Genomic DNA, 55812 nt, shown 5'->3' with positions numbered 1-55812 from the left:
GGAGGAGCTTCTCCTTGCGCCCGTGCGCTACGGCGGCGCCGCGATCGTCAATCTCCTCGAAGGTCGCCCCGCCGCCGAACCACCCGATATCGCGCTGATCAACGCCATCATCACCAGGACCCGCTCGTTCGAGCAGGCCGACACCGAAGAATGGCGCGAGGCCCTGCTGGTGGTCCCCGACCTGCTCGACAAGGTCACGGTGCACCGGCCCGCCGACAAGGAGCGGGCGACCAAGCTCATCGCCGAGCGGATGGGCGTCAACGCCGACGCCGACCTGCGTCCCGGCTTGCTGGTCCAACTCGCGTTCGCGGCAGCGGATTTCGCCTTCCAGCAGTGGGTGCGACAGTCCGGAAAGCCGTGGCCGCTCGATCGCTATGTCACCGAGGCCCTCGACGCGGTCAAAAGTCCGCACTGGAAACGTCGGTGAGCGGGTCAGCGTCGCTGCAACACCTCGGGATTGGCGATCCGAATGGGCTGCCCGTCCAGCCAGGCCACCACTGACTCCACGGTGTCGGAGTAGAAGGCGCCGAGCATCTCGCGGGTGACGTACCCCAGGTGCGGGGACAGTGTCACATTCGGGAGCCGCCGCAACGGGTGATCGCGGGGCAGCGGTTCGATGTCGTACACGTCCAGCCCGGCACCGGCGATGCGCCCGGATTCCAGCGCGGCGAGCAGGGCCGCCTCGTCGACGATCGGGCCCCGCGACGTGTTGATCAGGTAGGCGTGCGGCTTCATCAGGGCCAGCTCGGTCGCGCCGACCAGCCCTCGCGTGCGCTCCGAGAGCACCAGATGGATGGAGACCACGTCGGAGGCCTCGAAAAGGCGGGCCTTCTCCACCCGCCGGGCGCCCACGCTCGCGGCGGCGTCTTCGGTCAGATTTTGGCTCCACGCAACGACTTCCATGTCGAACGCTTTGGCATAGTCGGCCATGCGTCTGCCGACCCTGCCCAGGCCGAGCAGGCCGAGGGTCTTGCCCGCCAGGGTCATGCCCGCGGCGCTCTGCCAGCCGCCGTCGCGCATGTGGCGATGCTCGTCGGCGAGATTGCGCACCGTCGCGATCATCAGGCCCCAGGCGAGTTCGGGCGTCGCATCGCGCATCGCCCTGAATCGGGGATGCGCGAAATCGGAATGGGCGACCAGGATCCCGCGCTCGGTGGCCGCGGCCAGGTCCAGGTTCGGCAGGCTCTTGCCGACGATGGTGATCAGCTTCAGGTTCGGCAGCCGCTCGATCAGGGTCCGCGGAAACGCCATCCGCTCACGCAGGGTGCACAGCACGTCGAACGGCCGCAGCGCTTCGGCGGCGGCGTCTTCGGAGAGGTGGCGATCGAAAACGGTTACGTCAGCACGGTTCTGCACCGGTGACCAGTCGGCGACCTGCAACGCCACCCCGGCATAGTCGTCGAGTATCGCGACCTTGGGCATGGCTCACTCGATCATCGCGTTGCCGTGCCCGTCAAGACCGGGCACGCTGGACCCATGGGCGTGGTGGTGATCGGCCAGATCGCACGCGATCTGGTGCTGCGTACCGATGGGCCGCCGACGCCCGACGATTCCGTCACGATCCGGCAGCGCAAGGAATTGCTCGGCGGCAAGGGCGCCAACCAGGCGGTCGGCCTGGCGCAGCTGGGTGTGCCGGTCGCACTCATCGCCGTCACGGGTGACGACGACGCCGGGAGGACAGTACTGGCGCGGGCCCGACGGGACGGCATCGACGTCGGCGGCGTCGCGCGCCGCGGCACCACGGCGCTGTTGATCGATGTGGTCGCCCGGCCGCCCGAACGCATGCTCCTCGAAGACGTGCCGGAAAGCTCGCTGGTTCAGGTCGCCGACCTCGATCGGTCAATCACTGTATTCGACGGCGCAGATACCGTTTCCCTTCAGCTGCAGCAGCCGCCCGCCACCGTCTTGGAAGCCGCGCAACGGGCGCGGCGGCGGGGGCTGCGCGTGGTGGCCGACGGCGCTCCCGCCCCGCACATCCGCGCCGAGCTGCTCGCGGCGGTGGACGTGATCCGGGCCGACGCCACGGAAGCCTCGCTGATCGCGGGCCGGGAAATCACCACGGCGAAGCAAGCCTTCGAGCTGGCCGCCCACCTGCTGACCTGCGGCCCGGGACTGGTCGCCGTCGCCGTTCCGAAGGTCGGTGACCTGGTGGCGTGGAATGGGGGCAGCGAGCTGTTCGAGTTCGCCGACGTGGACGTGGTCGATCCGACCGGCGCCGGTGACGCGTTCGTGGCCGGCCTGATCGCCGCGCTGCGCGACGGCGCCGCACCACCGGAAGCCGGCAAGCTGGCGGCCGCGGCCGCCAGCGCGACGGTCCAGCGCCTCGGCGGGCGGCCCGACCTGGCCGCGCTCAAGGCGTGATCGCGGGCGGATACGGCAGTTCGGTGCTGGTGTGGGGGTCGACGTACACCGGGCGGCCGAGGTACGGGAACGCGCGCTGCGGGCACGCGGGCCGGTCGCAGATCTTGCAGCCGGCACCGATCGGCACGATCGACTCCGCGTCGGCCAAATCGATGCCGACCGAATAGATCAGCTTCTCCGCGTGCGCGACGTCGCATCCCAGCCCGATGGCGAAGCTCTTGTCCGGGCCGAGGTAACGGCTCGGCTCCGTCGTGGTGGTCCGCGCCACCCAGAAGTAGGTGCGCGCGTCGGGCATCTGCGCGACCTGGGTCAAAAACTGGCCGGGTCGGGAAAACGCGTGGTGGACCACCCACAGCGGGCAGTTGCCGCCGACGCGGGAGAAGTGAAAAGCGGTGGCGGACTGGCGTTTAGAGATGTTCCCGGCACTGTCGGTGCGGACGAAGATGAACGGCACGCCCCGCGCGTTCGGGCGCTGCAGGGTGGACAGCCGGTGGCAGATGGTTTCGAAGCCGACCTCGAATCGCCTTGCGAGCTGGTCGATGTCGTAGCGGACGTGCTCGGCGGCGTCGAGGAATCTCAGGTAGGGCAGCAGCAGGGCGCCGGCGAAATAGTTGGCCAGCCCGATGCGCGCCACGCCGCGGGCGTCGTCGCTGAGCTGGTCGTCGCCCGCGATGATCCCGGTGATCAACCGGCCCTGGGTGAGCAGGGCGATCTGGGTGGCGAGCTGAAAGGCACGCTGGCCCGGATGCAGCCACCGGGCCAGGTACAGGGTTTTCGCTTCGGGCGCGAACAGGCGTTTGGAGTTGGGGTCCAACACCTGACCGTCGTCGATCACGACCGCGATGCCGAGCTTGTCGGCGAGCAGCTCCGCGAGCTGGCCGTCGAGTCCGCCGATTCGTAAGTGGTTCTCGTTGAACAGATCTTCGGCGGCGAGGTCCAGTTCGCCGATGTAGTTCTTGCGGTCGTAGAAGAAATCGCGAACCTCTTCGAACGGCATCGGCTGCTGGGACAGCGACGAGATGTCCAAGACTTCCGAATTCGCGCGGCTGTGCAGGGCCTCCAGGTCCGCCGTCGTGTCGTGCAGCCGCCGGTGCAGGTTGACCAGGGTCTGACCGATCGCGGGCATGCGGGCGACGAGCTCCTCGACCTGCGCGGCCGTGGCCGGCGCCTCGGCGAGCACCTCTCGAAGGTCGGAAATCAGGCGGGCATCGGACTCCGGCGCAAAGTACTGGCTCGGCAGGTCGAATCGTTCGGTGAGGGTGAGCAATACCGGAACGGTGATCGGGCGCTGGTCATTTTCCAGCTGGTTGACGTAGCTGGTCGACAAACCCAGGACGCGCGCCAGCGCCACCTGAGTCAGCCCCTGCTCCTCGCGCAATCGCCGGAGCCGCGCGCCGGCGAACGTCTTCGCCACGGGTTTCACCGTACGCCCAGCCCCTTTCACAACATTCGCAAAACCATGCGGATAAGGACACAAGATTACGCTTTTACAGGGGATTTACGCCGTCCCACGTCCTGCGTACTGTGCGACTTATGCGCATTCATGATGTTCGGACCCGGCGCAGCGCCGACGACTTCCCTCGTAGTGAACACCTCGCCTGGAAGATCGCCGAGGTCGCGGCCGACCCGGTCGCCGTGCCCGCCGACGTCGAGGCGATGGTGATCAACCGCATCATCGACAATGCCGCGGTCTCCGCCGCTTCCGTGGTTCGTCGGCCGGTGGCGGTCGCGCGGGCCCAGGCGCGGGCACACCCCGCCGCGGCCAAGGGCGCCAAGGTTTTCGGGATCGAGGGTGACTACTCTCCCGAGTGGGCGGCCTGGGCGAACGGCGTCGCGGTGCGCGAATTGGATTTCCACGACACGTTTCTGGCCGCCGAGTACTCGCATCCGGGTGACAACATTCCCGCCCTGGTGGCGGTGGCGCAGCACCTGGGGATCGGCGGCGCGGACCTGATCCGAGGCATCGCGACCGGCTACGAGATCCAGATCGACCTGGTCAAGGGAATCTGCTTGCACGAGCACAAGATTGACCATGTCGCGCACCTGGGTCCGTCCGTGGCCGCCGGCCTGGGCACGATGTTGCGTCTGGACAAAGAGACCATCTATCAGGCGATCGGGCAGGCGCTGCACCTGACGACGTCCACCCGGCAGTCGCGCAAGGGTCTGATCTCGAGCTGGAAGGCGTACGCGCCGGCCTGGGCGGGCAAGGTCGCCATCGAGGCCGTCGACCGCGCCATGCGCGGCGAGGGCGCGCCGGCCCCGATCTGGGAGGGCGAGGACGGGGTGATCGCCTGGCTGCTTTCGGGGCCCGGGCACACCTATCACGTCCCGCTGCCCGAACCCGGCGAACCCAAGCGCGCCATCCTGGACAGCTACACCAAGGAGCACTCGGCGGAGTATCAGAGTCAGGCGCTGATCGACTTGGCGCGCCGAATGCGCGAACGGATCGGCGATCTGGACCAGGTAGCGACGATCGTGCTGCACACCAGCCATCACACCCATTACGTGATCGGCACCGGGTCGGGCGACCCGCAGAAGTTCGACCCGGACGCTTCGCGCGAGACGCTGGATCACTCGGTGATGTACATCTTCGCGGTCGCGCTGCAGGACGGCACCTGGCACCACGAGCGCTCGTACGCGCCGCAGCGAGCGCACCGGCCCGACACCGTCGCGCTGTGGCAGAAGATCTCGACGGTCGAGGATCCCGAATGGACCCGGCGCTACCACTCCGCCGATCCGGCGGAGAAGGCGTTCGGCGCGCGCGCGGAGGTCACCCTCAAAAATGGTGAGGTGATCGTCGACGAGCTCGCCGTCGCCGACGCTCATCCCTTGGGGGCGAGGCCGTTTGAGCGCAAGCAGTACGTCGGGAAGTTCGCCGAGCTGGCCGAGGGCGTGGTCGGCGAGGCCGAGCAGCAGCGGTTCCTGTCGGCGGCCGAAGCTCTGGCGGACCTGCAGGCGGGCGCTCTGGGTGCGCTCAACATCACGGTCGGTCCGTTGGTGCTCGACAAGGCGCCGACGATTCCGGCGGGGATTTTCTGATGAGCGGGCTGATCGGCGGTGTCGTGCCGGCGGCGGCGAAACGGGCGCGGTTTCGTGCCGCGCTGGAAAGCGGTCGGCTGCAACGGTTCCCGGGTGCCTTCTCGCCGCTGGTGGCCAAGCTCGTCGCCGAGCTCGGGTTCGACGGGGTGTACGTGTCGGGCGCGGCGCTCTCGGCCGACCTCGGCCTGCCCGACATCGGCCTGACCACCCTGACCGAAGTCGGCGGGCGCGGCGCGCAGATCGCGGGGGTGACCGACCTGCCCACCCTGATCGACGCCGACACCGGCTTCGGCGAGCCGATGAACGCGGCGCGCACCGTGACGGTGCTCGAGGACGCCGGGCTGGCCGGCTGTCACCTGGAGGACCAGGAAAACCCCAAGCGCTGCGGGCATCTCGACGGCAAGGCGGTGGTGCCGGCCGCCGAGATGATCAAACGGCTGCGGGCCGCCGTCTCCGCCCGCCGCGATCCGAATTTCATCGTCTGCGCCCGCACCGATGCCGCCGGCATCGAGGGGGTGCCGGCGGCGATCGAGCGCGCCAAGGCGTACGCCGACGCGGGTGCGGACCTGATCTTCACCGAAGCCTTGGGCAGCCCAACGGAATTCGAGCGCTTCCGCGCCGCGGTGGACACACCCTTGCTGGCCAACATGACCGAGTTCGGCAAGTCGCCGCTGCTGTCCACCCAACAGCTGTCCGACATCGGCTACAACGTGGTGATCTACCCGGTCACCACGCTGCGGCTGGCCATGCACGCCGTCGAGATCGGTCTCCGTGAAATCGCCGAAACCGGAACACAATCCGGCCTCACCGATCGGATGCAGCACCGCAGCCGGCTCTACGAGTTGCTGCGCTACGCCGACTACACCCAATTCGATTCCGACATCTACAACTTTACCGTGCAAGGAGTCGCGCCATGAGTACCGCCGAAGACAACAAGCCCCGCATCTATAAGGGCCTGGCCGGCGTCGTCGTCGACACCACGGCCATCTCCAAGGTCGTCCCGGAGACCAACTCCCTGACCTACCGCGGCTACGCCGTGCAGGACCTCGCGGCCACGTGCAGCTTCGAGCAGGTTGCCTACCTGCTCTGGCACGGCGAGCTGCCCGACGAACAGCAGCTGGCCCTGTTCACCCAGCGGGAACGAGCGGCGCGTCGGCTCAACCGATCCCAGCTTTCGCTGCTGTCCAAACTGCCCGACACCTGCCACCCGATGGACGTCGTGCGCACCTTCATCAGCTCGATGGGCGCCGAAGACCCCGACGAGGACGACAGCAGCCCGGCGGCCAACCACGCCAAGGCGCTGCGGATGTTCGCGGTGCTGCCCACCGTCGTCGCGGCCGACATGCGCCGCCGGCGCGGCCTGGAACCCATCGCGCCCCACAGCCACATGAGCTACGCGCAGAACTTCCTGCACATGTGCTTCGGCGACGTCCCCGAGCAGGTGATCGTCGACGCGTTCGAACAGTCGATGGTGCTCTACGCCGAGCACAGCTTCAACGCCTCCACCTTCGCCGCCCGCGTGGTCACCTCGACTCAGTCCGACATCTACAGCGCGGTCACGGCCGCCATCGGTGCGCTCAAGGGCTCGCTGCACGGCGGCGCCAACGAAGCAGTCATGCACGACATGATCGAAATCGGGAGCGCCGAAAGGGCTTCGGAGTGGTTGCGGGGCAAGCTGGATTGCAAAGACAAGGTCATGGGCTTCGGTCACCGCGTCTACAAGAACGGCGACTCCCGGGTGCCGACCATGAAGGAGGCGCTCACGCGGGTCGCCGCGGCGCGGGACGGCCAGAAGTGGCTCGGCATTTACGAAGTCCTGGAAAAGGGGATGGCCGAGGCCAACGGCATCAAGCCGAACCTGGACTTTCCGACCGGCCCGGCCTATTACCTGATGGGCTTCGACATCGGGGCCTTCACGCCGATTTTCGTGATGAGCCGGATCACCGGGTGGACGGCGCACATCATCGAGCAGACCGCGTCCAACGCGTTGATCCGTCCGCTGAGCGAGTATGTCGGACCGCCGCAACGGGCTCTATCGTAAATACCGTGTTGACGAAAGTCCTGGTCGCCAATCGCGGCGAGATCGCGATCCGCGCATTCCGCGCCGCCTACGAGCTGGAAATGGCCACCGTGGCGGTCTACCCCTACGAAGACCGCAACTCGGTGCACCGGCTCAAGGCCGACGAGTCGTACCAGATCGGCGAGGAGGGCCATCCGGTCCGCGCCTACCTGTCGGTCGACGACATCGTCGCGACGGCGCAGGCCTGCGGGGCGGACGCGATCTACCCCGGCTACGGCTTCCTGTCCGAGAACCCGGACCTGGCGGCGGCGTGCGCGGCGGCGGGCATCACATTCGTCGGCCCGAGTGCCGAGGTGCTCGAGCTCACCGGCAACAAGTCGCGGGCAATCGCGGCGGCGCGGGCGGCGGGCCTGCCGGTGCTGGCCTCCTCGACGCCCTCGACATCGGTGGACGAGCTGGTGACGGCCGCCGAGTCGATGACGTTTCCGCTGTTCGTCAAGGCGGTCGCCGGAGGTGGCGGCCGCGGGATGCGGCGGGTCACCGACCCCGCAGCGCTGCCGGAGGCGATCGAGGCGGCCAGCCGGGAGGCCGAATCCGCGTTCGGGGATGCCTCGGTGTTTCTCGAGCAGGCGGTGATCAACCCGCGTCACATCGAGGTCCAGATCCTGGCCGACAATCACGGCAACGTGATCCACCTCTATGAACGCGATTGCAGCGTGCAGCGGCGGCACCAGAAGGTGATCGAAATCGCCCCGGCGCCGAACCTGGATCCACAACTGCGGATGAGCATTTGCGCGGACGCGGTGGCGTTCGCGGAAAGCATCGGCTACACGTGTGCGGGCACGGTGGAGTTCTTGCTCGACGAACGCGGCAATCACGTGTTCATCGAGATGAACCCCCGGATCCAGGTGGAACACACGGTGACCGAGGAGATCACCGACGTCGACCTGGTGTCCGCCCAGCTGCGCATTGCGTCCGGGCAGACGCTGGAAGAGATTGGCCTGCGGCAGGATTCGATCGTCCCGCACGGCGCGGCGCTGCAATGCCGCATCACCACCGAAGATCCGGCGAACGGCTTCCGTCCGGACACCGGCCGCATCACCGCCTACCGCACCCCGGGCGGCGCGGGAATCCGGCTGGACGGCGGCACGACGCTGGGCGCGGAGATCAGCGCGCATTTCGACTCGATGCTGATCAAGCTCAGTTGCCGCGGCCGCGACTTCCCCACGGCCGTGCGCCGGGCCCGACGGGCGGTCGCGGAATTCCGCATTCGCGGTGTGTCGACGAATATTCCGTTCCTGCAAGCGGTTCTGGACGACGCGGATTTCCAGGCCGGCCGCATCACCACGTCGTTCATCGAGGAGCGCCCGCAGCTGCTCACGGCGCGCAGCTCGGCCGACCGCGGCACCAAGATCCTCAGCTACCTAGCCGACGTCACCGTCAACAAGCCGCACGGCGAGCGCCCGTCGACGGTGTACCCGCACGACAAGCTGCCCGACATCGACCTGTCGACGGACCCACCCGCGGGATCCAAGCAGCGTTTGACCGAACTCGGGCCGCAGCGATTTGCGGCCTGGCTCCGCGAGTCGCGCGGTGTCGCCGTCACGGACACCACGTTCCGCGACGCCCACCAGTCGCTGCTGGCGACCCGGGTCCGCACCACCGGCCTGCTCAAGGTCGCGCCCTACCTCGCGCGGACCACGCCGCAGTTGTTGTCGGTGGAGTGCTGGGGCGGCGCGACTTACGATGTGGCGCTGCGGTTCTTGAAAGAGGACCCGTGGGAGCGGCTGGCGGCGCTGCGCGAGGCGCTGTCCAACATTTGTCTGCAGATGCTGCTGCGCGGGCGCAACACCGTGGGCTACACGCCCTATCCGGAGACGGTGACGACCGCGTTCGTCGAGGAGGCGACGGCCACCGGCATCGACATCTTCCGGATCTTCGATGCGTTGAACAACGTCGACTCGATGCGGCCGGCCATCGACGCGGTGCGCGACACCGGGGCGGCGGTGGCCGAGGTGGCGATGTCTTACACCGGGGATCTGAGCGATCCGGCCGAAAAGCTTTACACGCTGGACTATTACCTCAAGTTGGCCGAACAGATCGTCGAGGCGGGTGCGCACGTCCTGGCGATCAAGGACATGGCCGGATTGTTGCGCGCGCCGGCCGCCGCGACACTGGTCTCGGCGTTGAAATCCCGATTCGACCTGCCGGTGCACGTGCATACCCACGACACCCCGGGCGGGCAACTGGCGAGCTACGTGGCGGCCTGGCACGCGGGGGCCGACGCCGTCGACGGCGCCGCGGCCCCGCTCGCGGGGACCACCAGCCAGCCCGCGCTGTCGTCGATCGTGGCCGCCGCCGCCAACACCGAGTACGACACCGGGTTGTCGCTGCCGGCGGTGTGCGGCCTGGAACCGTACTGGGAGGCGCTGCGAAAGGTGTACGCGCCGTTCGAATCCGGGCTGCCGTCGCCGACCGGCCGCGTCTACCACCACGAGATCCCCGGTGGCCAATTGTCGAACCTGCGCCAGCAGGCCATCGCGCTGGGACTCGGCGACCGGTTCGAGGACATCGAAAACGCCTACGCTGGCGCCGATTCCATCCTCGGGCACCTCGTCAAGGTCACGCCGTCGAGCAAGGTGGTCGGCGACTTGGCGCTGGCGCTGGTCGGGGCCGGCGTCAGCGCGCAGGACTTCGCCGAAGACCCGGCGCGCTACGACATCCCGGATTCGGTCATCGGCTTCCTGCGCGGCGAACTCGGTGACCCGCCCGGAGGCTGGCCGGAGCCGTTGCGCACCAAGGCATTAGACGGGCGCGGGCCGGCGAAGCCCGAGCAGCCGCTGACGGCCGACGATGAAAAGGCGTTGGCCGCGCCGGGCGCCGAGCGGCAGGCCGCGCTGAATCGGCTTCTGTTCCCGGGGCCGGCCAAGGAGCTCGACGATCACCGCGAGACGTACGGCGACACCTCGGGACTCAGCGCCAACCAGTTCTTCTATGGGTTGCGCCAGGGGGACGAACACCGCGTGGAGCTGGAGCGCGGTGTGGAGCTGCTGATCGGGCTCGAGGCCATCTCCGACCCCGACGAACGCGGCATGCGCACCGTGATGTGCATCCTCAACGGTCAGCTGCGCCCCGTGGTGGTGCGCGACCGCAGCATCGCCAGCGACGTGCCGGCGGCCGAGAAGGCCGACCGCACCAATCCCGACCACGTCGCCGCCCCCTTTGCCGGCGTCGTCACGGTCACCGCCGAGGTCGGGGAGGAGGTCGAGGCCGGTCAGACGATCGCGACGATCGAGGCGATGAAGATGGAGGCCGCCGTCACCACCCCGAAGGCCGGCAAAGTCGCGCGAATCGCGGTATCGCACACCGCACAAGTCGAGGGCGGCGACCTACTCGTGGTGATCGACTAGCGGCGATCGCAAGCGCGGCCGCGGGGATCGCAAGCGCGGCCGCGGGGATCGCAAGCGCGGCGTAGCCGGGCGCATCGGGTCGCCGCTACAGGCCGTAGCCGGGCGCAGCGGGTCGCCGCCATCAAACGCGGCTGCCGTTGATCAACGCGGCGCGCGCCAGCGTCTGCTCCGCCTGCTTCACGTGGGCGGCGTCAACCAGGACGCCGTTCACCCCGACGGCGCCGCGGCCCCTGGCCTCGGCCTCCCGGTAGGCCGCGACATTGGCTTCGGCGCGGGCGATTTCGTCGGCGGTCGGGGCGTAGACCTCGTTGGCGACGGGCACCTGGTCGGGGTGGATCGCCCATTTTCCGGTGTAGCCGAGCAGCGATGCGCGCCGCGCGTCGCGCTCGTATCCGGAGAGGTCGCGGTAGTCGGGGTAGGGCGCGTCAATCGCGTCGATGCCCGCGATGCGCGCAGCGACGATCACCTTGTTCCGCGCGTAGGCCCAGAACTCGCCCGGATACTCGCCCAGCGGGACGAAGTTGGTGTCCACCCGCGCGCCCTGCGACAGCGAGAAGTCGCCCACCCCGAAAATCAAAGCGTCCAGGCGAGGGCTGGCCGCCGCGATCTCTTCGGCGTTGGCCAAGCCTTCGACCTCTTCGATCAGCACCTCGAGCCGAATCCGCTTGTCCAGGTCCAGTTTTGATTCCAGCTGTGTGAGCAGGACGTCCACCCACCACACGTCGCGGGCGGTGCGCGCCTTGGGGATGATGATGGTGTCGAGGTTGCGGCCGGCCCTGGTCACCACCTCGATGACGTCGTCGTGGCACCACGCGGTGTCCAGCCCGTTGATCCGCACCGCCCGCGCGGTGCGGCCCCAATCCAGGTCGTTGAGCGCGCTGATCGCCTTGCCGCGCGATTCCTCCTTGAACGCGGCGGGCGTCGCGTCCTCGAGGTCGAGGAACACCAGGTCGGCGCCGCACCCGGCGGCCTTGTCGAACATGTTGTCGCTGCATGCGGGCACCGCGAGCTCGGAGCGGCGGAGAAGATTCGTCATCGTTCAATTTCCTTCTGTCACAACACGCCACGGGCGCGCAGGTCGTCGATTTCGTCGCGGCTCATGCCGAGCAGTTCCCCGTACACCTCGGTGTTGTGCTCGCCGAGGCGCGGTCCCAGATGCCCGACCGTGCCCGACGCCGACGAGAAGCGCGGAACGGGGGCCTGCACCGTCATGGGTCCGAGTTGTTGATCGTCGACCGAGATGAACACCTCACGATGCGCCAGTTGCTCGTCGGCGACCAGGTCGCTGATGTCATAAACGGGCGCCGCCGCCACCTCGTGCGCTTCGAAGGCTTCCATCGCCTCCGAAAGTGTCTTGGTGGCAACCCAATCGGCGACCACGGCATCGACCTCGCGGGCGCGAGCCAACCGTCGCTGCGGGTCGGAGAAGTCGGCGTCGTCGAGCAGATCGTGACGGCCGATCGCCCGGAACACGCGCAGCGCCAACGCCGGCGAACTGCCGGACATGGCCAGCCACCTGCCGTCCGCGGTGCGATAGGTGTTGCGCGGCGCCGAGATGTCCCACCGGTTGCCGGCCCGCTCGGGCACCAGGCCCAACTGGTCATAGCCCAGCAGCGTCTGTTCCAGCAGCCGGGCCAGCGGGTCGATCAGGTTGACGTCGATCAGTTGGCCCGGCCCGCCGTGCACGTCGCGGTGATACAGCGCCATCATCACCGCGTAGGCGGCGTTCAGAGACGCGACGCCGTCGGCCAACATAAACGGCGGCAGGGTGGGCGGCGCGCCGGCCTGACCCGTGATGTGCGCGAACCCGCTCATCGCCTCACCCAGCGTGCCGAAGCCCGGGCGCTCACTCTTCGGCCCGCTCAGCCCGTAACCGGTGATGTGCAGCATCACAATCCGCTCGTTGACCGCGCGCAGGCTCTCATAGTCGAGGCCCCACTTGCGCAAAGTCTGGGGGCGGGTGTTGAAGATCGCGACGTCGGCGTGCTCCACCAGGCGGCGCACCAGCTCCTGACCCTCCGCGCACCGCAAGTCCAGCGTGATCGATCGCTTGTTGCGCGCAACCGACTTCCACATCAACCCGACTCCGTCGCGCTGGTTGCCCCAGCCGCGGATCGGGTCGCCGTGGCGCGGTTCTTCGACCTTGATCACGTCGGCGCCGAACTCGCCAAGGTAGGTCGCCACCAGCGGTGCGGCGGCCAGCGTCGCGAGGTCGAGCACCCGCAGCCCGTCAAGCATGGGCACCGGCGGCCACCCGGCTGTTCGAGGGACGCTGCAGCCCGAGGTGCCCGCGCAGCGTGGACGATTCGTATTCGGTGCGGAACAGCCCGCGCCGCTGCAGCTCCGGGACCACCATGCGCACGACGTCCTCGAACGCTCCGGGCAGATGCGTCGCGGCCAAGACGAATCCGTCGCACGCGCCGCTTTCGAACCAGTCGGCCATCTGATCGGCGACCTGTTCGCCGGTGCCGACGAAGCGGGGCCCCTGCAGCAGCGTGGCACGATGGTTGGCGAGGTCGCGCAAGGTGACCGTGTCCCCGCCGATATGGGTGCGCAGGTTCTGCACCAGGCCGCGGATTCCGGAGACCGAGGCGAGCAGTTCGTCGGTCACCGGGTCGTCGAGGTCGTGTTGCGCGAAGTCGTAATTCATCAGCTCGGACAGCAGCGTCAGCGACGCCATCGGATGTACGAGATCGTTGAGGAACATCGCCTCGCGATCCTTGGCGTGGGCCTCGGATTCGCCCACCACCGCGTAGGCCATGGGGCAGATGCGCACGGCGGCGGGATCGCGGCCCGCTTCGGCGATGCGGTCCTTTTGATCGGCGTAGTGGTTGCGTGCGACCTCGATGCCCGGGTCGCCGGTGAAGATCAATTCGGCCCACCGGGAAGCGAATTCGCGGCCCCGGCCCGACGATCCGGCCTGGATGATGACCGGCCGGCCCTGCGGGGTCCGCGGCACCGTCAACGGTCCACGGGCGGAGAAGAACTGGCCGACGTGTCCCAGCTCGTGCACCTTGCTGGGGTCGGCGAACTGCCCGGACGCCCGGTCGTGCAGGACGGCTTCGTCCTCCCAGGTGTCCCACAGGCCGGTCACGACGTCCATGAATTCGTCGGCGCGGTCGTAGCGTTCGTCGTGACCGAGGTGGGCGTCGACGCCGAAATTCTGCGCCTCGCTGTCGTTGACGGAGGTGACCACGTTCCAGGCCGCGCGGCCACCCGACAGGTGGTCGAGCGAGGCGAACGTGCGCGCCACATGGAACGGCTGGTAGTAGGTGGTCGAGTAGGTGGCGCCCAGCCCAATCTTCGACGTGGCCTGCGCCAGCACCCCGAGAATCACACTGAGGTCCAGCTTGACCGGGCGGGCGCCGTAATGCACGGCCTCGCCCACCGATCCGCCGTAGACCCCCGGCATGGCCAGGCGGTCGTCGAAGAACATCAGGTCGAAGCAACCCTCTTCGAGCTGGCGGCCGATCTTCGCGTAGTAGGACGCGTCCAAGTACCGGTGTTCGGTCGCGGGGTGCCGCCACGAGCCCGCGTAGACCGAGGTGCTGCCGGCCTGCATGAAGGCCACGAGGGCCATTTTGTCGGTGCGCATACTTGAAACGTAACATCTGATATTTCAGATATCAAATCCTAAACCTGTCGTTTGGTATTATGCCCAGGTGGCTTCGACCTCAGGGATCGACATCTCCGGAACGGTCCGAGAGCGCGCCGCCCGCGAACTTCGCGACCGCATTCTGACCGGGGTCCTGCCGGCCGGTTCGCGGGTCGACCTCGACGCCATCACCGAGGAATTCGCGACCAGCCGCACGCCGGTGCGCGAGGCGCTGCTGGAGCTGTCGTTCGAGGGCCTGGTCCAAGTCGCCCCCCGCAGCGGCGTGACGGTGCTCGGCATCAGCCCGGGCGACGTCCTGGACAGCTTCACCATTCTCGGCGTGCTGACCGGGCAGGCCGCGGCCTGGGCCGCCGAGCGGATTGAGCCCGCGGAACTCGACACCCTACGAGAACTCGCGGCCGACGTCGTCGCGCGATCCGGGGACGACACCATCGGAGAAGCCAACTGGCATTTCCATCAGATGATCCATCGCGCCGCGCACTCCCCTCGCCTGCTGAACCAGATCAAACAGGTCGCCCGCGTGGTGCCGAGCAACTTCCTGACCCTGTTTCCCGAGCACGAAAAGCATTCGCTCGACGAACATCAACAGCTGCTCGACGCGCTGGGCGACAAGGACGCCGAACGGGCCCGTGCGATCGCCGAGCGACACGTCCTAGATGCCGGCCGTTCGCTGGCCGACTGGCTCGAACAACGCCGCGACGCCTAGGCCGCCAGCGCGGGCAGGACCTTGTCGGTGAGCAATTGCACCGACTTCCACGCTTCGTCGACCGGCATGCCACCGACCAGGGGGTGCATGACGAGCGGCCCGTAGTTCTCGGCCTCGCGCACCTCCGCGATCAGCTGATCTGGAGTCAGGAAGCGGTACCGCCCCGATGCCCTGACCTCGTCCAGGGTCTGCACACCCGGAAGGTGCATTAGCGAGCGTTGATCGGTGGACCATCCGCCGTAAGTGACTGCCTCCCACAGGATGTGGTCGCCCAGTTCCGCCCACGCCCGCTCGGGGTCCTCGTGCAGGTAGATCATTCCGCGGTTGATCGGTCCCGGCATGAGAATGAACGGCGCCATGCCCGCCTCGGCGCACAGCTCGCGGTAGTAGGCGGCGATCTCGGGCAGGTGATCGGCCAGGCTGAGCGGCAGCCGGAACCGGGCGGCGCGGCGCGCCGTGGCACGCGCGCCACCGCCGACGTACAGCGGTGGATGCGGCCGGGTCCACGTGCCAATGTCGGACCACACCGCCAGCATCCGCTCGAGCAGGCCGTCCATCAGCGCGCCACGTCGCGTGAAATCGGCTCCCAGCGCGTCGTATTCGACCGTGCGGTATCCCAGGCCCACCGTGGTGTGCAGCCGGCCGCGGCTCATGTTGTCGACGAGCGCGATGTCTTCGGCAAGGCGGACGGGGTTCCACAGCGGGCCCAACGCGCAATCGACGCTGGCGATCAGCGTCGAGGTCCGGGCCAAGAACATCGCCGCGGCCATGATCGGGTTGCAGCTCCACCCGTGCCCGGTCGCGTGATGCTCGTCGACACTGATCGACGTGATGCCGTGCGACTCACCCCACTGCGCCAGTTCGAGCGCGGCGGACAGCTGTTCGCCCTGCACGCGCGGATCCCCCTGCGGCGAGGCGAAGTTGAAGCGCAGCACCGTCAGCAGCATGCTATGAGTTCCTCGCAATCTGGTTGCGCAGCCACGCGCTTTCCCAGAAGTTCGTGCTGCTTGCGAGAAGTTTTTCATGCGCCTGCCGGAGCACATCGCGAGCCCCCGAATGCTCGGCGGGCACGAGCTGGGCGAGGTGGATGGCGTGCAGCGCCCGATCGGCGGCCAGGTGCGCCCGGGCGCGATCCAGGAGCGCATCGGCGCCGGCCAACTCGACCACGTCGGCCGCGACGGCGTCAAATCCGACCGGGTACAGCTCGGTGGTCGACTCGTGGTGGAACCAGCCCGAGTAGTTCTCCCAGACGGCCCGCACGTCCCAGGCGACCTTCCCATAGCCCTGGCCCACTTCGTATTCCGCGGGCAACGTGATCTCGCGCATCAGGGTGCGGACATCCTTTCCGGCATTCATTCCGGCGACCGTCTGATCGTGGATGTACTGGATGGCGTTGCGCAGCCGGGCCAGCTCGGCGTTGATGCGCTCGGCCCCCGCGACGGGCGCGAAGTGACCCGTCACGAGCAGCTCGGGGCGCAGGTCGCGGACCCGTTCCACCGAGGCAATGGCCGTCAACGCGTCCCGGTAGCGGTCGCCCCGCATGGTGACGAGGTTGGGGATGTGCCCGAACAGGGGGCCGAAGGTGTTTCCGCACAGGCAGATTCGTTCGTCGGGGAGCCAGACCACCAGCGAGTCGGTGGTCTCCCCACCGGGCACCGAGATCAGTTCCATCCGTCGGCCGCCGAGCTCCAGCGTCAGCGTGTCCTCGAAGTCGAGGTCCACGGCGGGCACGCTCTGGCCCGCCAGTTGCGCGGTCCCCAGGCGCCGTTGGATGGCTTGGATGCCGTCGGCCAGCGTGTCTTTGAACGCGAACGCGCTGCGGCTGGCGCGGTAGGGGATCAGTCGTTCGTTGTCGTCTCGCCACGTCGTCCAGTTCGCTTGCGCGACAACGGTCGTGTCGGGGTCGCGCACGCTGTCCAGGCCGCCGACATGGTCGACGTGGCCCTGGGTGAAGATGATGTAGCGCACCGGCGAGGAGTCCACGGCGTCGAAGTTGGCGCGATGCACCGGCCCCTCGAAACCCATGCCGGTGTTGACGATCACCCGCCCCTGCGCGGTGGTGAGCAGGTACGAGTTGGACAGCCCAGGCGAGCACCACAATCCCGGGGCGATCTCATCCGCCTTCTCCGCGGACGCCGGGCGCATCGCGTCGGCGCCGGGCCTGCCGCGATAGACGGGTTCGGTCATCGCTGCTGACTCCTTATTCGGGTCGGACGTCGAACTTGTCGAAATAGAAGCCGAACCGGCCGCGGAGTTCGTCGGCGGAGACGCCGAAGTGCCGTTGCAGTTCGTAATGGATGCGGCCGTGCTTGCCTCGTGGATTGCCGTCCAGGTAGCGCTGGAAGCCGTCGCGCACCTGCTGCGGCAATTCGACACCGCCGCAGTGATACAGCCGCTCGAGCACCGGCATCTCGTTGCCGCCCAGCTGGTGGAAGTTGACGTCGATGCTGCGTTCGGTGTCCACCAGGTCGCGGTCGCGCACGCATGCGCTCAGCAGGCGGTGCACGCGATCGCTCCAATACTCCAGCAGCCACTGCGGATCAATGCTGTTGCGGCGCAGCCGATCCGAGTAGGCCATCATCGTGATCGCCGATTGGATCACCGCCACGGGGTCGCGGTGCGTAAAAGCCACCGTCGCGTCGGGGAACGTCGCCATCAACGGGCCGAGCTGCTCGCAGTGCTGCGGACTCTTGAGGACCCAGGTTCGCGGACCTCGCAGAAAGGTGAGCGCCTGCAACACCTTGCGCATGTAGGCGTAGTGGCGGGTTTGGTCGAGGCTCAGGTAGTAGTCGCGCCAATCCGGCACCCGCGCATGCCATTCCAGGACATAGGAGGACAGATCGAGGTCGAGGAGTTCCACCTCCTCCTCGATCGCCTCGGGGAAGCGGTCATGCATGGCGGCCACCACGGGCGCGCTGGCCATCAGCGCTTCGTGTTCTGCTTTGGCTCGCGCGTAACGGGGGTCCACGCCGAACACGTCGGGCCCCTGCCCACGAGCGGGGATGGGATCCTGGCTCTCCCAGTACGGCAGCGCGCGCCGGCGGGGGTCGGCGGCAATGAGATTCACCAGGTGCGTGGTGCCCGACCGCGGCATCCCGACCACGATGAAAGGCCTCTCGATCGGGATGGATTCGATCTCGGGGTACCGCGTGATCAGCTCGGTGAGCGACAACCGGTTACGCAGCAGGCGGACGATCCGCTGCCGCAGCGAATCGCGGGTGAGCTGGCGCAGACCCTCGTCGGCTTCGATCGCGGCGACGTGCGCGCGCAGCCGATCGGCGAAGCCGTCGGTGTCGTCGAGGTCGGCGGCAGCGGCTTTTAGCCCGGTTTGTTCGATGGCCTCCGCGAGCATCCGGTCGATGTCGAAGTCGACGCGCTTGGCCTCGGTGAACTGCAGGATCTGACGCTGGACGTCGGTCAGCCGGGGCGCGGTCAGGTCGTCGAAGTCGATGTCGTCCACCGCAGAACCCACCGCAACCCCTCTTCGACGCGTCAGGTGAGAAAGATGACACCGAGGCTAGACGCGGCGGGATTCCGTGGTTCACCCACCGTCCCGACCAGCGGTCACCCAGCTACAGGTTGGCCAGATCGTCGGGAACGTCGATCTTGTGCGCCTGCAGCGCCTCCAGCGGCACCACCTCGAGGGTGTTCTCGTGCGTGGATGCCAGCACCACCGGCGCCGCGCACCCGTCGTGGTGAGCCCGCAGCCAGTTCAGCGCGGTCACACACCATCGGTCGCCGGGCAGCAGGCCGGGGAACCGATACTCGGGAACCGGGGTCAACAGGTCATTGCCGATGGAACGCTGGTGCTCCAGGAACTCGGCGGTCATCACCGCGCAAATCGTGTGCCGTCCAAGGTCCTGAGGCCCGGTTGAGCAACAGCCGTCGCGGTAGAAACCGGTCAGTGGGTCTGTGCCGCACGGTTCCAGCGGACCGCCCAGCACATTTCGATCAGGCACCCGTCCAGTATTGCTCTCACGGGGGTGAACTTTGAAGTGATTTGCCGACTGCGCCCAAGGATTTTCCGCGCCGGTGCGTCGGAGGCCGATGTGGACGGCCGGAGATCGGGCGTGTTAACTCGAATCGATGTCGACGCCGCCCAACCCACCCGGAAATCCCGCTGATGAGCCACCGTGGGGATGGCAGCCACCCGGTTACGCATCACAACCGACTCCGCACAACCCGCCTCAGCCACCGCCACCGCCGGGATATCCGTCCCCGCAGGCCTACCCCGGTTACCCGGGCTATCCGGGATATGGCGGATACGTCGACCCGCAGGCGCCGTTCGGCCGCGATCCGGTTACCGGACTGCCCCTGTCGGACAAGGCCGCCACCACCGCCGGCTTACTTCAGCTCTTTCTCGGCTTGTTCGGCGTCGGCCGCTTTTACCTCGACTCGACTCAGATCGCGGTGGCCCAGCTGTGCCTGGGGCTGTTCGGAATTGTCTTCAGCCTGTTCTGTTTTCTGGGATTTCCGGTCCTGCTCGGCGGCATCATTTGGGCGATCGTCGACGCGATTTTGATCTTCACCGGCAGCGTCAAAGACAACCACGGCCGCAAGCTACGCTAGACCCTCAATCAGGGGAACGCCGGTTTTGGTTGTCCGACAACGGGTTTGACACAGAGCCGGGCACATTTTAAACCGCCCGGCGTTCACGACGGCCCGGGCACGCCGGAGTGGATGGTTACGGATTGGTCACGATGACCGGTGGGTTCCGACTTTCGGAGGGGCCGCAGACGGCCCGGGAACAATTGTTATCTGAAGCTCTCGCGACGCGCTGAGCAAATCCCCGGGAAATCGCCCCGGAAACTTATCGTCACATCGTGGAACGACGAACGGCCCTGAAACTCCCTCTGCTGCTGGCGGCTAGCGCCGCAGTTACCCGGGTACCCCGGGCCTCCGCGGAGGAAGCGGGCCGGTGGTCTCCCGATCGCGCCAGCCGGTGGTATCAAGCTCAGGGCTGGCTCGTCGGAGCAAACTATATTCCCGCCAGCGCCATCAACCAGTTCGAGATGTTTCAGGCCGACACCTTCGACCCACGACGTATCGACACCGAGCTCGGCTGGGCTCAGTTCTATGGGCACAACACCGCGCGAGTGTTCCTCCACGATCAGCTGTGGGCCGCCGATCAGCGCGGGTTCCAAACGCGGCTAGGGCAATTCGTCGACATCGCGGCCCGTCATCGCATCAAGCCGCTCTTCGTCTTCTTCGACTCCTGCTGGGACCCGCAACCCCGAGCGGGCCGGCAACGCGCGCCGCGCCCCGGTGTGCACAACTCGGGCTGGGTGCAGAGCCCGGGCGCCGAGCGCCTTGGAGACCCCCGCTACGTCCCGGTCATGCGCGACTACGTCACCGCGGTGATGACCCAATTCCGTAATGACAACCGGGTTTTGGGGTGGGACCTCTGGAACGAACCCGACAACCCGGCGCGGCAGTACCGCAACACCGAAAGAAGCGACAAGGACCAACTGGTCGCCGACCTGCTCCCCCAGGTGTTTCGGTGGGCACGCGCAGTCGATCCGAGTCAGCCGCTCACGAGCGGCGTGTGGCGCGGAGACTGGGGACAACCCCAGGGCCGCAGCGCAATCAGCGACATCCAGCTCGCCAACTCCGACGTGGTCACCTTCCATTCCTACGCTGAGCCGGCCGGGTTCGAGTCGCGCATCAACGAGCTGGCCCCGATGGGCCGGCCGATCCTGTGCACGGAATACATGGCCCGGCCCCGGGGCAGCACTGTGCAGAGCATCCTGCCCGTCGCCAAGCGCCACAACGTCGGCGCGATCAACTGGGGCCTGGTCGCCGGAAAGACCCAGACCTACTTCCCCTGGGAAACCTGGGATCACCCGGCCACCACGATTCCGAAGGTGTGGTTCCACGACCTGATCCGCCCTGAGGGACGTCCGTTCCAAGACATCGAGGTTCTGACCGTTCGGAAGCTGGCCGGCAGCCAGGCCTGACAGGTAGTGGCGGCCCCACCGGCCTGCCTTGGCATTGACCATTTGACGGTCGCCGTCGCGCTGCCAGTAGTAGCGTTTATGCCAGCTCAGAAGGGGGCGGCGATGATCGTCGGTGTTGGCCATCTGCCCACGACGCCATGACGCTGGCGAACCTGGTCGAAGCGGAACTGATCGCGTCGGCCGGCGGCGATCCGTGGGCGATCAACCAGAGCTTGCAGGCCGGTAACCCGTTTCAGATCTCGCAGTTGGCGGAGGCCTTTCATGGTGCGGGTCGACACACCGCCGAAGCCGACCACGCATTCGAGCAAGCGCGAAAACGCTTCGCCGCCGCCTGGAACCATCAGGATGGTGGCCACCCCATCAACGACTCTGAAGAAGTGCAGCGGGTAACGAAAGCCCTCGGGGCGCAGTCCGAACAGTTGTCGAAGATCGGTGCTGAATTGGAAACGATCGCCGCCGCGTTAGCCGACGCGCAGAAACAAGGGGCTCGAGAGATCGCCCTTCTGGACAGTGAGCTCCGAGGCCTCGACAGCCTTATGACCGCGATCAAGAAGGAATTGGCGTCCGATCTGCCCGAGTCGGAACGCCAGAAGCTGTTGAGACTGTACGACGACGCGCACGCCGATGCCGTGGACGACGTCCGCGATGCCGTCAAACAAATGACGTCAATTCGCAACGGGTACTCCGACACTCTCCGTAGAGCCATGGGTGCCCTGCATACCGACGGTTACGACCCACCGAAAGCTGTAGACGAGTGGATCGAAAGCCCGCTGAAACCGGGTGAGGTGAGAGACCTCGGGCCGATCGCCGGTACCGGCGGCATTCCCGGCATCCCGGGTATCGGGGCGGCGGACTTAGGAGAAGTGGTCGAGATCCCCGGACAGCCGGGAAAATATCTCGCGATTTTTGGGGATTCGTTCTCCGGCAACAAAGTCGGTGAGGGCGAACACTATCGATCTGTGGCCGTACCGGTGACCTTCGACGCCGACGGACGTCCGCATTTTGGTGCGCCACTAACGGGCCCCGAGAATAGTGGCCGCGAGCTCTTCACAATGCCGTCGGAAGCGGTCAAGGCCGGAATCAGCGACACGTTGCCAGCCGGAACGATCACCCTGGGCGACAAAACGTACATGATGGTGACCGGCACGACGGGGAACCTTAAGCCGGCGGCTTCGTGGCTGGTCGAAGTCAACGGTGACCCGGGCAAAGGGTGGACAATGGTGCCAGGCTCGTATCGCGCCGCGGGAGAGGCGCCCACCCAGATCAGCGGCTATAAGGGCTCGGACGGCAAAGTCTACATCGCCGCTGATTCCTTCGACCGCAGCCGAGGCATCACCATGTACCGCGCGGATACCGGGAATGTATTCGATCGTTCAACCTGGCAGCCGTGGAACGGGAACGACTGGGGCAAACCAGGACAACAGCCCATACAGCTAACTAACAATCGCTACGGCGAGCTCAGCTTTCGGGAAATCGGTGGAAAGCCCGTCCTGTCAGGTTTCAATGCAGATGCGCACCAAGGAAGTATCGAAGTGCGGGTAGGTGCCAATCCAGCTGCAATGTTCAGCCAGAACGTGCCCACGACTCTGGTTGCGCAGAATGGTGATCCAGCCGCTCCGAAATTCGTCCCTCAACCGTACGGCGGGTATATCTTGCCGGGATCAACGCTGGACGATTTGAAATTATTTGGCAGTCAATGGAATACGCTTAAAGATGCGAACGGCGTGCCGTTCGGCACCCCATACAACACCCGAGAATTCCAACTCAGGCCCTATCACTGATCGCATCGCAGAAATCTGAACCGATAGGATGCATATGGACATCAAGAAACTAGCCGGCATCAGCACCCTTGTCGTAGCCGCTTGCTCGGTTGCGTGCGCGGCACATGCCGACCCGCCAAAGTTTCCGGACCTGAGCGCAGAGGCCTCGGTGAACGTCGGCGACTACACGATCGACGTTCCCAACCCTGGCCGGCAACCTCTGGCAACGGTCTATTTCCTCACTCCTGACGGGGTCGTCTGCAACTTTGCCACTGACCAAGCACAGTGCAGCGGGAATAACCTGCCCGGGGTCCCCCCCGCGCCCTCAAATCCCAATGCGGGAATTACCGGGGTTAATTGGATCGGAACCACTACTGGGCTGAAGCAGACGAATGAAGGTGAACCATCGCGCGTAATTGATGGGCACCCCGTCAAAACGCTTCCTCCTGGTCATTCCATCACAGTGAACGGCATCATCTGCGGGGTCGATAGCTCAGGCACGACCGCGTGCAAAGACCCGCAAGGCCGCGGATTCGTACTGTCACCGCATGGCTCCGGCTGGCTGCCTCACGTGTGATTGCACCCTTAGGTGCTCAGCGGCTGCTCCGTCGTCAGACGCTGGTTAGCGAGGGGGTTCCTGTGCGTAGCGTCATCAACTCGGCTGCCGTGGTGTTAGCCGTCATGTTCGCTGGGGTGTGCACGTCTTGTACGGCAGCCCACGCCGATGTGCCTGCATTTCCCGACATCAGCGGGTATTCACCCGTGAAGGTTGCGGACTACACGATTGCGCTTCCCAACACGGGGCGCGCACCGCTCAACATGGTCTATTTCCTTACCCCGGATGGAATCACGTGCGATTTCTTCTCCGGGCAAGCACAATGCACAGGCAATAATTTTCCCGCGGTCCCGCCAGCCAGCGGGGCCGGTACGGTGAACGCGATCGGGACCGCCTCAGGATTGGCTCAATCCGGTGACCCGATTGCACCCAACGGCCAGGTCTATGGGCATCCACTCAAGACGTTGCCCCCGCTGCATTCCATCACCGTCGACGGCGTGATCTGTGGGGTCGATAACTCAGGCACGACCGCATGCAAAGACCCGCAAGGCCGCGGATTCGTACTGTCACCGCATGGCTCCGGGTGGCTGCCGCATGTGTGAGTGCCAGCGGCAGCGATCCGAAACCGCTTGACCCAAAAGGGTTTACGAAGCCGCGAAGTCGCCGACGACGGTCATTTTGTTTCCGTCCCGTGCGGTGGCGAAGCCGCCTGCGTTGAATGCGCAATTCAGGATGATCGCCCGGTGCGGGGGACTTTGCATCCACATGTCCAGGGCCTCACGGGGATTCGCGGCGGATCCGGTGCCCCAGAAGACGATCTCACCCGTGGAGCGGCTCCGATAGCCCGCCTGCGCGATCCGCGCCTGCGGCGACGAGCCGTCCGAGCCGATGTGTCCGCTGACCCCGTTGCGCAGCATGTCGTCGGCATGCCGCTGGGCCGCTTCCGTCAAACGCGGGTCGTCGCTGATCGGCCCGCATCCCTGGCGGAGCTGGTTGACGCCGTTGTAGACCGCGGTCCCCGAATCGTCGGCGTGCGCAACGAACCCGTCTGCACCGGAAACCGTGATGAAGGCAGTGCAGATCGAAAAGATTGCGAAGAACGCAACTTTCCTCGTCATGTTTGCCTCGTACCGCATACTGGCTTTATCTGTTTTAGATAACGAAATGTTACCCACTTGCGACCATCGACGGTCGCGAATAACAGATCCGTTCGGCGGCCGCCGACGGCGTGGCTAAGCCAAAGGCCCTGCTAGTGGCCGGTGTTGTGGGCCAGATCGATGGCGTACTGATTCACGAAGTTGCCCGCCGGCGGATCACCCTTGCCGCACGTCCCGTCGGATTCGCCGGGACGTTTGATCCACAGGTAGGCGTCGGCGTGCGCACCCGCGGTCGACGCGGTGGGCGGGGTGCCCAACGCTCGGCCGCTGGGATTGCACCAGTTGAGCTCGGAATCGGGTGCGGGTCCGGCACCGTTGCGTGACGTGTCGATCACGTAGTGCGCACCATTGGTGAGCCCGGAAATCGCTTCACCGTAACCGATTTCGTCCTCGGTGGTGAAGAAGTTCGCGGTGTTGATGCTGAAGCCCCGCGCGTGGCCGACGCCGGCCTGGTTCAGTCTGGCGGCCATGTCCTCGGCACTGTGCCAACGCAAGTGACCGGCGTCGACGTATACGGCCGCGTTCGGGTCCTTTGTCAGGGTGTCGACGGCGTAGTGAATCAGGTCGAACCGTTCTTGGCGCTGATCACCCGACAGGCAGTCGGCCATGGCGAGCGCATCGGGTTCGACGATGATCGCCACCCGCGAGGCGCCCACGCCGCCGGCGATGCCATCGATCCAGCTTCGGTAGTCGGCGCCCGACCCCATGCCGCCCGCGGCGAAGCTGCCACAGTCGCGATGGGGGATTCCATAAATCGCCAGCACCGGGATGGCGCCGGCGGCGGCCGCGTCGCCGACGTACTTGCCGACCGTTGCCGCGGAGCCGCCCGGGACGATCCAGTACGCCTGCGGCGTATTGGCGATCGCGGTCAACTCGGCGCTCGGCGGATCGGCGCTCTGCGCGGCGCGCATGGCCGCCGACGTGGGGTTGACGTAGAACGGCGCGCCGTCCAGCGGGTTGCCGTCGGAGACCAAACGCACCGTCGGGCCGGGACGGACCTGCACCGGATCGGCAAAAAGTCCGATGCCGGCCACAACCGTCAAGGAGGCCGTAATCGTCAGGAGAGGGGTGATCCACCGCGCGACTGCATCAGCAGCTGAGAACGTCACCTCAGGAAAATTAGTGGTTCGAACCATCGAGCGCCAACGAGGGTGGCGACGCGATCGGCGTCGCACACCATTGGCGCATCGTGAGAGCACGATCTACCTGCGACTGGGCGCCGGTAGTTTTGGCGGTGGCGGAGGGATTTGAACCCTCGGACGGTTTTAGCCGTCACACGCTTTCGAGGCGTGCTCCTTAGGCCGCTCGGACACGCCACCGCCGAGCAGCTTACCGAACGGGACGCCGCTCACCCCAATCGCTGGCGGGCGAAGAAGGCCTCCAGCGGCGCCGCGCACTCCGGTGCCAGCACACCGCCGCGCACTTCCGGCCGGTGATTGAGCCGCCGGTCGCGGACCACGTCCCACAGCGATCCGACCGCTCCCGTCTTGGGTTCCCAGGCGCCGAACACCAGCCGGCCGATGCGCGACAGCACCAGCGCACCCGCGCACATCGTGCACGGTTCGACGGTGACGGCCAGCGTGGCGCCCTCGAGCCGCCACCCGTCCCCGAGCACCTCGGCGGCCGCCCGCAGCGCGAGGATCTCGGCGTGGGCCGTCGGGTCGCCCAGGGCCTCGCGGGCATTCACGGCGCGGGCCAGCTCGGTTCCGTCGGCGCTGACCACGACTGCGCCGATGGGCACATCGCGGGGACCGGCCGTCGCGGCAACCGACAGTGCGGAGCGGATCAGCTCTTCGTCAGTCACCGACCGAGGCGGTCGATCACCGCCGACAGCTGATCGGCGAAGCCCATCTCGCGGGCGATGCGACCCAACTGCTCGTCGGCGTACAGGTCGGTCTCGTCGAGGATCACCCCCAGGACCGCCTCGGGCAGCCCGATGTCGGACAGCAGCCCCAGGTCGCCCTCTTCGAAGGGATCGGAATCCTCGAGGTCGTCGGGATCGATATCGGCGTCGAGCTTGTCGAGCACTTCCGCGGCGATGTCGTAGTCCAGCGCCGCGGTGGCATCCGAGAGCAACAGCCGCGTCCCCGACGGTGCGGGCCGCACGATCACGAAGAATTCGTCGTCCACGTCGAGCAGGCCGAAGACCGCCCCGGCGCTGCGCAACTCACGCAGCTCCGTCTCGGCCGCCGACAGGCTCGTCAGCGACTTGCGGGCCATCGGAGCACAGCGCCACTGTCCCTCTTCGCGCACGACCGCGACGCCGAAGCCGTCCGGCACATCTGCGGACAGGCCCTGGGCAGAGGCCCGTTGTTGTGCTCCCATGGCCGCTTACGGTAGTCCCTGACCAGGCCCCTGACCAGATGGAGCCTGGTAGCGGCGACATCCGACAGCAACCTTTCCGGGCGGATGTGCCAACCTTGGAATGTGGCAAGCCCTACTTCTAAGACACCGGTGTGTGTGCTCGGGCTGGGCCTGATCGGTGGCTCGATCATGCGGGCCGCCACGGCAGCGGGCCGTGAAGTCTTCGGCTACAACCGCTCCGTGGAGGGCGCGCAGGCCGCGACCGCCGACGGCTTCGACGCCACCACCGACCTGAGCGCGACGCTGACCCGCGCCGCCGCTTCCGACGCGTTGATCGTGCTGGCCGTGCCGATGCCGGCCATGGCGGGCATGCTCGCCCACATCAAGGACACGGCCCCGTCGTGCCCGTTGACCGACGTCACCAGCGTCAAAAAGGCGGTGCTCGACGAGGTCGCCGCGGCAGATCTACAGGAACGCTTCGTCGGGGGCCACCCGATGGCGGGCACCGCGCATTCGGGTTGGGCCGCCGGCTACGCCGGGTTGTTCACCGGGGCACCGTGGGTGGTGAGCGTCGACGATCACGTCGACCCGACGGTCTGGTCGATGGTGATGACGTTGGCGCTGGACTGCGGCGCGGTTGTGGTGCCGGCCCGCTCCGACGAACACGACGCCGCCGCGGCCGCCATCTCGCACCTGCCCCACCTGCTCGCCGAGGCGCTGGCGGTCGTCGCCGGCGACGTCCCGTTGGCGTTCGCGTTGGCCGCCGGGTCATTCCGCGACGGGACCCGGGTGGCGGCCAGCGCCCCGGATCTGGTGCGGGCGATGTGCGAGGGCAACGCCGACCAACTGGTGCCCACGGCCGACCGCGCCATCGAACTGCTGAGTCGCGCCCGCGAATCCCTGGCCCGCCACCACTCCGTCGGCGAGCTCATCGAAGCGGGCCACGCCGCTCGAACGCGTTACGACAACTTCCCGCGCAGCGACGTCTTCCACGTCGTCGTCGGCGCGGAGAACTGGCGTCAGGAATTGGCCGCCGCGGGCCGCGCGGGCGGGGTGATCAGATCCGCTCTGCCAAGCCTGGATAGTCGATGATGAATCCTTCTTCGTCGACGCTCACCATGGTGTCGGCGATCGGGGTGCGCACCTTGATCTCGCCGCGACTGTCCGTGCTGCTGTAGCTCACCGTGTCCGCGATGATGGACATCTCCGGCATGTTCACGTACACCACGGGCAACGTGACCGACGCCGCCTGCTCGTGTAGGCCGAGCCGCCGGATCGGCAGCGCGTTGAAGAACGGGCTGAACTCCACGTCGACGTCCAGAGCGCCGTTGTAGGCCGCCCGGTGCTCGCCCTGATGGTCGGTGACCAACCACATGTTCTCCTCGTCGCGGGCAAAGGAGAAGACGCGCTCACGCTCGGCCAGGGTGACGGTCATCCCGAGCCGCTTGGTGGCGCCGGTTTCGTCGGTCTGCAGGTCGTAGTAGGCGCCGAACGCCGGATTGGCCTCGGTGGCGGCCGCAACGATGCGGCCGTTCGCCTTGATTCTCTTGCCGGACACCTGGAGTCGTACCGATTCCATCCGGGAGACGTCCTGTGCGCGCCAGGTGAGCATCGCCTGCCATACGCGGCGAGACGGTTCGGAGGGGGCTGCGTTCACTCATCTACCGTAAGACGTCCCCGCGAACCGCTGCGGAAGTGTTCGGTAAGAGCGTCGCAGCCGGCCGGTGCCCGGCACCGAAGCCCACACCAGTAACGCCAGCAGTCCGTCGAGCACCAGCGCCAATTCGGCCACCATCAGCGCCCCGACCAGGGCAAGGTGAAACTCGCGTTCCTTGATCCCGTCGATCAGGTAGCGCCCCAACCCGCCGAGGCTCGCGTACGCGGCCACTGTCGCGGTGGCGACCACCTGCAGCGTCGCGTTGCGCAATCCGCCCAGCAGCAACGGCAGCGCATTGGGCACCTCGACGCGCAGCAGCACCTGGGCCTCGGTCATGCCCATCGCCCGGGCGGCGTCGACGACCGTGGGGTCGACATTGGCGATCCCCGCATACGTGCCGGCCAACAACGCCGGCACACCCAACAGCATCAGGGCCACCAGCGACGGTCCCAGGCCCAGGCCGAACAGCAGCGTCCCGAACAGCAGGACGCCCAGCGTCGGCAGGGAGCGCAGCCCGTTGACGGCGCCCACCACCAACAGGGTGCCGCGGCCGGTGTGCCCGATGACAAGCCCGACGGGAACCGCGATCAGCGCCGAGGCGCCCACCGCGATGGCGGTGTACTCCAGATGCTCGAGGATGCGGGCCGCGAGCCCGACCGGTCCGGTCCAGTTGTCGACGGTCAACACGTAGGAGATCGCCCGGTCTACGAAGTTCATCGCGCGCCACCCACGACGGGCGCGACGACCGAGCGGCGGCCGGTGGTACGTACGGCGCGCACCCACGGTGTGGCCAGCCGGCCGGCGAACACGATGAGCACATCGATGACGACGGCCAGCGCGAACAACGCGATGATGCCGGCCAGGATCTGATCGCTCTTGCCGGTTTGATAACCCTGGGTGAACCAGCTGCCCAGCCCACCGATGCCGATGACGGAGCCGACCGAGACCATCGCGATGTTGGTCACCACGACGACCCGCAGCCCGGCGATGAGCACCGGAACCGCAAGTGGCAGATCGACTTTCACGATCCGCGTGACCGGGGGGTAGCCGACCGCGGTGGCGGCTTCGCGTGTCTGGGCGGGGACCGCGTCCAGCGCCTCGAGCACCGCCCGCACCAGCAGCGCGGCGGTGTAGGCCGTCAATGCGACGATCACGTTCGCCTCATCGAGGATGCGCGTGCCGATGATCGTCGGCAACACCACGAACAAAGCCAGCGACGGGATGGTGAACACGACGCTGGCGACCGCCGTCGTCAGCCCGCGGGCGATGCGCGTGCGCTGCACTGCCAGACCCAGCGGCAGCGCAATCGCCAACCCGATCGCCACCGGTACCAACGACAGCCGCAGGTGCACGATCGTCAGCCACCAGGCGTCGTCGAGATGGGTGAGCAGATAATGCATTATCGGCTCCCCCGTTGGGATTCCACCGCGGCGAGCACGTCGGCGGCCAGGACCCCGCCGATCACCTTGCCGCCGTCGTCGACGGCGATGCCGACACCCGACGGCGACGACAGCGCGGCGTCGAGCGCCTGGCTGAGATTGCCCCGTGGCCGAAACAGCGATCCCGCCCCGCTCATGCACTCCGACAACGGTGTGCCGTCGCGGTGCCGACGCGCGCCGTCGGCATCGATCCAGCCCAGCGGCGCTCCGCCGTCGTCGACCACCACCGCCCAGCCGTCGGAAAGCCCTGCGCCGGACAGCGTTTCCGTCGTGATCCGCGAAACATCGTGCAGCGGCAGCCCGGCCGCGTCGAGGCGTTGCAGCCAACGGTAGCCTCGCCCCAGACCGATGAACCTCGACACGAAGTCGTTGGCCGGTCGCGACAGCAGCCGAGCCGGCTCGTCGTACTGCTGTAACGATCCATCCTTGAACACCGCCACCCGTTCGCCGAGCCGCAGCGCCTCGTCGATGTCGTGCGTGACGAACACGATCGTCTTGTGCAATTCGCTTTGCAGCCGCAGTATTTCGTTCTGCAGCTCGTGACGGACCACCGGGTCCACGGCGGAGAACGGCTCGTCCATCAGCAAGATCGGGGGATCGGCGGCCAGGGCACGCGCCACGCCGACCCGTTGCTGTTCACCGCCGGAGAGCTGCGCGGGGTAGCGGCGGGCGAGCTTGACGTCCAGCCCGACGCGCTCGAGCACCTCGTAGGCGGCTTTGCGGGCGGCGCGGCGGGACTGCCCCCGCAGCACCGGAACCGTTGCCACATTGTCGATCACCCGCTGGTGGGGCATCAGCCCCGCGTGCTGGATGACGTAGCCGATTCCGAGTCGCAGTTTCACCGGGTCTCGGGTGGCGACGTCGACGCCGTCGATCGCGATGGTGCCCGACGTCGGTTCGATCATCCGGTTGATCATGCGCAGGGCCGTGGTCTTGCCGCTGCCGGAGGACCCGACGAACACGGTCAGCTTCCCACTGGGCACGGCCAGGTTGAGGCGGTCCACCGCAGTGGTTCCGTCGTCGAAGACCTTGCTGACCCCTTCGAAGGTGATCACGTCATCCTCCGATCGGGTGGTTGAAGCCGTTGTCCCGTATCCAGTTTCGGGCCGCCTCGTCGGGATCGATACCCGAGTTTCCCGACACCGCGGCGTTGAGCCCGGCAACGCCGGAGGTGGTCAGCTTCGCCGACACCGCGTCCAGCACGTCCCTGAGCAAGTCGGACTTCTTTTGCGAATTGACCAGCGGCACAATATTTCCCGCCAGGAAATTGTTCTCCGGGTCTTCGAGCGCCACGAGGCGGTCCTGCGGTATCGCCGGTGACGTGGTGAACACGTTGGCGGCGTTCACCCTTCCGTCGACCAAGGCGCGCACGGTGACCGCGCCGCCGCCGTCATCGATGGCGACGAAGTTACCCGGCCGGATGTCGAGCCCGTACTTTTGCCGCAGCCCCGGCAGCCCGGCCGGCCTGGTCGCGAACGCCGACGGCGCCCCGAATCTCACCTCGGCCGAATGTGCGGCCAAGTCGGCGATAGTCTTCAGGTTCCACGCGTTCGCCGTCTGAGTGGTCACGCTGACGGTGTCCGTGTCCGTCGCGGGTGCGGGCGTCAAAATCGACAGGTCGCCCGGGAGGCGCCGGTAGAGCTCCAGCTTGACGGCATCGAGCGTGGTCGCCTCCGAGTGCGGCGCGAAATAGAGCAGCAAGTTACCGATGTATTCGGGCACCAGATCAATGGAATGGTCCTTGAGCGCAGGGATATACGTCTCCCGGCTGCCGATCCCCATGCGCCTTCCGATGTCAAACCCGTTGGCCTGCAAGGCTTGTGCATAGATCTCGGCGATGATCTGCGATTCCGGAAAGTCCCCGGAGCCGACGACGATGGACGTGGGGCTCTGGACCTGCGCACCCAGTGGGTCGGAATTGCTGCATCCGGCGACAACGCACATCGTCGTCACCAGCACCGCCGCGCGCACGATCACCCCGTGCAGGCGCGGCACTAGCGTCATACCGCCGACCCTAACGCCCGAACCGGGCAGACGCTGGCCTGCGAGGATCGGTTGTCCGATTCGGTTTCATTCTGGGCCGAAGCGGGCAAAGATGACACTATGAGCAGCCACACCCCTGCGTCGCCCGGACAGCCGTCCCCCAAGCCCACCCACGGGGACAAGACCGGCGCATCCACCAAGGAACCCGCTATCGGGTTCACTCGCGCCGGTGCGCTGTGGTCGTCGCTGTTCGCCGGCTTCGTGATCCTGATTCTGTTGCTGATCTTCATCACCCAGAACACGTTGCCCACGGACTTTCGGTTCTTGGGCTGGCACTGGACCCTGCCCCTGGGTGTGGCGATCTTGCTGGCCGCTGTCGTCGGCGGGCTGATCACGGTGGCGGTCGGAACCGCACGGATCTTGCAGCTGCGCCGCGCGGCGAAAAAGCACCACGCGCCCAACGCGCGCTAGCCGGGCAGCTTGGCCAGTTCGGCCAGACCGCGGGAGATCAGCGGCGCCACCACCTCGGGGGTGTGCTCGGCGGCGTCGCCCATGCCACGAGCCTGATCCGACATCCGGCGGCGGAAGTCGATGCCCGCGGCGATGATCGCGAGTTTGAAATACGCCAGCGCCATGTAGAACTCCCAGTGCGTCAGCGGTAATCCGGCCACCAGCGAATAGCGGTCGGCCAGCTCGTCGGCCGTCGGCAGCAGCGGTGACGTCCACGCGGCCTGCGCGTTAACGATCAGGTCCAGCGCGGGATCGCGGTACACGCACATCAGCGCCGCGTCCGACAGCGGATCGCCCAGGGTCGAAAGTTCCCAGTCCACCACGGCCCGAACCTTTGTCGGGTCCTCGGCGTCCAGGATGGTGTTGTCGATCCGGTAGTCGCCGTGCACGATCGACGTGCGACTCTGCTGCGGAATCGCCTCGCCCAGACCGGAATGCAGCCGCTCCACATCCGCGTCGCGACGGTCCTCGGGCAACCGCACGAGCGCCCACTGCGAGCCCCACCGCCGCACCTGACGCTCCAGATACCCGCTGGGCTTACCGAAGTCGGCCAGCCCGACGGCGTCGGGATCGACGTTGTGGAGGTCGACGAGCACCCGAATCAGCGAGTCGACGCAGCCGCCGATGACGGTGTGGCTGAACGATTCGAGTTGGGCGCGGCGGCGCACCACCTGGCCGGCGACGAATTCGACGATCTGGAAAGGGGCGCCGAGCACCGAATCGTCTTCGCACAGGCCGATCGTGCGCGCCACGGGAACCGGTGTGTCCTGCAGCGCGGCAACCACCCGGTACTCGCGGGCCATGTCGTGCGCCGAGGGCGTCAATCCGTGCAGTGGCGGCCGCCGCACCAGCCAGCTGGTGGCGTCGTCGTACACGCGGAACGTCAGGTTGGAGCGACCACCGGAAATGAACTCCGCACGCAACTCGCCGTCGCGCCCGATCCCGAGTGAACGCAGGTAGGAATCCAGCGAGGCCAGGTCCAGCCCCTCGAGTTGGTCAGCTGAAGTCACCGAACTTGTCTACCATCGCCGGCCGCGACCCGGTTCACCACCTGCGATTTGCCCGCGTCCCGATCAGGCCGTCCCACGGCCCTCGTCGTCGTCGAGCAGCCGCTGGTTTCGCGGCAACAGATCCCAGACGTGCTCGGTGGTGTTGACCGAGGCCACCGTCGCCTGCCCGGACCGGGAGAACAACAGCCGCGTGACCGACGCGTAGTCGACGGGAAAGGACAGCAATCGCGCCGTCCCGAGGATCTCGTGCAGCAGCACGTTGATCACCCCGCCGTGGCTGAACACGGCGACGGTGTCCTCGGGGTCGGCGCTCGCGACGAGGCCGTCGACCGCGGCCCGCACCCGGGCACGAAACGCGTCCTCGTCGACCGCGCTGGGCAAATGCCCCTGGGCCAAGCGCGCCCACTCCTCGGGCATCTCCGCGCGGATCTGCTCGACGGGGATGTACACCGGAAGGTCGCGGTCGTACTCGGCGAAGCGGTCGTCGATCTCGACGGGCAGCCCCCGGTCCGCCGCGACCGGTTCGGCGGTCTGGATGGCGCGGCGCTGCGGGCTGCTCACCACCCGCGAGATGGGAAACCTGGCGAGCGCCTTGGGTAGTCGCTCGATCTGGGCCAACCCTTCCTCCGACAGGTCCGGATCGGAACCTTGGCCGTGTTCGCTACGCAGCGGCAGCGCGTGCCGGACCAGAAGCACTTGCATATTTCTTCCTGTCTTTAAGTGGGGCCGGTCCGAAGTCTCTCATCGCTTCGTGCGCGTCGTTCAGGGCGTGCACAATCGCACTGGCGGCTCTGGTAGCCGTGCGTAGCCCGATGCCGAGGAGGATTCTCGATGACGCAGCCGGAGAGGGATTGGGACGCCGCCTACCGGCAAGCGGCGCCGCCGCCGTGGAGCATCGGCCGACCTCAGCCGGAGCTGGCGCGCCTCATCGATCAGGGCAAGGTGCGCAGCGAGGTGCTCGACTCCGGCTGCGGCCATGCCGCGCTCGCGCTGGCACTCGCGGCGCGCGGCTACACCGTCGTCGGCCTCGACGCGAGCGCGACCGCGGTCCAGGCGGCGGCCGCCGCGGCCGCCGAGCGAGGTCTGAGCACCGCGAGCTTCGCGCAGGCCGACGTCACCACGTTTCGCGGCTATGACGGCCGCTTCTCCACCATCCTGGATAGCGGACTGTTCCACGCGCTGCCGCCGGAACGGCGCCAGGATTACGTGCAGTCCATCTTTCGGGCCGCGGCGCCCGGGGCCGCGTTGTACATCCTGGCCTTCGCCGCCGGGGCGCTGGACCAGGCTCACCCGGACCGGCCGGGCCCGCCGGGCTTCACCGAAACCGAGTTGCACGACGCCATTTCGACGCTGTGGCAGGTCGATGACGTTCGCGTGGCCAAGGTCTACGGCAACGACGAGTCTTCGGACAACTCGCTGGCGCATCTCGAACACGACGACGAAGGCCACTTCATGGCGCCCGGGTTCCTGCTGAGCGCCCACAAGCCGGGCTGAGCCTTCAAACCCTTGCCACTACCGGGGAGAATGCTATTCTCCGTATGGAGATTGGGGTGTGCAGGATGGCTGAGCACGTGACTGAACCGGGGCTGGATGCGGACGTCCTCGCCCGTTGGCTGGACGTGCACGACGCGCCGGGGGGCGGTGAACGGCCGCAGCTGACGCAGTTGAAGGGCGGCTCGCAGAACACCCTTTACCTGATGGAGCGCGGCGGGCAGCGGATGGTGCTGCGGATGCCCGGCGCCCGGGCCGACGCCGCACGCATCGACGGCCTGCTGCGCGAGATCCGGCTGGTGCGGGCCTTGTCCGGTACCGACGTGCCGCACGCGGCGCTGATCGCCGCCGACGACACCGGCACCGTGCTCGGCATGCCGTTCTACGTCATGCAAGCGATCGACGGGTGGAGCCCGATGGACGGCGGCTGGCCCGCGCCGTTCGACACCGATCTCGCCGCCCGGCGCGGCCTGGCGTTCCAACTGGTCGAGGGCGCCGCCAGGCTGGGCCGGGTCGACTGGCGCGCCCAAGGACTCGAGGGCTTCGGCCGCCCCGACGGCTTCCACGAGCGGCAGGTCGATCGCTGGCTGGCGTTTCTCGACGCCTACAAGGTGCGCGAGCTGCCGGGCCTCGACGAGGCCTCGGACTGGTTGCGCCGCAACCGCCCGGCGCATTACCGGGCGGGCATCATGCACGGCGACTATCAGTTCGCCAACGTGATGTTCGCCCACGGGGAGCCGGCGCGCTTGGCCGCGATCGTGGACTGGGAGATGACGACCGTCGGCGACCCGCTGCTCGATCTGGCGTGGTGCCTGCTGGGTTATGACGGTGAAAAGCCGCGCGAGGACGGGTTTTATCTCGACATGCGCGGCATGCCCTCGCGCAGCGAACTGTTGGAGCACTACGAAACCGTCAGCGGGTTGTCGACCGAGAACATCGACTACTACCTGGTGTTGGCCAACTGGAAGCTCGGCATCGTGCTAGAGAAGACGTACGCCGCCGGCGTGCGCACCGGACCCCAAAAAGGAGGGGTCGACCCGAAGATCACCGAGGCCTTCGGGCCGATGATCCTTGGGCTCATCGCCACGGCGGCCGACCTCGCACGATCGCTGACGACGACCTAGGGGCTGCTGAAATGGGTTATGCCGACCAGCTTTTCGATCTGACCGACCGGGTCGTCCTGATCACCGGCGGCAGCCGCGGGCTGGGACGTGAGATGGCTTTCGGCGCGGCCCGCTGCGGCGCGGACGTGGTGATCGCCAGCCGCAACATGGACAACTGCGTCGCCACCGCCGCGGCGATTGAGGCCGAGACCGGCCGTTCCGCCATGGCGTATCAGGTGCACGTGGGCCGCTGGGATCAACTCGACGGCCTCGTCGACGCGACGTACGAGCGGTTCGGCAAGGTCGACACGCTGATCAACAACGCGGGCATGTCGCCGCTCTACGACAAGCTCACCGACGTGACCGAGAAGCTGTTCGACGCGGTGGTCAACCTGAATCTCAAGGGCCCCTTCCGCTTGTCGGCGTTGGTGGGTGAGCGCATGGTGGCGGCGGGCCGCGGGTCGATCATCAACGTGAGCACGGCCGGATCGCTGCGCCCGACGCCGGACATCATCCCCTACGCCGCGTCCAAGGCCGGGCTCAATGCCATGACCGAAGCGCTGGCGAAGGGTTTCGGCCCGGCGGTGCGCGTCAACACGCTGATGGCCGGGCCGTTTCTCACCGACGTGAGCAAGGCGTGGAATCTCGACCAGGCGGCCGAGAAGCCCTTCCGGCATCTCGCCTTGGAGCGCGCCGGCGACCCGCGTGAAATCGTCGGTGCCGCACTGTTTCTCGCCTCCGACGCCTCGAGCTTTACCACCGGATCGATATTGCGCGCCGACGGCGGCATTCCTTAACACGTGGCGATCACAAGCGCGGCGAGGCCGGGCGCAGTGGGTCGCCACCAATGAACGAGTAGGAGCATTCGATGTCTTGGGACTTTTCTACCGAGCCGGAGTTCGAGGAGAAGCTGGAGTGGATCCGCGGCTTCGTCCGTGACGAAGTGGAACCGCTCGAGGTGCTATTCGGAGGCTGCGAATTCCTCCCGCTGAACGACGAGCGGCGAAAAATCGTCGACCCGCTCAAACAGCAGGTGCGCGACAAGGGTTTGTGGGCACCACATTTGGGCCCCGAGCTCGGCGGGCAGGGCTTCGGCGCCGTCAAGCTGACGCTGATCAACGAGATCCTGGGCCGCAGCCCGTGGGCGCCGATCGTGTTCGGAACGCAAGCGCCCGATACCGGCAACGCCGAGATCATCGCCCGCTTCGGAACCCAGGAGCAAAAGGACCGCTACCTGGCGGGGCTGCTCTCCGGGGAGATCTTCTCGTGCTTCTCGATGACCGAACCTCAAGGCGGCGCCGACCCGCGGGTGTTCACCACCCGCGCGGTCCGCGATGGAGACGACTGGGTGATCACCGGCCGAAAGTACTTCTCCTCCAACGCCTCCGTCGCCTCCTTCTTCATCGTCGTCGCGATCACCGATCCCGACGTACCGGTCCATACCGGCGCCTCGACGTTCCTGATCCCGGCCGGCACCGACGGGCTGGTCCTGGAAGCCAACCACCACCTGGTCGGCGCGGATCCGCACGAGCCTGGGCATTCCCTGGTGCACTACGACGACGTGCGTGTGCCCGCCGACGCCCTGCTGGGCGAACCAGGCCAGGGCTTTTTGATACTTCAGACCCGGCTGGCCGGGGGGAGACTGCATCACGCGATGCGGTCCATCGGGATGGCGCAGCGTGCCGTCGAGATCATGTCGCGGCGGGCGAAAAGCCGCTTCACCCAGGGCAGTCTGCTGGCCGACAAGCAACTGGTGCAGGAGTTCGTCGCCGATTCCTACACCGAGCTGATCCCATTCCGGCTGACCGTGTTGCACGCCGCCTGGCTGATCGACCAGGGCGACGAGCGCGCCGCCCGCGCGGAGATCGCCGCCTGCAAGATTCTGGCCTCCCAGGTACTCAAATCGATTGCCCTGCGGGCCATCCAGGTGCACGGCGCGCTCGGGCTCACCGACCAGCTGCCGCTGGTCAACGTGTTGCTGGGCGGCATCGCGCTGGGCCTGGCGGACGGGCCGACCGAGGCGCACAAGGTCAACCTGGCGCGGATGCTGCTCAAGGGGTATGAGGCCGAAGAAGGTGACTGGCCCAGCGAGATGCTCGACGTGCGGCGTGCGGCCGCCCGCGCCAAATACGGTGACCTCGTTGACCTCTAACCGGGTGACCGCGGCGGTCGAGCGGGCGCTGGATGACCGTCAGCGGGAAGCCACCGAGGAGGTGGAGCGCATCCTGGCCGCGGCGGTGCGCGTGATGGAACGCGTGGCGCCCGAGCCGCCCCGGGTGAGCGACATCGTCGCCGAGGCGGGTTCGTCGAACAAGGCGTTCTACCGCTACTTCGCCGGCAAAGACGATCTCATCCTGGCCGTCATGGAACGCGGGGTGGCCATCGTCGTGTCCTACCTCGAACACCAGATGGCCAAGGAGTCCAGGCCGCACGACAAGGTTGCCCGATGGATCGAGGGAACGCTGGCGCAGGTGGCCGACCCGCATCTGATCAGCATGACCCGAGCGGCGGCCGGGCAGATGTCGGCCGGCACGAGTTGGCGCGCGGCCGACCAGGAGATGATGCGCCCGCTTCGCGAGCTGCTCGTCGAACCCGTTGCGGCGCTGGGTAGTAGCGACGTCGAACGCGACGTCGAGGCGGTGTTCAGCTGCACGGCGGCGACCCTGCGCCGCTATGTGGGCTCGGCCGACGAGCCGGGGCCCGACGACATCGCACACGTGGTGCGGTTCTGTTTACGTGGACTGGGGGCCAATTGATGCGCGCCGTGATCTGTCGTTCGTACCGCACACCTGAGGACCTGGTTATCGACGAGGTCGCCGACCCCGTTCCGGGGCCCGGCCAGCTGCTGGTGCGGGTGCGCGCGGCCGCGGTCAACTTCCCCGACGTGCTGTTCATCGCCGGCAAGTACCAGGTGAAGATCCCACCGCCGTTCATCCCCGGCAATGAGATCGCCGGCGAAGTCATCGCCGCCGGAGAGGGTGCGCCGTTCCGTCCGGGACAGCGCGTATCCGGAACCACCTTCGGAGCCTTCGCCGAGCAGGCGCTGCTCGACGCGAGCCAGGCGGAGCCCGTGCCCGACGACGCCGACTTCGCGTCGGCCGCGGCCTTCGGTGTCACCTACCGCACCGCCTATCACGCCCTGCGCTCGACCGCCGCTGTCACGCAGGGAGATTGGGTCGTCGTGCTCGGTGCCGCGGGCGGCGTGGGCGTGGCCGCCGTCGATCTGGCGGTGGCGATGAAGGCACGGGTGCTGGCCGCGGCGTCGAGTCCGGAAAAGCTGGAGCTGTGCCGGCAACGCGGCGCCGAGGCGACCGTCGACTACGACCGGGAGAACCTGAAGTCGCGGATCCGCGAACTCACCGGCGACAGCGCCCGAGTCGTCCTGGACCCGGTCGGTGGACCGTATTCGGAACCGGCGCTGCGCGGCCTCGCGCGTGGCGGCACCTTTGTCACACTGGGGTATGCGGCGGGCACGATCCCGGCCATTCCGCTCAATCTCATTCTGCTCAAAGACATCTGCGTGCGGGGCATGGAGATCCGCACCTTCCTGAGCGATTACCCCGACGATGCCGTCCGTGACATGGCGGAGTTATCGCAAATGTTCGCCGCCGGTACGGTCCGGCCGTATATCGGCGCGCGATTCCCCCTGTCCGAGACCGCCGCCGCGTTACGGCATGTCGCCGACCGCAAGGTGCTGGGCAAGGTCGTGATCGACGTCGGGTGATGCGGTGTCACGGTGTGACGATGTTGAAATCGGGGACCGGCCCGTCGAGCACATCCAGCACGGCCTGCAGCGCACCCCGGTCACCGGATAGCTCCAGGCCGGGCGAGGTGAAGTCGCCCGCCGCCACGGCCAGCAGCCGAATCTTGTTGACCAGCTTGACCGTGACGGACGCCGTCTCGGGGTCGGGCGCCGCCTTGCGGTGCACGAGCACCCCGTTGCGCAGGGTGAGCCGATGGGTGACCGCCGAGTCGCCCAAGGTGACGTCGATGGTGATGTCGAGATCCCAGCCGCGCGGGCCGTTGACCCGGATCGCCAGGCCGTCGAAGATCTGCTCCGGTGTCAGCTGGGACATCATGGGCGCTGAAGCGGTGGTAGTTGCGGTGCCGAAGTTGCCATCGCGCAACTCCGTTGCCCCGCTCAGGAAGAAGTTGCGCCAGGTCGCGTTTTCGGCGCCGTAGGCGAGCTGCTCGAGCGCGTCGGCGTACAGGGCGCGCGCGCCGGTATGCTCGCTGTCGGTGAAGATCGCGTGGTCCAGTAACGTTGCAGCCCAACGATAGTCACCCGAGTCGAACGCCTGACGCGCAAGGTCGACGACCCGGTCGACACCGCCCATCGCCTCGACATAGCGGGGCGCGAGCGCCTCGGGAGGGTGCGGCCACAGCCTGGCCGGATTGCCGTCGAACCACCCCATGTAGCGCTGATAGATCGCCTTGACGTTGTGGCTCACCGAGCCGTAGTAGCCGTGCGTGTGCCAGGCCTGCTCGAGTGCCGGTGGCATCTGGAACATTTCGGCGATCTCGACGCCGGTGTAACCCTGGTTCAGCAACCGCAGCGTCTGGTCGTGCAAATAGGCATACAAGTCGCGCTGCGTCGACAGGAACTCGACGATGCTGTCTTTGCCCCATGTCGGCCAATGGTGGGAGGCGAATACGACGTCGGCGCGGTCGGCGAACGTGTCGATCGCTTCGGTGAGGTATCCGGACCAGGCGTGTGGGTCGCGCACCAGCGCGCCCCGCAGGGTCAGCAGGTTGTGCAGATTGTGGGTGGCGTTCTCGGCCATGCACAGGGCCAGGAAACGCGGGAAATAGAAATGCATTTCGGCGGGCGCCTCGGTGCCGGGCGCCAGCTGGAACTCGATCTCCACCCCGTCGATCGTGTGCTTTTCACCGGTGGTGCGGATGTCGATGGTGGGGACGATGACGGCGACCTCGCCGGTGGAGGGCGCCTGGCCGAGCCCGCAGCCGACCTGATCCATGGGCCCGCGCGGCAGCAGGGTGCCGTACATGTAGGACGCCCGTCGCGTCATGGCCGGTCCGGCGTAGACGTTTTCGGAGACCGCGTGCTCGATGAAGCCTTCCGGCGCCAGCACTGCTACCGTGCCGGCGTCGACGTCGGCCTGCGAGGTGACGCCCAGTACGCCGCCGAAGTGATCGGCGTGGCTGTGGGTGTAGATCACCGCGACGACGGGCCGGTCGCCGCCTCGATGTTCGCGATACAGCGCCAGCGCCGCCGCGGCCACCTCGGTGGAGGTCAACGGATCGATGACGATGATGCCGCTGTCGGTCTCCACGAACGTCACGTTGGAGATGTCGAGACCGCGGACTTGGTAAATACCCGGAACCACTTCGTAGAGGCCCTGTTTGGCGGTCAGCGTCGACTGCCGCCACAGGCTGGGATGGACCGACGTCGGGGCGGGGCCGTCCAGGAACGCGTAGGCATCGTTGTCCCAGACGACTCGACCGTCGGCCGCCCGAATCACGCACGGCGACAAGGCCGCAATGAATCCGCGGACCGCATCGCGGAAATCGGCGACGTCCTGGAGTGGCAGGACCTGTTCGCGGTGGGCGGACTCGATGACAGGACTGGGAGGCTTGTGATCCACCACCTACACCTTGCCATTGATGCAACGGTCCGCGAAAGGCGTTTCACCGACCAAATAATGTATACCGCAACAATTTCTCCGGGTTCTGGATTCTCGGCCCAGTTAACCCGCATACTGCCCAGACGGCCCTCGATGCCGAGGTCCGCAACTATCGGGCAAAGGAGAACAGGTGAAGCGTCAATTGACGGTCGCGGTGGCTGGAGCGGCAATTCTTGCCGCGGCTATTTCCGGCTGTTCGGGTGGTAACAAGTCGGGAACGAGCGCGAGCAGTTCCGCAAGTAGCTCGGGTACCAGCGCGTCGGCAAGCACCGGCGGTGCCGCCGGTACGAAGGTCACCATCGACGGCAAGGACCAGAACGTCACCGGTTCGGTCGTGTGCACAAATGCGGGCGGCACCATCAACATCGCGATCGGTGGCGCAGCGACCGGCATCGCCGCCGTGCTCAGCGACGGCAACCCCCCACAGGTGAAATCCGTTGGGCTGGGCAATGTCAACGGCGTGACGCTCGGCTACACCTCGGGCACCGGGCAGGGCAATGCCACCGCCAGCAAGGACGGCAACAGCTACAAGATCAGCGGCACCGCCACCGGGGTGGACATGGCCAATCCCATGCAGCCGGTGAACAAGCCGTTCGAAATCAATGTGACCTGTAACAGCTAGGCCGATGCGGGCGGTTGCCATCCGTTGGGTGGCAACCGCACCGTGAACTCGGTGCGGCCCGGTGAGCTGTCGACCGCGATCGTCCCGTTGTGCGCCCTCACCACGGCCGAGACGATCGCCAGGCCAAGCCCGGTACTGCCGCCCTTGCGCGAGCGCGAGGAGTCGCCGCGGGCGAACCGTTCGAAGACCTCCGATTGCAGCGCCACCGGAATGCCGGGTCCGTTGTCGATGACCTGCAGCACGGTGTGCGACGGTTCGGTGCTCAAGCGCGTCGTCACCACGGTGCCGGCGCCGGTGTGGACGCGGGCGTTGGCAAGCAGATTCGTCAGCACCTGGTGGAGCCGCGCCGCGTCACCGGTGACGAGCACCGGTTCTTCGGGCAGGTCGAGTTCCCACTGATGATCCGGTCCCGCGACGTGAGCGTCGTTGACCGCATCCACCGCCAACCGCGACAGATCGACCGATTCGCGTTCCAGCGGCCGGCCGGAATCCAGGCGGGCCAGCAGCAGCAGGTCCTCCACCAGGCGCGTCATCCGCTCGGTCTCGGACGCCACCCGGCTCATCGCTTGCGCCACGGCCTCGCGGTCGTCACCCATCCGTTGCGTCAGTTCGGTATAGCCCCGGATCGCGGCAAGGGGTGTGCGCAGTTCATGACTGGCGTCGGCGACGAACTGACGAACGCGAGTCTCGCTGGCCTGCCGCGCCGAAAGCGCTTCCGCGATGTGGTCGAGCATCCGGTTGAGCGAGGCACCGAGTTGTCCCACTTCGGTGGAGGGGTTTGCGTCCGATTCGCGTACGCGCACAGGCAGTTCGACCTCGCCGCGCGACAGCGGCAGGTCGGCGACCTGGCCCGCGGTTTGCGCGACGCGGCGCAGCGGTGCCAGTGCCCGCCTGATGATCACCACCCCGGCGATCGTCGCGGCCGCCAGCGCGACCGCGGTGACGATCCCGAAGATGACGAGCATCCGGATCAGGGTGGCGTCGATGTTGGACATCGACAGGCCGGTGACGATGATGTCGCTGCCGTTGCGGCTCGGGGCCGCGACGACGCGGTAGAGGCCAAGGCCGTCCAGGTTCAGCGTGACCGGCGCGCGGCTGCCGGCGATCTGTTCCAGTTGGGTCTGGGCGGCCGGGGTCAGGTCATCCCGGGTGCCGCTGCTGGTCAGGTAGCCGGCGTCGACCGTCTTGCCGTGGCTGACCACAGCCGCCACCATGCCCGCCGGCTGACCCGGGGCATCCAGGAAGCGGGGGCCGGGGCCCGGCCTCGGATAGTAGGAATGCTGGTGGTGGTGCCATCCGGGGTGGTTCGGTTCGGGGTACATCAGCGCCGAGCGGAACGAGGTCCCGGCGAGTTGGCCGTCGAGCTGCTTCACCAGGTGGTGGTTCAGCGCCAGTTCGGTCACCGCGGTGATGCCGACGCACACGATCGCCAAGACGACGATCTGCCCGACCAGCAGCCGCAGCCGGAGGGACCAGACCCTCCGCGGGTCAGCGGGCCGGCTTGAGGACATAACCCGCGCCGCGCAGCGTGTGGATCATCGGATCGCGACCGTTGTCGATCTTCTTGCGCAGGTAGGAAATGTAGAGCTCGACGATGTTGGACCGGCCGCCGAAGTCGTAACTCCATACCCTGTCCAGGATTTGGGCCTTGCTCAGCACCCGCTTGGAGTTGCGCATCATGAAGCGCAGCAGCTCAAATTCGGTCGAGGTCAACGAGATTGGCTCACCGGCGCGGGTGACCTCGTGGCTGTCCTCGTCGAGCACCAAGTCCCCGACCACCAGCTGCGCGCCGCTGTCCACGGTCGTCACCCCGGTGCGCCGCAACAGCGCCCGCAGGCGCAGCACGACCTCTTCGATGCTGAACGGCTTGGTGACGTAGTCGTCGCCGCCGGCCGTCAGCCCCGCGATGCGATCTTCCACCGCGTCCTTGGCCGTCAACAGCAGCACCGGCAGCTGCGGGATCTCCCCGCGCAGCTTGTGCAGGACGTCGAGGCCGCTCATGTCGGGCAGCATCACGTCGAGCACAACCACGTCGGGACGCTGGTTGCGGGCGGCCGCGATGGCCGATTCCCCGTCCCCGGCGGTGGAGATGTTCCAGCCCTCGTACCGCAGCGCCATCGACACCATTTCGGCCAGGACGGGTTCGTCGTCTACGACCAGCACGTTGATGGGGTTGCCGTCTGCACGACACATGACAACCCGCTCTACAGAGGCTCGGGGTTGGGTCACAACACCCAGTATCCGCTACCGACTGAGCCGAGCCTATGACCAACCTATGCGCGCGCTGTGAAACGAAACGCGCGACTGCCCGGGCAGTCGCGCGATCGCGGTGTTCGGCCGAAGCGGTTAATACCAGTAGCGCCGACCGGCGACCGGGCGGCCGATCGAGCCCAAAATCCAGAGGATCGCGCCGATGACCAGCAGCACGATTCCCAGCGTGGTCAGCACGGGTACGTGGAAGAAATACCCGAGAACAAGCAGGACAATTCCTAAGATAACCATTTCGACTTCCTTCGGGTGAGGGTTAGAGGCTGACCGATTGCATTGAACTTGGTTGCGGCAGATGACAATCCGTGACTTTCGGATTGACGCCAAAGTAATTCAAGGGTCCGGCGATCACCGTCACCGCAACCGTGCCCGCGGAGGCGCATGTCGTCTGGTCGTTTTTGAAGTAATCCCGTTGCCACGCCGCGAAGGCTCCGATCAGCAACCACACCAAAGCAACCGTTCCGATGATCCCGCTGCCACGCATCGTGACCTCCATTGTGGTCGAGAAGAAGTTTCTCGTGGACGTGAAGTTACCCATTCGACTTACGTCTAAACATGCAATGGGTTATGCGGCAGCGCTTGTCGGCACATCCCGGCACGTCAGAGGTAGTCGGCGCGGGAACCGGCCCCTCGCGCCGCCGGGGCCCGGGGAGCCCTGCCTTCCGGATTAGCTCAGCTAATTCGAGGATTCAGCCCGACCCGCGGCATTTCCACCCGAAATGGCGTGCGACGAGCCGCTAATCAGCAGCGGCACTTTCGATCTCAGCGTCCGATCAGCCCGCTCGCCGCTGCGCGGACACGTAGAGGGTGGGCGGCATCGAATCCTCCGCGCCCTGCGGGATCCGGCGGCCGTACCGGTCCATCAACTCCGCGAACGTCGCGGTCGCGACGTCCCAGCCGCGGCCCCGCAGCCAGCCGTCGACGGGCGTGCGCTCCTCCGGATACCAGAGGTCGTCGAAGTCCGTGATCTCGGCGTTGACCAGTTCGGCGGCGGCGGCCCGCATGCGGCGCATGTCCTCGCGCTGGCGCTGCACACGGTCGGGGTCGGTGAAACCCGAATCGGGCACGTTGGAGGCCAGCCAGCTGCCTTCGGCGCTCAACGAATCTATCCGCTCGAACAGCAAGTCCTGGGCCTGTGCCGGCAGGTAGCGAACGAGCCCTTCGGCCGACCAGACCGCCGGGCGGGAAGCGTCAAACCCCGCGTCTTGCAATGCTTTCGGCCAGTCCTGCCGCAGGTCGATCGGGACGTTGACCAGCCGCGCGGTCGGCTGCGCCCCGTGCTCGCGCAGCGTGTCGGATTTGAATTCCAGCACCTTGGGCTGGTCGAGCTCGTAGACGACCGTCCCGTCGGGCCACGGGAGCCGCCAGCTGCGCGCGTCCAGTCCGGCCGCCAGGATCACCACCTGGCGAACGCCGGCGTCGGCCGCGCCCAGGAAGAACTCGTCGAAGAACGCCGTCCGGGTGGCCATGAAGTCGACCATCAGCTGCAGCCGAGCCCGCAGATCGGGCTCGATGTCGGCCGCTTTGGCCAACAGCGCCGGATCGGCATAGATGCTCCACATCCCCTCACCCGCGGCGTCGACGAACACCCGCGCAAATGGGTCGTTGATCAGCGGGTTCTCGCTCTCGGTCTCCGCGGCGCGGGCAGCGGCGACACCGAGCGCGGTGGCGCCGACGCTTTGGGTGATCTCCCAGGAATCGTTGTCGGTCCGCGGCATCGCCAGGTCCCTTCCCCAGAAAGTAAGTTATGCACACTATTCTTCCAGTCGCCGCCACCGGATGCCGCGCGTCGCCCCTGCCCTAGTCTTTTTCCCAGACGGTCCACAGGTTGCAAGGGAGTGCCATGACGCCCACCCCGTCGCGTACGCCGCAGGAAGTGTTCGCCCACCACGGCGCGGCGCTGGCCGCGGGCGACCTTGACGAAATCCTCGCCGACTACGCGGAGGACTCCGTGCTGATCAGTCCCGCCGGCGTCGCGCGCGGCAAGGACGCCATCCGCCAGGTGTTCGCGCAGCTGCTCGCCGATCTGCCGGATGCCAACTGGGACTTGAAAACCCAGCTCTTCGACGGCGACGTGCTGTTCCTGGAATGGGCCGCCGATTCGGCCGCCAGCCGGGTCGACGACGGCGTCGACACGTTCGTGTTCCGTGACGGCATGATCGCTGCGCAGACGGTCCGATACACGCCACACCCGAAGGGCTGAGCAGTGGACCACGTGAATCTTCAAGCCGTAGCGGAATGGATGTCCGGGCAGGGGCTCGGCGAGGGCCCGCTGGAAGACGTCTCCAACGTGACCGGCGGAACGCAGAACGTCATGCTGCGATTCAACAGGGCCGGCCGGCCCTACGTGCTGCGGCGCGGGCCACGCCACCTGCGGCCGCGCAGCAACAGCGTGATCCTGCGGGAGACAAAAGTCCTTGCGGCACTGGCTGGTTCCGATGTTCCCCATCCGCACCTGATAGCCGTCTGCGAGGACCCCGCCGTGCTGGGCGACGCGGTCTTCTACCTGATGGATCCGGTCGACGGATTCAACGCCGGCGAGGGCCTGCCGCCATTGCATGCCGGCGATGCCAAGGTGCGACACGGCATGGGGCTGTCGATGGCCGACGCGTTGGCCAAGCTCGGCGCCGTCGACCATGTCGCCGTCGGACTCGCCGACTTCGGCAAGCCGGAGGGCTTTTTGGAGCGCCAGGTGCCGCGCTGGCTTTCCGAGCTCGAGTCCTACAACGACTACGACGGATATCCCGGCCCGCAGATCCCCGGCATCGAGGAGGTGTCGGCCTGGCTCGACCGTCACCGGCCGGCGCACTGGACGCCCGGCATCATGCACGGCGACTACCACGCGGCCAACGTGATGTTCTCGCGCACGGGCCCGGAGGTGGTCGCGATCGTCGACTGGGAGATGTGCACGATCGGCGATCCGCTGCTGGACCTGGGCTGGCTGCTGGCCACCTGGCGCCAGCCCGACGGTTCGGCCGTGTTCAGCCACGCCCTGGGCGGGCAGGACGGGCTGGCCAGCACCGACGAGCTTTTCCAGCGCTACGCCGCCAACACCACCCGCGACCTGTCACACATCACCTGGTACACGGTGCTGGCCTGCTTCAAGCTCGGGATCGTGATCGAGGGGACGCTGGCCCGGGCCTGCGCGGGAAAGGCGGAAAAGGAGGTCGGCGACCAATTGCACGCCGCCACCGTGCACCTGTTCGAGCGGGCGCTGCGCCTCATCGACAGCCCGGCCTGACCCGCTAGCATTCGTCTCGTGCCGCCCCATCCCGAGGAACCGGATTACTACTCCGAACCCACCGCGGCCGCGCGGTACGGCGGCGGCTATTACGACGCCGTGCCCGCACCGCCCGAACCCCCGCCGCCCGGGCCCCCGACGCCCTGGTACCGGCGCCCGGCCGTGCTGGTCGCGGCAGGCGCCATCGGCGCGCTACTGCTGGGCGCGATCGTCTTCGCGGCGGTCAAGCTCGCCAGCCCTTCGCCGGCGCCCAGCCCGGCAACGACCACGACGCCGACACCGTCCACCACCGCGCCGGTGACCACGACGACAACGGAGCCGCCGCGGCACCACGGCGGAGGCGGTGGTGGCGGGCCGACCGAGACCGTCACCGAGACCGTCCCGCCGCCGAGCACCGATACCCCCACGACGACGGTCTCACCCAGCACGGTCACCGTGACGCCGAGCACCGAGACCAGCACCGTCACCCAAACGGTGACCGAGCCGCCCCGTCGCGGGCCATTCGGTGGGCCGTTCGGGGGACGCTAGCGGCCGGTCCTGCCAGGGTGGGTGTCCCCAGGTTCCGTCAAACCCGAGGGCACAACAGAATTCGGCCGCTTACAACAAAGTGCAAGTGGTGACACCTGCTGCGCTTGTACTGCAACCGCAAGCCGACGTCAGCAAGGCGCTGGACGCGATTACCAGGGCGGCGAGGATTTTGGTGACACGGGACATAGCGCAACCCCGATGTTCGCACGGAACTGAACTGATGCCCGAGGCCGCTGATATTACGCGCAGACCCTGCTGCCTGTAACACGTTTGCGCACGAAATGACTGAGCGCGCCCGAAGGGATTCGAACCCCTAACCTTCTGATCCGTAGTCAGATGCTCTATCCGTTGAGCTACGGGCGCTTGTTCTTCAGTTGTCGTTCCGTGTTCCGTTCAAGGACCCAGCGGAGGCGAGAGGATTTGAACCTCCGGTCCCCTTTGAGGGGGACAACTCATTAGCAGTGAGCCCCATTCGGCCGCTCTGGCACGCCTCCCTTTGGACTTTCTGAGGGTACCGACCCCTTTCCGGTCTCGCGGAACCGGCCATACTGTACACAGTTGAGACATAAACTGTCGAAGTGACCGCCCGTCTGCGCTCCGAACTGGCCGGACTGCCAGTGTATGTGCCCGGCAAGAACGTCCCGGGTTCGATCAAGCTGGCCAGCAACGAGACGGTTTACGGCCCGCTGCCCAGTGTGCATGCGGCGATCGAGCGGGCCATCGCCGTCGTCAACCGCTACCCGGACAACGCCAGCGTGGACCTCAAGGCGGCGCTGGCCATGCACCTGGGTTCCGACGTCGCCCCCGAGCACATCGCGGTCGGCAGCGGTTCGGTCACGTTGTGCCAGCAGCTCGTTCAGATCACCGCCGCGGCCGGCGACGAGGTGATGATCGGCTGGCGCAGCTTCGAGTGCTACCTGCCCATCATCCAGGTGTCCGGCGCGACGACCGTCCGGGTGCCGTTGACCGACCACACCCATGACCTCGACGCGATGCTCGCGGCGATCACCGACCGCACGCGGCTGATTTTCGTCTGCAACCCCAACAACCCGACGTCCACGGTCGTCGACCCGGACGACCTGGCGCGCTTCGTGGACGCGGTGCCGTCGCACATCCTGATCGCCATCGACGAGGCCTACGTCGAGTACGTCCGCGACGGCATGCTGCCCAACAGCCTGGAGCTGGCCCTCATCCACAGCAATGTCGTTGTGCTGCGGACCTTTTCGAAGGCGTACGGCTTGGCGGGCCTGCGGGTCGGTTACGCCATCGCCCAACCCGACCTGATCACCGCGCTGGACAAGGTCGTCATGCCGTTCGCGGTGACCAACGTCGGGCAGGCGGCCGCCATCGCGTCGCTGGAGGCCTCCGACGAGTTGATGGCCCGCACCGACGCGCTCGTCGCCGAGCGCACCCGCGTGAGCGACACCCTGCGCGACGGCGGGTTCGACCTGCCGCCGTCTCAGTCGAACTTCGTCTGGCTCCCGCTCGGGTCACGCACCATGGATTTCACCGAGCAGGCCGCCAACGCGCGCCTGGTGGTGCGGCCGTTCGCGTCCGAGGGCATCCGTGTCACCATTGGTGCGCCGGAGGAAAACGACGCCCTGCTGCGTTTTGCCTGCGACTGGATTGCCCGCACCGAACCGTAAGGAGTCGTCCGTGGACCTCGCCCGCAAGAAGTTCACCGAGTTCAAAGAGCGCAGCGGCGACATCGCGGATTCCGAGCTCGACGAATTCTGGGCAGAGCTATCGCCCGCGGCGATCGAGGAAATGCTCGGCGAGTGGAAGGGCGGCGAGTTCCAGACCGGCCACAAGATGAACGGCCAGCTAGAAAAGGCCGGGTGGTTCGGCAAGACGTTCAAATCCGTCAGCGACGTGCAGCCGCTGGTCTGCCTGGACGCCGACGGCAACAAGTTCTCGAACGTGGAAATGGGCAAGGGCGAGGCCAGCCTGTGGCTGGAGGACTTCCGCGGGGAGGTCACCGCCACGATGGTCTACGACGGCCAGCCGGTGCACGATCACTTCAAGAAGATCGACGACAACGCCGTGATGGGCATCATGAACGGCAAGGGCGTCCGCGACAACGGCAAGTACTACTACTTCTACCTCGAGCGGGTCTAGCGCCGCGGCGAGAGAGCCGTCGAGCGGACCCGCCGTGGCTTCACACCCAAAGCCCAGGCTTCACACTCGACGGGGCGAAAGCCGAAGAGCGGACTATCGCGCCGGGTTGCGGCCGGTGAACGCGACCAACTGCTCGAGCGCGCCGGCGTCGGCGGGCGCGTCGACCGGGTCGTCGAACCCGGCGCCACCTCGCAGCTCCGGGCGGATGATGCGGCGGGCCAACCCCAGCACATATTCGGACAGCGGCTCGGGGGCGTCGACCTCGCGCTTCGTCGCGGTCGCGTAATCCCAGGCGTGCACCAGGAATTCGATCGACAGGACGGCGCACGCGCTCTTGGCGGGCATCTCACCCTTGCCGAACGGCACCGATCCGCCGAGGCCGTGGCGGTGCCAGGCATCCAACGCCGGCCGCGCCGCGGCGACCACCTGTCGTTCCACGGAATCGCCCTCGGCGGGTTCGGGGATTTCCGCGCCCACCATGCCCCCGAGGGCCTTGATCGAATTGAGCAGGTGCCCGGTCAGCTGCGCCACGTCGAAATCCGCGCAGGGCGTCCGACACGACAGGTCGTCGTCGGCCAGGGTGTGCAGCACCCGCTGCAGCACCCCCAGGGTGTCCTCGGCGCTGTGCAGCTCGTCGGTCGGCGGGGAATGCGGACCGGGTCGCAAGTCAGGAGCCATATTCGCCACGCTACGGTCTCGATATGGCGCAAGCATATGAATCCGTCACCGTGGAGAAGAAAGACCACGTCGCCCAGGTGACGCTGATCGGGCCGGGCAAGGGCAACGCGATGGGGCCGGCCTTCTGGTCCGAGCTGCCCGAGCTGTTCGGTGAGCTGGACGCCGACCCCGAGGTGCGCGCCATCGTGCTGACCGGTTCGGGCAGGAACTTCAGCTACGGCCTGGACGTGCCGGCGATGGGCGGGTCGTTCACCCCGCTGCTGTCCGGCGACGCGCTGGCCGGCCCGCGCGCCGTCTTCCACCGCGAGGTCAAGCGCATGCAGGGCGCGATCAGCGCGGTCGGCGACTGCCGGACCCCCACCATCGCCGCGGTGCACGGCTGGTGCATCGGCGGTGGCGTCGACCTGATCTCGGCGGTGGACATTCGCTACGCCAGCGCCGACGCCAAGTTCTCGGTGCGTGAGGTGAAGCTCGCCATCGTCGCCGACGTCGGCAGCCTGGCCCGCCTCCCGTTGATCCTCAACGACGGCCACCTGCGGGAGCTGGCGCTGACCGGCAAGGACATCGACGCGGCCCGCGCCGAGAAGATCGGACTGGTCAACGACGTGTACGCCGACGCCGCGGCCACGCTGGCCGCCGCCCACGCGACCGCCGCGGAGATCGCCGCCAATCCCCCGCTGACCGTCCACGGCATCAAGGACGTCCTCGACCAGCAGCGCATCGCGGCGGTCTCGGAGAGCCTGCGGTATGTGGCCGCGTGGAACGCGGCGTTCCTGCCGTCCAAGGACCTGACCGAGGGCATCGCGGCGACGTTCGAGAAGCGTCCGCCGCAGTTCACCGGGGAGTAGTCCGGGGACACGTACCCTCGCTGAGGTGACAACTCCTGACGGCAAGATCCGCCTCCCGGCCGACCTGGACTCGGTGACGACGATCGGTGCCGAAGACCACTCCGAAATCGACAGTGCCGCAATAGACCGGATCTGGCAGGCAGCGCGGCATTGGTACCGGGCCGGCTTCCATCCGGCCATCCAGCTGTGCCTCCGGCATCACGGGCGCGTCGTGCTCAACCGCGCGATCGGCCACGGCTGGGGCAACGCCCCGAGCGACCCGCCCGACGCCGAGCGGATCCCCGTCACGCCCGACACCCCGTTCTGCGTGTACTCGGCGGCCAAGGGGATGGCGGCGACCGTGGTGCACATGCTCGCCGAGCGGGGCGTCTTCTCGCTCGACGACCGCGTCTGCGATTACATCCCCACCTTCACCAGCCACGGCAAGCACCGGATCACCATCCGGCACGTGATGACGCACAGCGCCGGGCTGCCATTCCCGACCGGCCCCCGGCCGGACGTCACGCGCGCCGACGACCACGAGTACGCGCAGCAGAAGCTCGGCGAATTGCGGCCGCTGTACCGCCCCGGGCTGTTCCACATGTACCACGCGCTGACCTGGGGTCCGCTGGTGCGCGAGATCGTGTACGCGGCCACCGGCAAGGAAATTCGCGAAATCCTGGCCACCGAGATCCTCGACCCACTCGGCTTCCGCTGGACCAACTTCGGCGTCGCCGAGAAGGACCTCCCACTGGTCGCGCCGAGCCACGCCACCGGGCGAACGCTTCCGCCGGTGGTCGCCCAGATCTTCCGCAAGGCGATCGGCGGAACCGTGCACGAGATCATCCCGTACACGAACTCCCCGCTGTTCTTGACCACCATCATCCCGTCGTCCAACACGGTGTCGAACGCCCAGGAGATGTCGCGGTTCGCCGAGATCTGGCGTCGCGGAGGCGAACTCGACGGCGTACGGGTGATCAGTCCGGAGACCATGTACGGTGCGATCGCCGAATGCCGAAGGCTGCGACCGGATTTCGCGGTCGGGCTGCAGCCGGCCCGCTGGGGCACCGGCTACATCCTCGGCACCAACCGGTGGGGGCCGTTCGGTCGCAACGCGCCGCACGCGTTCGGCAACCTCGGCCTGGTCAACATCGCAATCTGGGCCGACCCCGCGCGCGGGCTGGCGGCCGGCGTGGTGAGCAGCGGAAAGCCCGGCCGGGATCCGGAAGCCCGCAGGTATACGGGCCTGATGGACACGATCGCCGCCGAGATCCCCACGGGTTAGCGACCACGGCAGTGGGAACCCTGCCGTCATGGCTACCTATCGAGTGCTCAACCCGAAAGGCGACGTCGTCGCGACGAAAGACATCGACAGCGCCGACGACGCACACGCATGGTTCGTCGACAACAAGGCCGACAACAGCGAGCTCGGCTGGCGCATGGAAGTCGAGCACGACGGCGACTGGCATTTCTTCGACGACAGCGAGGGCGATCGAAGCTGACGGTGTTTGTGCTCCGGCTCGCGGGGCAACCAACAAGGCATGGACTCGCAACGCTTCCGCAAACTGCTGGACGCACCGGGGCCGTTCGTCTCGGTGTATTTCGACGACTCGCACGACACCCATGACGCCGAGGCTCAACTCGAGCTCAAGTGGCGGGCGATCAAGGAAGACCTCGAACGCTCCCACGCCGCCGCAACGGTGATCGACGCGATCGAGGACGCGGCGATGAACCTGCGTCCGCCGATCGGTCGAAGTGGACGGGCGGTGATCGCCAGCGCCGACGGTGTGGTGATCAACGAGCACCTGGCCCGCGGTCCCGCCGCGAACGTGGTCCGGGTATCCGAATTGCCTTACCTGGTACCGATTCTGGAACAGAGCTTCGATCACCCGGACTATGTCCTGGCGGTCGTCGACCACAGCGGCGCCGACATCACGACCCACATCGGCGGGACGCTGCGCACCGAGACCGTCGACGGCGGGGGCTACCCCGTGCACAAGGCCGCGGGGGCCGAGACCGCCGGATACGGTGATCCCCAGTTGCGCACCGACGAGGCCGCCCGCAAGAACGTGCGCGCGGTCGCCGATCGCGTCGCCGAACTCGCCGACGACAAGGCGATCGAGGTCATCTTCGTGGTCGGTGAGGTGCGTTCGCGCTCCGACCTGCTGGCCGCGCTGCCGGAACGGCTGCACGATCGCGCTGTGGCGCTCGAGGTCGGGGCGCGGCACAGCGGCCACGACTTCGGCGAGATCGAGCGGGCCATCGAAGCCGAATTCGTCAAGCGCCAGCTCCGGACGATCGACGATGCGGCACAACGGTTTACCGCCGAAATAAGGCGGGGATCGGGGCTGGCGGCCGAGGGACTCGGTCCCGTCTGCTCGGCGCTGCGGCAAGGCGCGGTGGAGACGCTGATCATCGGCGACATCGGCGACGCCACCGTGGTTGCCGACGAGGGCCTGACGACCGTCGCCCCCAACGAAAACGTGCTCTCCGAGCAGGGCGCCGCTCCCGCGAAGACGCTGCGGGCCGACGAGGCGCTGCCGGTGTCCGCGATTTCGGTCGGCGCCGCCCTGGTGCGCACCGACGAGCGGATCTCCCCGGCCGACGGGGTGGGTGCGGTGCTGCGCTACGCGCCCACGCTGCACCAGAACGCCGAGTGAGAAGGGCGGTGGCGGAGGGATTTGAACCCCCGGACGGTTTTAGCCGTCTCTCGCTTTCAAGGCGAGTGCATTAGGCCGCTCTGCCACGCCACCACGGACAAGGGTAACGGGGGCCGGTAGCGTGGCCGCCATGCGAGCCATCGTCGCCGAATCCCCCGATCAACTCTCCTGGCAAGAAGTCGCCGACGTATCCGCCGGGCCCGGCGAGGTCGTCGTCAAGGTGGCTGCCGCCGGGGTGAACCGCGCCGACGTGCTGCAGGCCGCCGGCAAGTATCCGCCGCCGCCGGGTGCGAGCGAGACCATCGGCATGGAGGTGTCCGGCGTCATCTCCGAGGTCGGCGACGGTGTCTCGGAATGGACTGCGGGGCAAGAGGTTTGCGCGCTGCTGGCCGGCGGGGGGTACGCCGAGTACGTCGCCGTGCCGGCCGGCCAGGTGCTGCCGATCCCGTCCGGTGTGGATCTTGTCGACGCCGCCGGGCTGCCGGAGGTGGCCTGCACGGTGTGGTCGAACGTGGTGCTGATCGCGGGCCTGAGCCGGGGCCAACTCCTGCTCGCGCACGGCGGGGCCAGCGGCATCGGCAGCCACGCGATCCAGATCGCGCGGGCGCTCGGGGCCCGGGTGGCGGTCACCGCCGGCTCGACGGAGAAGCTCGATTTCTGCCGCGACCTCGGCGCCGACATCACCATCAACTACCACGACGAAGACTTCGTCGCGCGGCTGCGCGACGAGACGAACGGCGCTGGGGCCGACGTGATCCTCGACATCATGGGCGCGGCCTACCTGGACCGCAACATCGACGCCCTGGCGAGCGACGGACGGCTCGTCATCATCGGCATGCAGGGCGGCATCAAGGCCGAGCTCAACATCGGCAAACTGCTCGCCAAGCGGGCGCGGGTGATCGGCACCACGCTGCGCGCCCGCCCGGTCACCGGGCCGAACAGCAAAAGCGAAATCGTGCAGGCGGTGACGGCCTCGGTGTGGCCGATGCTCGCCGACGGCCGGGTGCGACCGATCATCGGCGCCCGCCTGCCCATCCAACAGGCCGGCGACGCGCACCGACAACTGGTGGCCGGCAAGGTGACCGGGAAGATCGTGCTGACCGTCTAGCGGATTCGCGAGCGTAACGTGGCTGCGATTTTCGGGCC

Annotated in this window: 58 protein-coding genes and 4 tRNA genes (1 of these 62 only partly in view); 31 read left to right on the top strand and 31 right to left on the bottom strand. The window is 67.2% G+C overall.

The features are described from left to right. Positions 1 to 427 carry the 3' portion of a TetR/AcrR family transcriptional regulator gene (locus JF781_RS06900; RefSeq protein ID WP_225326087.1) on the top strand. The gene continues 182 nt to the left of window position 1, outside the view, so the window shows 427 of its 609 coding nt (coding positions 183-609); the start codon falls outside the window, past its left edge; it ends in the stop codon at positions 425 to 427. A 5-nt stretch (positions 428 to 432) separates the two neighbouring features. Here the strand turns inward: JF781_RS06900 and JF781_RS06895 are convergent, their stop codons facing one another. Continuing rightward, positions 433 to 1422: a D-2-hydroxyacid dehydrogenase family protein gene (locus tag JF781_RS06895; RefSeq protein WP_225326086.1), complete on the bottom strand. Its 990-nt coding sequence runs from the start codon at positions 1420 to 1422 to the stop codon at positions 433 to 435. A gap of 54 nt (positions 1423 to 1476) precedes the next feature. On the opposite strand from JF781_RS06895, the gene JF781_RS06890 reads away from it, so the two are divergent. Further along, entirely contained in the window at positions 1477 to 2361 is an 885-nt protein-coding gene (locus JF781_RS06890) for a ribokinase (RefSeq protein ID WP_255641338.1), read from the top strand. Here the strand turns inward: JF781_RS06890 and JF781_RS06885 are convergent. Then, positions 2351 to 3784, bottom strand: a complete 1434-nt coding sequence (locus JF781_RS06885; protein WP_225326084.1) for a short-chain fatty acyl-CoA regulator family protein — start codon at positions 3782 to 3784, stop codon at positions 2351 to 2353. The genes JF781_RS06890 and JF781_RS06885 overlap by 11 nt on opposite strands. Before the next feature lie 110 nt (positions 3785 to 3894). Here JF781_RS06885 and prpD point away from each other — a divergent pair, with 110 nt between their 5' ends. From prpD to JF781_RS06865, 4 genes are read left to right on the top strand one after another with little or no spacing between them, the layout of a single operon-like run. After that, on the top strand, positions 3895 to 5400 hold the full coding sequence (gene prpD, locus JF781_RS06880) for a 2-methylcitrate dehydratase PrpD (protein ID WP_225326083.1): 1506 nt from the start codon (positions 3895 to 3897) through the stop codon (positions 5398 to 5400). Next, a complete protein-coding gene (gene prpB, locus JF781_RS06875) occupies positions 5400 to 6317 on the top strand; it encodes a methylisocitrate lyase (protein WP_225326082.1) in 918 nt (305 codons plus the stop codon). The genes prpD and prpB overlap by 1 nt, the downstream gene beginning before the upstream one ends. Next, positions 6314 to 7441, top strand: coding sequence for a bifunctional 2-methylcitrate synthase/citrate synthase (locus JF781_RS06870; RefSeq protein ID WP_225326081.1), 1128 nt, complete (start codon positions 6314 to 6316; stop codon positions 7439 to 7441). Before prpB ends, JF781_RS06870 begins: the two co-directional genes overlap by 4 nt. A 5-nt stretch (positions 7442 to 7446) precedes the next feature. Beyond that, the gene (locus tag JF781_RS06865) at positions 7447 to 10830 is read left to right on the top strand and encodes a pyruvate carboxylase (protein ID WP_225326080.1); all 3384 of its coding nucleotides are present in this window, start codon (positions 7447 to 7449) and stop codon (positions 10828 to 10830) included. A 121-nt stretch (positions 10831 to 10951) separates the two neighbouring features. On the opposite strand, the gene JF781_RS06855 is transcribed toward JF781_RS06865, so the two are convergent. Genes JF781_RS06855 through JF781_RS06845 form a run of 3 tightly spaced genes read right to left on the bottom strand, consistent with a single transcriptional unit; the run spans position 10952 to position 14425 of the window. Beyond that, entirely contained in the window at positions 10952 to 11866 is a 915-nt protein-coding gene (locus JF781_RS06855; RefSeq protein ID WP_225326079.1) for a CoA ester lyase, read from the bottom strand. A gap of 17 nt (positions 11867 to 11883) precedes the next feature. Further along, entirely contained in the window at positions 11884 to 13068 is a 1185-nt protein-coding gene (locus tag JF781_RS06850) for a CaiB/BaiF CoA-transferase family protein (protein WP_225326308.1), read from the bottom strand. Next, positions 13061 to 14425 (bottom strand): LLM class flavin-dependent oxidoreductase, encoded by a 1365-nt coding sequence (locus JF781_RS06845; protein WP_225326078.1) that lies wholly within the window; start codon positions 14423 to 14425, stop codon positions 13061 to 13063. Before JF781_RS06845 ends, JF781_RS06850 begins: the two co-directional genes overlap by 8 nt. Positions 14426 to 14492: 67 nt before the next feature. Here JF781_RS06845 and JF781_RS06840 point away from each other — a divergent pair, with 67 nt between their 5' ends. After that, on the top strand, positions 14493 to 15152 hold the full coding sequence (locus JF781_RS06840) for a GntR family transcriptional regulator (protein WP_225326077.1): 660 nt from the start codon (positions 14493 to 14495) through the stop codon (positions 15150 to 15152). On the opposite strand, the gene JF781_RS06835 is transcribed toward JF781_RS06840, so the two are convergent. From JF781_RS06835 to JF781_RS06820, 4 genes are all read right to left on the bottom strand, one after another. After that, complete coding sequence (locus JF781_RS06835; RefSeq protein ID WP_225326076.1) at positions 15149 to 16099, bottom strand: LLM class flavin-dependent oxidoreductase; 951 nt, start codon at positions 16097 to 16099, stop codon at positions 15149 to 15151. The two genes, JF781_RS06840 and JF781_RS06835, sit on opposite strands and share 4 nt — an antisense overlap. Position 16100: 1 nt before the next feature. Beyond that, the gene (locus tag JF781_RS06830; protein ID WP_225326075.1) at positions 16101 to 17339 is read right to left on the bottom strand and encodes an MBL fold metallo-hydrolase; all 1239 of its coding nucleotides are present in this window, start codon (positions 17337 to 17339) and stop codon (positions 16101 to 16103) included. Positions 17340 to 17352: 13 nt separating this feature from the next. Then, positions 17353 to 18624, bottom strand: a complete 1272-nt coding sequence (locus JF781_RS06825; RefSeq protein ID WP_225326074.1) for a sulfotransferase — start codon at positions 18622 to 18624, stop codon at positions 17353 to 17355. 100 nt (positions 18625 to 18724) lie between these two features. Then, positions 18725 to 19111, bottom strand: coding sequence for a DUF2237 family protein (locus tag JF781_RS06820; protein ID WP_225326073.1), 387 nt, complete (start codon positions 19109 to 19111; stop codon positions 18725 to 18727). Between the two features lie 127 nt (positions 19112 to 19238). Between JF781_RS06820 and JF781_RS06815 the strand changes: the two genes are divergently transcribed. The 5 genes from JF781_RS06815 to JF781_RS06795 all read left to right on the top strand — a co-directional run bounded on the left by JF781_RS06815 (position 19239) and on the right by JF781_RS06795 (position 24027). Continuing rightward, positions 19239 to 19721 carry an NINE protein gene (locus tag JF781_RS06815; RefSeq protein WP_225326072.1) on the top strand — a complete coding sequence of 161 codons (483 nt, stop codon included), beginning with the start codon at positions 19239 to 19241 and terminating at the stop codon, positions 19719 to 19721. Positions 19722 to 19975: 254 nt separating this feature from the next. After that, positions 19976 to 21109 (top strand): cellulase family glycosylhydrolase, encoded by a 1134-nt coding sequence (locus JF781_RS06810; protein WP_225326071.1) that lies wholly within the window; start codon positions 19976 to 19978, stop codon positions 21107 to 21109. 137 nt (positions 21110 to 21246) lie between these two features. Next, the gene (locus tag JF781_RS06805; protein WP_225326070.1) at positions 21247 to 22890 is read left to right on the top strand and encodes a DUF4185 domain-containing protein; all 1644 of its coding nucleotides are present in this window, start codon (positions 21247 to 21249) and stop codon (positions 22888 to 22890) included. A 34-nt stretch (positions 22891 to 22924) separates the two neighbouring features. Then, complete coding sequence (locus tag JF781_RS06800) at positions 22925 to 23446, top strand: hypothetical protein (protein ID WP_225326069.1); 522 nt, start codon at positions 22925 to 22927, stop codon at positions 23444 to 23446. A 62-nt stretch (positions 23447 to 23508) separates the two neighbouring features. Continuing rightward, positions 23509 to 24027, top strand: a complete 519-nt coding sequence (locus JF781_RS06795) for a hypothetical protein (RefSeq protein ID WP_225326068.1) — start codon at positions 23509 to 23511, stop codon at positions 24025 to 24027. Positions 24028 to 24069: 42 nt separating this feature from the next. On the opposite strand, the gene JF781_RS06790 is transcribed toward JF781_RS06795, so the two are convergent. From JF781_RS06790 to JF781_RS06770, 5 genes are all read right to left on the bottom strand, one after another. Then, entirely contained in the window at positions 24070 to 24543 is a 474-nt protein-coding gene (locus tag JF781_RS06790) for a CAP domain-containing protein (protein ID WP_225326307.1), read from the bottom strand. A 131-nt stretch (positions 24544 to 24674) separates the two neighbouring features. Continuing rightward, the gene (locus tag JF781_RS06785; RefSeq protein ID WP_225326067.1) at positions 24675 to 25691 is read right to left on the bottom strand and encodes a glycoside hydrolase family 6 protein; all 1017 of its coding nucleotides are present in this window, start codon (positions 25689 to 25691) and stop codon (positions 24675 to 24677) included. 120 nt (positions 25692 to 25811) lie between these two features. Continuing rightward, positions 25812 to 25901 (bottom strand) — tRNA-Ser (locus JF781_RS06780). A gap of 29 nt (positions 25902 to 25930) precedes the next feature. Next, positions 25931 to 26386 (bottom strand): nucleoside deaminase, encoded by a 456-nt coding sequence (locus JF781_RS06775; protein WP_225326066.1) that lies wholly within the window; start codon positions 26384 to 26386, stop codon positions 25931 to 25933. Beyond that, positions 26383 to 26907, bottom strand: coding sequence for a tRNA adenosine deaminase-associated protein (locus JF781_RS06770; protein ID WP_225326065.1), 525 nt, complete (start codon positions 26905 to 26907; stop codon positions 26383 to 26385). Before JF781_RS06770 ends, JF781_RS06775 begins: the two co-directional genes overlap by 4 nt. A gap of 129 nt (positions 26908 to 27036) precedes the next feature. Between JF781_RS06770 and JF781_RS06765 the strand changes: the two genes are divergently transcribed. After that, complete coding sequence (locus tag JF781_RS06765; RefSeq protein ID WP_308011524.1) at positions 27037 to 27978, top strand: prephenate dehydrogenase; 942 nt, start codon at positions 27037 to 27039, stop codon at positions 27976 to 27978. Here JF781_RS06765 and JF781_RS06760 read toward each other — a convergent pair. The 5 genes from JF781_RS06760 to JF781_RS06740 are packed head-to-tail and all read right to left on the bottom strand — an operon-like array spanning position 27944 to position 31986. Continuing rightward, positions 27944 to 28543 (bottom strand): putative glycolipid-binding domain-containing protein, encoded by a 600-nt coding sequence (locus tag JF781_RS06760; RefSeq protein WP_225326063.1) that lies wholly within the window; start codon positions 28541 to 28543, stop codon positions 27944 to 27946. The two genes, JF781_RS06765 and JF781_RS06760, sit on opposite strands and share 35 nt — an antisense overlap. Continuing rightward, positions 28544 to 29260, bottom strand: a complete 717-nt coding sequence (locus JF781_RS06755) for an ABC transporter permease (RefSeq protein ID WP_225326062.1) — start codon at positions 29258 to 29260, stop codon at positions 28544 to 28546. After that, positions 29257 to 29943, bottom strand: a complete 687-nt coding sequence (locus tag JF781_RS06750) for an ABC transporter permease (RefSeq protein WP_225326061.1) — start codon at positions 29941 to 29943, stop codon at positions 29257 to 29259. Before JF781_RS06750 ends, JF781_RS06755 begins: the two co-directional genes overlap by 4 nt. Next, a complete protein-coding gene (locus JF781_RS06745; protein ID WP_225326060.1) occupies positions 29943 to 31037 on the bottom strand; it encodes an ABC transporter ATP-binding protein in 1095 nt (364 codons plus the stop codon). Before JF781_RS06745 ends, JF781_RS06750 begins: the two co-directional genes overlap by 1 nt. Position 31038: 1 nt before the next feature. Further along, a complete protein-coding gene (locus tag JF781_RS06740) occupies positions 31039 to 31986 on the bottom strand; it encodes an ABC transporter substrate-binding protein (protein WP_225326059.1) in 948 nt (315 codons plus the stop codon). 99 nt (positions 31987 to 32085) lie between these two features. Between JF781_RS06740 and JF781_RS06735 the strand changes: the two genes are divergently transcribed. Beyond that, entirely contained in the window at positions 32086 to 32436 is a 351-nt protein-coding gene (locus JF781_RS06735; RefSeq protein WP_225326058.1) for a lipopolysaccharide assembly LapA domain-containing protein, read from the top strand. Here the strand turns inward: JF781_RS06735 and JF781_RS06730 are convergent. Both JF781_RS06730 and JF781_RS06725 read right to left on the bottom strand, forming a co-directional pair. Beyond that, on the bottom strand, positions 32433 to 33485 hold the full coding sequence (locus tag JF781_RS06730; RefSeq protein WP_225326057.1) for a phosphotransferase family protein: 1053 nt from the start codon (positions 33483 to 33485) through the stop codon (positions 32433 to 32435). The genes JF781_RS06735 and JF781_RS06730 overlap by 4 nt on opposite strands. A gap of 63 nt (positions 33486 to 33548) precedes the next feature. Beyond that, positions 33549 to 34187, bottom strand: coding sequence for a histidine phosphatase family protein (locus JF781_RS06725; protein WP_225326056.1), 639 nt, complete (start codon positions 34185 to 34187; stop codon positions 33549 to 33551). 129 nt (positions 34188 to 34316) lie between these two features. Here JF781_RS06725 and JF781_RS06720 point away from each other — a divergent pair, with 129 nt between their 5' ends. The 6 genes from JF781_RS06720 to JF781_RS06695 all read left to right on the top strand — a co-directional run bounded on the left by JF781_RS06720 (position 34317) and on the right by JF781_RS06695 (position 39803). Further along, positions 34317 to 34979 carry a class I SAM-dependent methyltransferase gene (locus JF781_RS06720; protein WP_225326055.1) on the top strand — a complete coding sequence of 221 codons (663 nt, stop codon included), beginning with the start codon at positions 34317 to 34319 and terminating at the stop codon, positions 34977 to 34979. A gap of 65 nt (positions 34980 to 35044) precedes the next feature. Then, on the top strand, positions 35045 to 36100 hold the full coding sequence (locus JF781_RS06715) for a phosphotransferase family protein (RefSeq protein ID WP_225326054.1): 1056 nt from the start codon (positions 35045 to 35047) through the stop codon (positions 36098 to 36100). An 11-nt stretch (positions 36101 to 36111) separates the two neighbouring features. After that, positions 36112 to 36876, top strand: a complete 765-nt coding sequence (locus tag JF781_RS06710) for an SDR family NAD(P)-dependent oxidoreductase (RefSeq protein ID WP_225326053.1) — start codon at positions 36112 to 36114, stop codon at positions 36874 to 36876. A 71-nt stretch (positions 36877 to 36947) separates the two neighbouring features. After that, positions 36948 to 38231, top strand: coding sequence for an acyl-CoA dehydrogenase family protein (locus JF781_RS06705; protein WP_225326052.1), 1284 nt, complete (start codon positions 36948 to 36950; stop codon positions 38229 to 38231). Beyond that, positions 38212 to 38835 carry a TetR/AcrR family transcriptional regulator gene (locus tag JF781_RS06700; RefSeq protein ID WP_225326051.1) on the top strand — a complete coding sequence of 208 codons (624 nt, stop codon included), beginning with the start codon at positions 38212 to 38214 and terminating at the stop codon, positions 38833 to 38835. The genes JF781_RS06705 and JF781_RS06700 overlap by 20 nt, the downstream gene beginning before the upstream one ends. Further along, positions 38835 to 39803, top strand: coding sequence for an NADPH:quinone oxidoreductase family protein (locus JF781_RS06695; RefSeq protein ID WP_225326050.1), 969 nt, complete (start codon positions 38835 to 38837; stop codon positions 39801 to 39803). Before JF781_RS06700 ends, JF781_RS06695 begins: the two co-directional genes overlap by 1 nt. Before the next feature lie 7 nt (positions 39804 to 39810). Here JF781_RS06695 and JF781_RS06690 read toward each other — a convergent pair whose 3' ends face one another. Beyond that, entirely contained in the window at positions 39811 to 41688 is a 1878-nt protein-coding gene (locus JF781_RS06690) for an alkyl/aryl-sulfatase (RefSeq protein WP_225326049.1), read from the bottom strand. A 166-nt stretch (positions 41689 to 41854) separates the two neighbouring features. On the opposite strand from JF781_RS06690, the gene JF781_RS06685 reads away from it, so the two are divergent. After that, the gene (locus JF781_RS06685) at positions 41855 to 42346 is read left to right on the top strand and encodes a lipoprotein LpqH (protein ID WP_225326048.1); all 492 of its coding nucleotides are present in this window, start codon (positions 41855 to 41857) and stop codon (positions 42344 to 42346) included. Here the strand turns inward: JF781_RS06685 and JF781_RS06680 are convergent. The 5 genes from JF781_RS06680 to JF781_RS06660 form a co-directional block, all read right to left on the bottom strand. Further along, positions 42343 to 43857, bottom strand: coding sequence for a cell wall metabolism sensor histidine kinase WalK (locus tag JF781_RS06680; protein ID WP_225326047.1), 1515 nt, complete (start codon positions 43855 to 43857; stop codon positions 42343 to 42345). The two genes, JF781_RS06685 and JF781_RS06680, sit on opposite strands and share 4 nt — an antisense overlap. Continuing rightward, positions 43835 to 44539: a two-component system response regulator TcrX gene (tcrX, locus tag JF781_RS06675; protein WP_008263107.1), complete on the bottom strand. Its 705-nt coding sequence runs from the start codon at positions 44537 to 44539 to the stop codon at positions 43835 to 43837. The genes JF781_RS06680 and tcrX overlap by 23 nt, the downstream gene beginning before the upstream one ends. A gap of 153 nt (positions 44540 to 44692) precedes the next feature. After that, entirely contained in the window at positions 44693 to 44848 is a 156-nt protein-coding gene (locus JF781_RS06670; protein ID WP_008263106.1) for a DUF6131 family protein, read from the bottom strand. A gap of 22 nt (positions 44849 to 44870) precedes the next feature. Further along, positions 44871 to 45110 carry a hypothetical protein gene (locus JF781_RS06665; RefSeq protein ID WP_225326306.1) on the bottom strand — a complete coding sequence of 80 codons (240 nt, stop codon included), beginning with the start codon at positions 45108 to 45110 and terminating at the stop codon, positions 44871 to 44873. 277 nt (positions 45111 to 45387) lie between these two features. Further along, positions 45388 to 46332 carry a class I SAM-dependent methyltransferase gene (locus JF781_RS06660; protein ID WP_225326046.1) on the bottom strand — a complete coding sequence of 315 codons (945 nt, stop codon included), beginning with the start codon at positions 46330 to 46332 and terminating at the stop codon, positions 45388 to 45390. 125 nt (positions 46333 to 46457) lie between these two features. Here JF781_RS06660 and JF781_RS06655 point away from each other — a divergent pair, with 125 nt between their 5' ends. The 3 genes from JF781_RS06655 to JF781_RS06645 are packed head-to-tail and all read left to right on the top strand — an operon-like array spanning position 46458 to position 48383. Further along, entirely contained in the window at positions 46458 to 46817 is a 360-nt protein-coding gene (locus tag JF781_RS06655) for a nuclear transport factor 2 family protein (RefSeq protein ID WP_225326045.1), read from the top strand. 39 nt (positions 46818 to 46856) lie between these two features. Then, a complete protein-coding gene (locus JF781_RS06650; RefSeq protein ID WP_225326305.1) occupies positions 46857 to 47855 on the top strand; it encodes a phosphotransferase family protein in 999 nt (332 codons plus the stop codon). An 18-nt stretch (positions 47856 to 47873) separates the two neighbouring features. Continuing rightward, positions 47874 to 48383, top strand: a complete 510-nt coding sequence (locus JF781_RS06645; RefSeq protein ID WP_225326044.1) for a hypothetical protein — start codon at positions 47874 to 47876, stop codon at positions 48381 to 48383. A 290-nt stretch (positions 48384 to 48673) separates the two neighbouring features. Here JF781_RS06645 and JF781_RS06640 read toward each other — a convergent pair. Together JF781_RS06640 and JF781_RS06635 are read right to left on the bottom strand one after the other, a co-directional pair. Beyond that, positions 48674 to 48746: transfer RNA gene (locus JF781_RS06640), tRNA-Arg, on the bottom strand. A 42-nt stretch (positions 48747 to 48788) separates the two neighbouring features. Next, positions 48789 to 48877: transfer RNA gene (locus tag JF781_RS06635), tRNA-Ser, on the bottom strand. Between the two features lie 84 nt (positions 48878 to 48961). Between JF781_RS06635 and hisC the strand changes: the two genes are divergently transcribed. Further along, the gene (hisC, locus tag JF781_RS06630) at positions 48962 to 50029 is read left to right on the top strand and encodes a histidinol-phosphate transaminase (RefSeq protein WP_225326043.1); all 1068 of its coding nucleotides are present in this window, start codon (positions 48962 to 48964) and stop codon (positions 50027 to 50029) included. Positions 50030 to 50039: 10 nt separating this feature from the next. After that, positions 50040 to 50501, top strand: a complete 462-nt coding sequence (locus JF781_RS06625) for a DUF4334 domain-containing protein (protein WP_225326042.1) — start codon at positions 50040 to 50042, stop codon at positions 50499 to 50501. Positions 50502 to 50594: 93 nt separating this feature from the next. Here the strand turns inward: JF781_RS06625 and JF781_RS06620 are convergent, their stop codons facing one another. After that, positions 50595 to 51179, bottom strand: a complete 585-nt coding sequence (locus JF781_RS06620; RefSeq protein ID WP_225326041.1) for a TIGR03086 family metal-binding protein — start codon at positions 51177 to 51179, stop codon at positions 50595 to 50597. A 23-nt stretch (positions 51180 to 51202) separates the two neighbouring features. Here JF781_RS06620 and JF781_RS06615 point away from each other — a divergent pair, with 23 nt between their 5' ends. The 4 genes from JF781_RS06615 to JF781_RS06600 are packed head-to-tail and all read left to right on the top strand — an operon-like array spanning position 51203 to position 54666. Further along, a complete protein-coding gene (locus JF781_RS06615) occupies positions 51203 to 52027 on the top strand; it encodes a crotonase/enoyl-CoA hydratase family protein (protein WP_225326040.1) in 825 nt (274 codons plus the stop codon). Between the two features lie 25 nt (positions 52028 to 52052). After that, on the top strand, positions 52053 to 53291 hold the full coding sequence (lipE, locus tag JF781_RS06610) for a lipase LipE (protein ID WP_225326039.1): 1239 nt from the start codon (positions 52053 to 52055) through the stop codon (positions 53289 to 53291). A 28-nt stretch (positions 53292 to 53319) separates the two neighbouring features. Further along, positions 53320 to 53508: a hypothetical protein gene (locus tag JF781_RS06605; RefSeq protein ID WP_008263089.1), complete on the top strand. Its 189-nt coding sequence runs from the start codon at positions 53320 to 53322 to the stop codon at positions 53506 to 53508. Positions 53509 to 53547: 39 nt separating this feature from the next. Beyond that, positions 53548 to 54666 carry a hypothetical protein gene (locus tag JF781_RS06600; RefSeq protein ID WP_225326038.1) on the top strand — a complete coding sequence of 373 codons (1119 nt, stop codon included), beginning with the start codon at positions 53548 to 53550 and terminating at the stop codon, positions 54664 to 54666. 6 nt (positions 54667 to 54672) lie between these two features. Here the strand turns inward: JF781_RS06600 and JF781_RS06595 are convergent. Continuing rightward, positions 54673 to 54759: transfer RNA gene (locus tag JF781_RS06595), tRNA-Ser, on the bottom strand. Positions 54760 to 54796: 37 nt separating this feature from the next. Here JF781_RS06595 and JF781_RS06590 point away from each other — a divergent pair. Further along, positions 54797 to 55774 carry an NAD(P)H-quinone oxidoreductase gene (locus tag JF781_RS06590; protein ID WP_225326037.1) on the top strand — a complete coding sequence of 326 codons (978 nt, stop codon included), beginning with the start codon at positions 54797 to 54799 and terminating at the stop codon, positions 55772 to 55774. Positions 55775 to 55812 lie beyond the last annotated feature (38 nt).

It is taken from the genome of Mycobacterium sp. WUMAC-067 (genome assembly GCF_020217485.1).
Taxonomy (GTDB): domain Bacteria; phylum Actinomycetota; class Actinomycetes; order Mycobacteriales; family Mycobacteriaceae; genus Mycobacterium.
This window is presented reverse-complemented; position numbering and strand designations above follow the sequence as displayed.

Excerpts from the sequence above, each read along its gene's own strand:
- JF781_RS06895 (WP_225326086.1), bottom strand. The coding sequence starts at position 1,422 with ATGCCCAAGGTCGCGATACTCGACGACTATGCCGGGGTGGCGTTGCAG.
- JF781_RS06890 (WP_255641338.1), top strand. The coding sequence starts at position 1,477 with ATGGGCGTGGTGGTGATCGGCCAGATCGCACGCGATCTGGTGCTGCGT.
- prpD (WP_225326083.1), top strand. The coding sequence starts at position 3,895 with ATGCGCATTCATGATGTTCGGACCCGGCGCAGCGCCGACGACTTCCCT.
- prpB (WP_225326082.1), top strand. The coding sequence starts at position 5,400 with ATGAGCGGGCTGATCGGCGGTGTCGTGCCGGCGGCGGCGAAACGGGCG.
- JF781_RS06870 (WP_225326081.1), top strand. The coding sequence starts at position 6,314 with ATGAGTACCGCCGAAGACAACAAGCCCCGCATCTATAAGGGCCTGGCC.
- JF781_RS06855 (WP_225326079.1), bottom strand. The coding sequence starts at position 11,866 with ATGACGAATCTTCTCCGCCGCTCCGAGCTCGCGGTGCCCGCATGCAGC.
- JF781_RS06850 (WP_225326308.1), bottom strand. The coding sequence starts at position 13,068 with ATGCTTGACGGGCTGCGGGTGCTCGACCTCGCGACGCTGGCCGCCGCA.
- JF781_RS06845 (WP_225326078.1), bottom strand. The coding sequence starts at position 14,425 with ATGCGCACCGACAAAATGGCCCTCGTGGCCTTCATGCAGGCCGGCAGC.
- JF781_RS06835 (WP_225326076.1), bottom strand. The coding sequence starts at position 16,099 with ATGCTGCTGACGGTGCTGCGCTTCAACTTCGCCTCGCCGCAGGGGGAT.
- JF781_RS06830 (WP_225326075.1), bottom strand. The coding sequence starts at position 17,339 with ATGACCGAACCCGTCTATCGCGGCAGGCCCGGCGCCGACGCGATGCGC.
- JF781_RS06815 (WP_225326072.1), top strand. The coding sequence starts at position 19,239 with ATGTCGACGCCGCCCAACCCACCCGGAAATCCCGCTGATGAGCCACCG.
- JF781_RS06805 (WP_225326070.1), top strand. The coding sequence starts at position 21,247 with ATGACGCTGGCGAACCTGGTCGAAGCGGAACTGATCGCGTCGGCCGGC.
- JF781_RS06800 (WP_225326069.1), top strand. The coding sequence starts at position 22,925 with ATGGACATCAAGAAACTAGCCGGCATCAGCACCCTTGTCGTAGCCGCT.
- JF781_RS06790 (WP_225326307.1), bottom strand. The coding sequence starts at position 24,543 with ATGACGAGGAAAGTTGCGTTCTTCGCAATCTTTTCGATCTGCACTGCC.
- JF781_RS06770 (WP_225326065.1), bottom strand. The coding sequence starts at position 26,907 with ATGGGAGCACAACAACGGGCCTCTGCCCAGGGCCTGTCCGCAGATGTG.
- JF781_RS06755 (WP_225326062.1), bottom strand. The coding sequence starts at position 29,260 with ATGAACTTCGTAGACCGGGCGATCTCCTACGTGTTGACCGTCGACAAC.
- JF781_RS06750 (WP_225326061.1), bottom strand. The coding sequence starts at position 29,943 with ATGCATTATCTGCTCACCCATCTCGACGACGCCTGGTGGCTGACGATC.
- JF781_RS06740 (WP_225326059.1), bottom strand. The coding sequence starts at position 31,986 with ATGACGCTAGTGCCGCGCCTGCACGGGGTGATCGTGCGCGCGGCGGTG.
- JF781_RS06735 (WP_225326058.1), top strand. The coding sequence starts at position 32,086 with ATGAGCAGCCACACCCCTGCGTCGCCCGGACAGCCGTCCCCCAAGCCC.
- JF781_RS06725 (WP_225326056.1), bottom strand. The coding sequence starts at position 34,187 with ATGCAAGTGCTTCTGGTCCGGCACGCGCTGCCGCTGCGTAGCGAACAC.
- JF781_RS06720 (WP_225326055.1), top strand. The coding sequence starts at position 34,317 with ATGACGCAGCCGGAGAGGGATTGGGACGCCGCCTACCGGCAAGCGGCG.
- JF781_RS06715 (WP_225326054.1), top strand. The coding sequence starts at position 35,045 with ATGGCTGAGCACGTGACTGAACCGGGGCTGGATGCGGACGTCCTCGCC.
- JF781_RS06710 (WP_225326053.1), top strand. The coding sequence starts at position 36,112 with ATGGGTTATGCCGACCAGCTTTTCGATCTGACCGACCGGGTCGTCCTG.
- JF781_RS06705 (WP_225326052.1), top strand. The coding sequence starts at position 36,948 with ATGTCTTGGGACTTTTCTACCGAGCCGGAGTTCGAGGAGAAGCTGGAG.
- JF781_RS06695 (WP_225326050.1), top strand. The coding sequence starts at position 38,835 with ATGCGCGCCGTGATCTGTCGTTCGTACCGCACACCTGAGGACCTGGTT.
- JF781_RS06680 (WP_225326047.1), bottom strand. The coding sequence starts at position 43,857 with ATGTCCTCAAGCCGGCCCGCTGACCCGCGGAGGGTCTGGTCCCTCCGG.
- tcrX (WP_008263107.1), bottom strand. The coding sequence starts at position 44,539 with ATGTGTCGTGCAGACGGCAACCCCATCAACGTGCTGGTCGTAGACGAC.
- JF781_RS06670 (WP_008263106.1), bottom strand. The coding sequence starts at position 44,848 with ATGGTTATCTTAGGAATTGTCCTGCTTGTTCTCGGGTATTTCTTCCAC.
- JF781_RS06665 (WP_225326306.1), bottom strand. The coding sequence starts at position 45,110 with ATGGAGGTCACGATGCGTGGCAGCGGGATCATCGGAACGGTTGCTTTG.
- JF781_RS06660 (WP_225326046.1), bottom strand. The coding sequence starts at position 46,332 with ATGCCGCGGACCGACAACGATTCCTGGGAGATCACCCAAAGCGTCGGC.
- JF781_RS06655 (WP_225326045.1), top strand. The coding sequence starts at position 46,458 with ATGACGCCCACCCCGTCGCGTACGCCGCAGGAAGTGTTCGCCCACCAC.
- JF781_RS06650 (WP_225326305.1), top strand. The coding sequence starts at position 46,857 with ATGTCCGGGCAGGGGCTCGGCGAGGGCCCGCTGGAAGACGTCTCCAAC.
- JF781_RS06620 (WP_225326041.1), bottom strand. The coding sequence starts at position 51,179 with ATGGCTCCTGACTTGCGACCCGGTCCGCATTCCCCGCCGACCGACGAG.
- JF781_RS06615 (WP_225326040.1), top strand. The coding sequence starts at position 51,203 with ATGGCGCAAGCATATGAATCCGTCACCGTGGAGAAGAAAGACCACGTC.
- JF781_RS06605 (WP_008263089.1), top strand. The coding sequence starts at position 53,320 with ATGGCTACCTATCGAGTGCTCAACCCGAAAGGCGACGTCGTCGCGACG.
- JF781_RS06600 (WP_225326038.1), top strand. The coding sequence starts at position 53,548 with ATGGACTCGCAACGCTTCCGCAAACTGCTGGACGCACCGGGGCCGTTC.
- JF781_RS06590 (WP_225326037.1), top strand. The coding sequence starts at position 54,797 with ATGCGAGCCATCGTCGCCGAATCCCCCGATCAACTCTCCTGGCAAGAA.